Here is a 57,671-nt window from a genome sequence, read left to right as displayed (position 1 = left end):
GCAAGAGTTGCAAGGCGGGAAGTTGGACGTTGGCATGATCTCGGGAGTTAACGCAGCCTTGCAGGTCCCCACCATGATCATTTTGGGAATACTGGCCAAAAGGTTTGGTAGTATCACAGTTATGAAATGCGCGGGATTGTTTGGAGTCGCCTATTTTTCACTATTTTGGTTTACCCAATCGGGATGGCAGATCATTGCTATCCAGATATTCAGTGCCATTTTTATCGCGATTGTACTTGGAGTTGGAATGACTTTTTTTCAGGATTTGGTTCCTAAAATGACAGGCACGGCCACAACGCTGTACAACAATGCAAACATCATTGGTTCCATGGGTGGTGGATTACTGGCCGGAGCAGTCGGAAATTATTTTGGTTTTAAAATAGTGATTGCCTGTTCGGCAGCACTTGCCTTCCTGGGATTTGTATTATTATTAGTGCCGAGCGCAAATAAAAAGGTAGTCCGGCATGTGGGAGGAGATACGTATGAAAGCTAGTGTAATTATTCTATCGCATAATCAGAAAGAAGTGATTCAGGCCTGTTTGTCTTCTTTATCTCGACAGCGTTTGTGTGAAGGCGATCAATACGAAGTTGTGGTTATCGATAACGGGTCTATAGACGGCACGGGAGAGATGATCGGCAGGCTTACGTATGATTTTCCTATACGATATAATTACATTCCTTCTACGGAGCAATCAAGTCGGGCAGCGGCACGAAACAAGGGGATTACTATCGCAAATGGAGATGTGATCGTGTTCCTTGACGGAGATCAACTCGCCGGACCGGACTTTATCTATGAGCATTTGAGAGTGCACAAGCTAGCCGAGGGGAAACTTGTCATAGGGTTTCGAAGATATTTGGGTGAAGAGAGCATCGATATAACGTCGTTAAATCCGGGATGGGTGCATGCTGCTATTTCATCATCAGAAGCAGATGAACGATTTCAGCTAATGGAACGTTTTTCGGAAAATGGAAGCGCATTCCGCACAGCGTGGCATCTGTCTTTCAGCTGCAATTTCTCGGTAAACAGAGAAGTACTGATCCGATCGGGTATGTTTGACGAAGGGTTCAAGGGATGGGGGTTGGAAGACAGTGAGCTTGGCTATCGTCTGCAACAGGCTGGAGGAACGTTCGTATTGAACAAAAAAGCGTTAACCTTCCATATCTTTCACCCTTCCGAGTTTGATGAGAATCGTTATGATGGTTGGAAAACGAATCTGGATTATTTCCTCGAATGTCATCCGATGTTTGAAGTACAGGCGCAAAACATCTTAAAGGAATTTTTTGATCCAGAGATTAGAAAATCATGGTGGGATTGTTATATTCGCTTTGAGAAGGTTGTAAGAGCACATCAGGGTTACGAGGGGGATCGATTACCTGTCAGCATCATTGTTGTCTATGCCGAGGGCCCGGAACTGATCCAGACCATTTCGGCAGAAGCTGTCCATAGAGAAGTGTTGGTTATAGATAAGACACCATCATCGGACCTGGATATCTTGTGCCAATGTATTAACGAAAAATTTGATGTTTTGTATTACAAGCATCCTTCGGAAGATCAGTTAATCAACTTGTATCATCAGTATGCAGTCAGGGGAATTGTGAAACATGAAATTTTCAAGTGATCATGGATCAGCTGTTGTGGCCGCAAATGATGACATTTTATACGGGAGGTTGACATGAATTTTGAATTGACAGAGCAACAGAAGCAGATTCAATCCGCCGCACGCCATTTTGTGGACGAGCTACTGATTCCGTTGGAACCTGAATTATTACGTAACGAGCGTGAGGGAAGACCCGGGATCGAACTTAGACAGATTAGAGAGCTTCAACAAAAGGCGAAAACACAGGGCCTATGGGGTATTGAGACACCAGAAGAGTATGGGGGAGCAAATCTTGGAACGGTCACTAGTGCACTCCTGAAAATGGAGCTAGGACGCACGTGTATTCCGTTTGTCTTCGGGGGGGAAGCGGACAATATCCTGTACCTTGGCAACAAGGCACAGCAAAGCAAGTATTTGCTTCCCGTTATTGCGGGCGAGAGGCAGTCCTGTTTTGCGATAACGGAGCGTTCGGCAGGTTCCGATGCAAGTCGAATTCAGATGAGGGCTGAGCGTGTGGCGGATGGTTGGGTACTCAATGGAGAGAAAGTATTTATCACAAACGGGAACGAGGCGGATTTTGCGATTGTTTTTGCAGTGACTGATGTCCAGGCAGAGCCGGGTAAAGGGATCACTTGCTTTCTGGTGGACCGGGACATGGGATGGACGTCAGACCCGATTCCTACGATGGGTGGGGATAAAAGTCCGTCTGTACTTACGTTTAACCAAGTGTTCGTGCCAAACGGAAATGTGCTCGGTGAAGAGGGGCAGGGATTAACGACAGCAATGCAGTGGATCAGTCGAGGGCGTTGGGTGATTCCGGCTATTGCTGTGGGTGCGTCTGGCAGGCTGATCCAAATGGCCATTGACTATGTTAAAGAACGGTCGACATTTGGAGAGCAATTGGCAAGTAGGCAGAGCATCCAATGGATGATTGCCGACTCTGCGGTTGAGCTGGAGGCTCTGAAATGGCTGGTATTATATACCGCTTGGAGGGTGGAGCAGGGGCTGGAAGCAAGACATCATGCGACGATGTCCAAGTTGTACGGTGCGGGTATAGCAAACGATATTGTGGATCGGGTCCTTCAGATTTTTGGCGGAATCGGATATTCGAAGGACTTGCCGATTGAGCGTTGGTATCGTGAAATGCGAGTATGGAGAATCTTCGAGGGTACAGACGAGATTCAACGCATGATTATTTCCCGCAATCTGCTCAAGGGTCATGTCCGAATTGGAGAGTGGGATTAACGGGGCATGTAACGAACGGATCCTTCATAGGCTAGCAAGTTAGACGGAACACCCGCTCGATGTTCAACATAGACTGTGATACTGCATTCCAGATGGGGGAGGTTATCCGTGTTGATGACACACACGAGGACACGGACGACGTCCCCTTCCATCACGGGTGAGCGAAATCGGTATTTTATATCGCATAGAATCCAGTTATCCAACTCCAGCATTTGTAGTCGGTTTCCAATCATGCCACCGATAAGCATACCTTGTGCAATTCGGCGAGGTGCACCTGCTTCATGTGCTTTGAGAACGTCCAGATGAATTGCGTTATTATCGCTCGATGCGGCTGCATAGGCCATAAGCATAGGGCTGGTTATGGTTCCAAGACAAGCGTCGAACAGGAGTTCACCAGATGAGGGATGGTGTTTCCCATCCCATTGATAATAAATCTCCGAGGGATATTGCGGATACACAGGCTCGAGTTCGGAGTACGAAGGCTGCAACGCTGGAGAGTCTAGAAGTATTAATGTGGTTTTAGCAACGAGTACGGGTTGTTTCATGACGTCCGTAACCTTCATTGTACAATCAAGGAGATGGATGTTCCCCAGAGATCCAGTTGTTTCGCGTACGTTGGCAAGTTCAATTCGGTAAAATAAAGTTGCATCATACTTCAATTTACGTTCATATGTAAAAGATTGTTGGCCATGGATCATAATTTTTCCAGGCAGGTCCATCCAGGGTAAATGTGTCTGTTGCCACCATATCATCGGAAAGGTGAGAGGAATGGATCTTGCGTCGGGACGAAATTCTTCTGGAAAGCCTTGCGTGAACTGGACAATCTGATCTGTGGTAATAACCATTTTCTTGGGAGGAGTAGATACTCCGATCCACGATTGGTAATCCATAGCTTGCATCTCTCCTTCGACTGACCATGTCTTGTATTATATCGAAGACAGTTAGAATCATAAATGTTTTATCGCAGAAAATTCTTTTTTTTAAATAAAGGTACACAAAAGATACATAATGAACTAAAATGAACTTATATGAACATTAATAATATCAATCTCAACTAATTTAAATGACGAAGGGAATGGATGAATAATGGAAAATCGCTATGCTGCACACCCCAATGAAGTGAAAACGTATGATACATCTCGCCTGCGTGAGGAATTTCTGATGGAGCAACTATTCGCAACGGATGAACTGGTAACAGTATATTCTCATGTGGATCGTTATATTGTGGGAACGGCTGTACCTCAGAGCAAGGATATTGCGCTTGAAGTAAACCTGAAGGATATCGGAACGAACTTTTTCCTGGAGCGTCGTGAAATCGGTATCATTAATGTAGGCGGTCACGGAACAGTGACAGCGGATGGACAAGGCTATGAGATTGGAGCAAAGGAATGTCTCTACATCGGTAGAGGTGTGAAGGAAGTCGTGTTCACGAGCAGTGACAAGGCTCAACCTGCCCAATTCTATTTTGTATCCACACCGGCACATCACACCTATCCAACGGTAAAAGCAACGCAAGAACAAGCTCAGCCGAATCATCTGGGCAGCATCGAAACTTCCAATGAGCGTACGATCTATCGTTACATTCATCAAGGAGAAGGTGGAATTCAGAGTTGTCAGTTGGTGATGGGCATTACCGAACTCGACAAGGGCAACATGTGGAATACCATGCCTGCTCATACCCATAATCGCCGTTCCGAAGTATACTTATACTGGAATCTGCCTGAAGACGGCGTTGTATTCCACATGATGGGTGAGCCGAACGAAACGCGTCATCTGGTTGTACGTGATCGTCAGGCGATCATCTCCCCAAGCTGGTCCATTCACAGTGGTGTGGGCACAAGCAACTACACGTTCTGTTGGGCAATGGCTGGTGAGAATCAGACGTTCGAAGATATGGACGGCGTAGCCATGAAAGACCTGAAATAATAAATTACAGATGTCTGAGTTGAATTGACAGGGTAGCACTAGAACTTATTCTTATTCATTTAACTCAGGTAGTATAGGAAGTTGATTATGATGAATCCATTGAAAAGACATGAAAAAATTATGGAGGCTCTGTTGGAGCGTCAGGAAGTAACCGTCAGTGATCTGAGTGATCTGTTGCAGGTGACTGGGAAGACTGTGCGAGAGGATCTCGACAAGTTGGAGAGCATGGGACTGCTCGTACGTGTCCATGGCGGTGCTATGCTGGCTCAGAATGACCAGTACGGCATCCTCAACAGCCGTGGAGTCACAGAGAAGCATCATCCGGAGAAGACGGAAATTGCTGAACGTGCCCTTGCTTACATTCGACCTGGAGATATTGTTGCTCTCGATGGTGGCAGCACCACGCTGGAGATGGCCAAACGTCTCGACAATCAGCCACTGACGGTAGTGACTAATGATCTGTTCATTATTGCGGAGCTAACCAAAAAGGAGCAGGTGCGACTGGTTGTGCCTGGCGGGGCTCGTGTACGGAATATGCTGGTGGGGGATGATACGGCTGCGTTTATATCCGGTCTTAACATTCACAAAGCCTTTATATCGACGACGGCTCTTCATCCGGAATTTGGGTTATCGATCTACACAGGAGATCTGGTTCCTTTGAAAAAAGCAATGATATCTGCCTCGCAGCAGGTATACGGCGTTGTGGATCATTATAAATTCGGACAATTTGCACTTCGGACTTTCGCTCAGTGTTCGGAACTGGACTACATTATTAGTGACGGTCGTCTGGATGAAGAGACGGCTGCCTTGTACGAGCAGAGCGGTGTCACAGTGGATTATCAAAGTTAACCTCATATATCATTCACGGGATTAAAGAAACGTTTGGAGCTATTGTTTGCACATCAAACCATGCGGAGGAATCATTCATGAACCCATTTGATTTAAGCGGACAAGTTGCACTGGTGACAGGTACCTCGGGAGGACTAGGACAAGGGATGGCCATTGGCTTGGCAGAAGCGGGCGCTGATGTGGTATTGGTCTCTTACTCCAAGCCTGCGGAAACGGCAAGTGCGATCGAAGCACTTGGGCGCAAAGCTTATGTGATTGAAGCGGATTTAAGTCGTGAAGATGAGTTGTCGGCTGTGTTCGAACAGGCGCTTGCGTTCCAGGGTCGGATTGATATTCTGGTCAACAATGCCGGGATCATTCGCCGCACACCTGCGGTTGATCATGCAGGGCAGGACTGGCATGATGTGATCGGCCTGAACCTGAACACGGTATTTTTCCTGAGCCAATTGGCCGGCAGACATATGATTGAACGCGGAAGCGGCAAAATTATTAATATTGCATCCATGTTGTCCTATCAAGGCGGGATTAATGTACCGGGTTATACGGCCAGTAAACATGGTGTTGCCGGTTTAACCAAAGCACTCGCCAATGAATGGGCAGGTAAGGGTATTCAGATTAACGGGATCGCACCGGGCTACATGGAAACGGATAATACCACCCAAATCCGTGCGGACGAGAATCGGTACCGTGATATTACAGCCCGTATTCCTGCTGGGCGTTGGGGTACACCGGAAGATCTGAAAGGGCCGGTTGTTTTTCTCGCTTCCGCAGCTTCAGACTATTTGAATGGTCATGTACTGAATGTCGATGGCGGCTGGATGGCTCGTTAATCGCTTAATGATCGGACTTGCATAAGGAGGCAGTGAGATGAAACTTGGTATTCTGGCGCATACATTTGGCAAACAGCCTACAGCACAGCTTGCGCAGAAGATTGCGGATAACGGATTCAATTCCGTGCAGCTGGCGCTTGCCAAAGCATTATCCGATGTGGACTCGTCCAATGGCAAATTAAGTCCAGGACTTGCGAATGAGATTGGAGATCAATTTGCACAGCGCGGGGTGAAGATTGCGGTACTGGGCTGTTATATTAATCCGATTGACCCTGATCCGGTAACAAGGCGTGCGGACATTGATCGTTTCAAGGAGCATCTACGTTATGCCCGGGATTTTGGTTGCAGCATGGTGGCAACGGAGACCGGGGGCTTGGACACCTATCAGGATACACATCCGGATGGATATGAAGAGAAGGCGTGGAGCGTGCTAAAGGAAACGGTTGAGGAGTTGGCTGAGGAAGCGGAGAAGTGGGGCGTACATGCGGCGATTGAGCCTGTGTCCACCCACACCCTTCATACCCATGAGCATATGACACGGTTGTTTGAAGAGATTCCTTCTTCCAATCTGGGGATGCTGTTCGACCCGTGTAATCTGATCAAACAGCCGCATGCAGCAGATCAAGGGGCTTTCTTGCGCGAGGTGATGGAGTCACTGTATCAGCGCATGATCGTGATTCATGCCAAGGATGTAGCCTTCGACGCACAGGGAGAGAAGTTCAATCCTGTACCTGGGGCGGGCATACTGGATTATCCGTTATTTTTTGAATTGTTAAAAACATATAAGCCACATATCGATATTTCACTTGAAGGCGTAACTGCGGAAGAAGCTGTGCCTGCGGCCAAACATTTGCGTGAAGTATGGAGTACAATTCGAGTTTAAGCAAAAGCTTAGATTTGGTATTGCATACCGAAGCCAAAATTGCCGAAAAACCTTTGCGAGGGCAAAGGTTTTTTTGGTACAGTAATCGATTAAATACATATTAATTATTTCTTATCGGAAAAATCGGAAATAATTCTTTTCAAATGCAACATCTTGTGAGAGAATATGGAAAACATACGCCGCCATGTCAAGACATCAGGGACTCAGAGAACGTATATACCAAGGGAGGATTCAGATTTATGTCAAACGAACGTGAGCTTTCATTTGAAACATTGGCAATTCATGCAGGCCAGGAGATTGATCCAACCACCAACGCACGGGCAGTGCCCTTGTACCAGACGACATCCTATGGATTCAAGGACACCGAGCATGCAGCTAATCTGTTTGGTTTGAAAGAGTTTGGCAACATCTATACCCGCCTGATGAATCCGACAACCGACGTGTTTGAGCAACGGATTGCGGCGTTGGAAGGCGGAGCTGGGGCGCTCGCTACAGCTTCCGGTCAGGCAGCTATTACGTTTTCACTTCTGAATATTGCCGGTGCAGGGGATGAGATCGTGTCTTCGGCGAGTTTGTATGGAGGTACGTACAATCTATTCTCGACTACTTTGCCGAAACTGGGCCTGGACGTGAAATTTGTGGATTCCAGTGATCCAGAGAATTTCCGGGCAGCCATTACGGAGAAAACGAAAGCATTGTATGCCGAAACGATCGGTAATCCGAAGGGAAATGTACTGGATATCGAAGCGGTGGCAGCCATCGCTCATGAACATGGCATTCCTTTGATCGTGGATAATACGTTCCCGAGTCCGTACTTGCTTCGTCCCATCGAACATGGAGCTGATATCGTTGTTCACTCTGCGACGAAATTTATTGGAGGTCATGGTACATCCATTGGTGGCGTGATCGTGGATAGTGGAAAATTTGACTGGAAAGCAAGTGGCAAGTTCCCTGGATTGACGGAGCCGGATTCCAGTTATAACGGTGTTGTATATACGGAAGCGGTTGGACCAATCGCTTATATTATCAAAGCACGAGTACAACTGCTACGCGATCTGGGTGCAACGATCTCTCCATTCAACTCATGGTTGTTGCTGCAAGGACTGGAGACATTGCACCTGCGTGTGGAACGTCATAGTAGCAACGCTCTGGCTGTTGCGGAATTTCTTGAGAAACATGAGGATGTGTCTTGGGTAAGTTATGCAGGTCTGCCGAGCCACGGCTCTTACGAGCTTGCACAGAAGTATCTGCCAAGAGGGCAGGGTGCCATTCTGACTTTTGGAATCAAAGGTGGTGCGGATGCGGGTCGCAAATTGATTGAAAGTGTTAAACTGTTCTCTCACCTTGCAAACGTGGGCGACTCCAAATCACTGATCATTCACCCGGCGAGTACAACTCACGCACAGTTGACCGAAGATGAACAGACTGCCGCAGGGGTTAACCCGGAGCTCATTCGCCTCTCTGTGGGTACAGAGAACATTCAAGATATTATCTATGATCTGGAGCAAGCGATCAAAGCAAGTCAGGGAGCAAGTGTAGGCGCGTAAATAAACAGGTCAAACGAATATTAAATGATGGTTAAAGCCGTTGTCCTTCGGGACAGCGGCTTTTTGTTTTTTTGAACACGCATTTATGAGTTGCCGTTGAAAAATGCCCATTTACAAATGAGGATCACAGGCATATACTGATTAAAAGTTGTATTGAGTAAAAACAATTGCATAGGTGCAAAAATGATTATCATTCTCATTCGAGATCATTTCAAAATCATTCACAAAACCATGCTGCTGCGGGATTCCCGCAGCAGCATGTGTCATTTTTAGGGCATTAACAATGGCTCTCATTCTCAATACAACTTCATTTTAGGGAGCAGGATTGAGCAGATGCATCCTCCCCAAACCTACCATTCGAAAGGAACGTGATTCATATGCAAGCAATACATCAACCTGTACACAGACAAAAGCAAGCAGAGCAGTTCTCGTCCCAAACACCAGGTCCAAACCGGGGACGTAAGCCTGATTTTCGAGCCATGTTACAGAATAAAGAGATGCAATCTGCATTGGGCAGTGGGCTGTTGATGCTGATTGCCTGGGGAACTGCGCCGTATTTTGGTACATTGTCCATCATGCTCTACATTGTGGCATACGCCGTTGGTGGTTGGACCAAAGCGAAGGAGGGCATTGAGACACTGGTCAAGGACCGTGATCTGGATGTAAATCTACTGATGATTGCCGCTTCACTTGGGGCAGCAGCCATTGGCTACTGGAATGAAGGCGCAATGCTAATCTTTATTTTTGCACTCAGTGGTGCATTGGAAAGTTATGCGACAGAACGAAGTCATAAGGATATCTCATCGTTGCTGGCGCTCAAGCCAGAGACTGCAATGCGTATTGAGGACGGACAGATGAACATCGTGGCTATTGATGATCTGCAGCCGGGCGATCTGCTGTTGGTCAAACCGGGAGAATTAATCCCAGCAGATGGCCTTGTGTACCGGGGGAGTTCTTTTATCAATCAGTCGTCAATCACCGGAGAATCCCTGCCTGTGGACAAAGTTGCTGGAGATGAGGTCTATGCAGGTACGGTAAACGGGGAGGGTGCATTGTACGTAGAGGTCACAAAATCGGCTGAAGGGTCGCTGTTCGGCAAAATCATTAAAATGGTGAAAGAAGCCCAGGCGGAAGTGCCGGATTCCCAGCGTTTCATGGAGCGATTTGAAGGGATTTACGCACGTATTGTTGTAGGAGTAACCTTACTTGTGATTGCAGGAACTCCGCTGTTGCTCGACTGGACATGGGATGAGGCATTTTACAAAGCAATGGTATTTCTGGTTGTCGCTTCGCCCTGTGCGTTGGTGTCTTCCATTATGCCTGTCATGTTGTCTGCGATGTCCAGCAGTGCTCGCCGTGGAATTCTCTTCAAGGGAGGTGCACACATGGAGAATATGGCTCGGACACGGGTCGTGGCTTTTGACAAGACAGGTACATTGACCATGGGCACCCCGCAAGTCACCGATATTCTAACGGTTAAGAGCGTAGATCGCATGCAACTTTTATCTGCGGTAGCGGCAATTGAAAGTCTCTCCATGCATCCCTTGGCTCGTGCCATTGTAGATCAGGCAAACAAGGAGAACATTACTCTTCAGGAAGCGGAGCACGTACAGGCTATGACAGGTTGGGGCATCGAAGGAACTGTAAACGGTGTGGTCTGGAGAGTCGGTAAAACAAATGGAATGAAATCAATGCCGTCAGAGGAGATGAAAGACAGCAACATTGATCTAGGTAAACATGATGTTAACCAATTGAACGTATCTTCAGAATGGGGGGATATATGCTCCCGTCTTGAGGGAGAAGGGAAAACCGTATCTGTTGTTATGGCAGATGGTGAAATAGTCGGATTGATCGCTATGCGAGACACGGTTCGTCCTCAGGCAGCAGCAGCAGTGAATAGGCTCAAATCGATGGGTGTACAGGTTGCGATGTTAACAGGTGATCGGGCCAGATCCGCTTCTGTGATTGCGCGTGAAACAGGAGTAAGCATGGTCTATGCAGACTTGTTGCCTGAAGATAAAGTGAAGCAGGTACAGGTACTGCGTAAACAGTATGGTCCTGTGCTGATGGTAGGGGATGGTGTTAATGATGCGCCGGCACTTGCGGCGGCAACAGTTGGTATGGGGATGGGGTTGTCGGGGAGCGGCACTGCACTGGAGGTTGCCGATGCGGTGCTGATGAATGACAACATTGAAGAGATCGCGTGGGTGATTGGGCAGGCTCGGCGAGCGCAGCGTACAGTAAAGCAAAATATGTGTTTTGCCATCACGGTTATTCTGGCCTTAATTGCGGGTAATTTTTTTCAAGATGTCGCATTGCCTCTGGGTGTTGTAGGACATGAGGGCAGTACAATTCTGGTTATTCTGAATGGGCTTAGACTGTTGAGGTAATCAGTATTGAAGAGATGGGGGAAGAGGGCGTAATGCCTCTGACAGGCAATCCCACTAATTTCATGGAATCTTCATTTATGGCTAAACAAAGAACCCGGTCGACAGTCTTGGACTGTTCGCTCGGGTTCTTTATGTTGTGCTTATAAGGGTGCTTTATTGGTTGTAATGTAAGTATTCGTTCTGCAATTAGAACAGTTCGGTCAGACCGATCATCGTGATGAGCCCGAGCAAAAAGGACATCGTCGCTACACGTGCATTGCCGTCACCGTGACTCTCAGGAATGAGTTCCTTATAGACGATGAACATCATCGCACCGGCTGCAAAAGCCAAACCATAAGGGACAAGACCAGCTACGAGACTACTTAATGTATACCCGATCATAGCTGTAATAATCTCTACGGCTCCGGTCAGGGTGGCAATACCTAGTGCTTTGAAGCGGCCAATGTTCTGATTTACTAAGAAAAGAGCCACCAGGAATCCTTCCGGCGCATTCTGCAATCCGATGGAGAAGGCAATGAGATTGCCAAGGTTCTCATCCGAGCTTGCATAGCTGACTCCAACTGATAATCCTTCCGGCAGGTTATGCATGGTGATGGCTGCAATAATCATGAAAGCTTTGGCTTCGATTTTGAAAGGCATCTTCTCGGGATTCTCCAGATCGACGTGTGGAATCTTCATCTCCAGCACCAGTAGAACCAGGCTACCAAGCAAAATACCAAATGCGAGTACAAAAAGGTTTGATTGGCCAAGCGCTTCCGGAATGAGATTATACACTGAAGCCGAGGTCATAATACCTGCGGCGTAGGCCAGCAAAATATCACGCAGACGGTGTGATATTTTGCGCATAAATAGAATCGGTACGGCCCCTAGGCCGGTAGACATGGCTGATATAAAACTGCCAATGAGTGCATCGTTCATGCTTCCATTTTCCCTCCTGATGAAGACTTCTTCATAATCGCTGCCGAGCATTGACACCGTACATAAAAGAGATCATAATGAACAACAGATTAGAATGATTATAAATTAGAATTCCGTTTCTGCATAGGGCAATTGTCATTTCGCAGGCAGGACTTGTGGACATGATGTAGGCTTTTCGTTCTAGTGTATGCAAAAGCATAAGCTTTTGATGCCGGAGGGCCCAACCTTTTTGTAGAACCCGGGGGAGGAACTATACATGTATAAATCAATTATTATTGGAACAGGCCCTGCAGGGCTGACAGCAGCAATCTATCTGGCACGTGCCAACTTGAACCCACTCGTTATTGAAGGACCACAACCTGGTGGTCAATTGACAACAACGACTGAAGTAGAGAACTTCCCAGGTTTCCCTGATGGGATTATGGGTCCTGAACTGATGGACAACATGCGCAAACAAGCAGAACGCTTCGGTGCTGAGTTCCGCACAGGTTGGGTGAACAACATTGACATGAGCGAGCGTCCGTTCAAGATTCAAGTTGAAGGTATGGGTGAGCTCGTATCGGAAACGTTGATCCTGTCTACAGGTGCATCTGCTAAATACCTAGGTATCCCTGGCGAAGAAACGAATGTAGGCCGCGGTGTCAGCACATGTGCAACATGTGATGGATTCTTCTTCCGTAACAAAGAGATCATCGTCATTGGCGGTGGAGACTCTGCTCTTGAGGAAGCAAGCTTCCTGTCCCGTTTCGGTTCGAAAGTGACGCTGGTACACCGTCGTGAAGAACTGCGTGGCTCCAAAATCATGCAGGATCGTGCACGCAGCAACGAAAAAGTAGAAATGGCTCTTAATCGTACGCCACTCGAAGTACTTGCTGGCGACAACGGCGTGACAGGACTCAAAGTGTTGAACAACGAAACAGGTGAAGAAGAAGTGATCCCGGCAAGCGGCGTATTCGTAGCCATTGGTCACACACCGAACACTGGATTCCTTGGTGGACAAATCACTACGGACGAACACGGTTATATCTTGACTACACCGGGTACATCCGAGACGAATATCCCAGGCGTATTCGCATGTGGTGACGTTCAGGATACACGTTACAAACAAGCAATTACAGCTGCAGGTAGCGGATGTATGGCTGCCATGGACACAGAGAAATACATTGAAAGCTTGGAGCACAGCGCAGTTGTTTTGTAATAAAATGAGCCGATCCTAAACAAACTATAGATTAATATAAAACCATATGAGGTGAATTAAACATGGAAAACGTAATTGTATATACATCAACGAACTGCCCGAACTGCAAATCCGTAAAAACATTCCTGGCTGAAAAAGGTATCTCTTACGAAGAGCGCAACATTGAGACTAACGATGAGTTTGCACAACAAGTATGGGACATGGGCGTACGTGCCGTGCCTTTGACTGTAATCGGTGAACACCGCATTCTGGGTATGAACAAAACCCAATTTGCCAAAGCATTGGACGCTTAAATTACGCTGATCATCTGGAACATGATGTATTGGATGTATTGAATGAAAGTTTCGATGCAATTCCGGTTTTCGCGAGCCGTTAGGATATAGAAAGAACCGTACCCGATTGGGTACGGTTTTTTGTGCGTTTTCTTTCCCCTGAGGTGAAAGCACTTTTGAAACATTTGTAATAAGTATTTCCCTATAGGGATTGCAAGATACGGACTTCGACAATCATCATCCTGTATGTAAGTGCGGATAACCAAAAAAAGGAGGCGCCAGTGGCACCTCCTTTCTCATTTGTACATCCAAGATTGTCAGAACATAAGATTCAACATACGTCTTCCATCTAGAAAAAAATACTCATAAAAGTCTGAAATACAACATACACCAGCAATCCTGACAGCATGTACATGAAACCAGCCTTCTTTTTGCTCTGGAACAATCGGAGTATGCCAAGGCTGAACAGGGGCGCAAGCACAATCAGGAACAGGAGTACGGTGACAAACATTTGCGCCGAGATATCTGAAGTATCCACGTAGGTCACGCTTTTTTCACTCCGTTTCGTTATCTGAATTAACACAGCTATATTCACACAGCCATGACAAAAATCACATAACCCCATTATACATCTGGATTTCTTTAACAAAAAGGGAGGAAATGGGGCAAAATGATGTCAATTTTCATCTGTTATTAGACGGACACCCTGATTTTACCTAAAAACTGGGATATCGCAGAGTATGCGGCACCAACACGTGTAGAACGGCTGCCCAGAGCTGCCCATTCAATCTGCAGACTACGACGGTGATAAGGTAATGTTCGCTCCTCAACCACTTGTTTTAAGGCTGTCTCAATCCAGGGACCAGCTTCGGAGAGGGGACCACCAATGATAATGCGTTCCGGATTGAAACTGTTCACGATATTGGTAATGCCGATCCCCAGCTTACGTCCGATCGTGTCGTATAATTCCTGAACATCCTCGTGGCCCTGCTCCGCATAATGAATCAGATCTCGGGTGGTATGAGCAGGTAATTTCACTTGATGATCTGGATGCTCATAGGCTTTTTCCGAAGCATATAACTCCCAGCAGCCACGATTACCGCAGGAACAGGGCAGACCTTCCGCTTCAATGGACATGTGACCTGTTTCCCCAGCGTAGCCCCACGCTCCTTTGTATAATTCACCATCCACCATGATGCCTGAACCAATACCCATGCCTGCACTGATGTAGATCATGTGACGGACACCGATGCCTGCCCCAAAATTCAACTCTCCATGGGCACCCGCATTGGCTTCATTATCGATGGTTACAGGTACTTCGAATTCTTCTTCAAGCATGGAGCGAAGAGCTACCTTCTCCCACCCCAGGTTGGGTGCAAACAGGACGGTCCCTGCCTCATCAACCATGCCGGGTACTCCGATGCCAATGCCAATGACACCGTGAGGGGAAGGAGGAGCCGCTTCAATGAGTTGTTGCGCCGATAATTTCAATTGCTCCAGTACAGAGGACACGTCATGGTGTTCCAAGGTCACTGCGTACTCAGTAATGATGTGACCTTCCAGATCTGTAAGTACGCCTTTCAAGTGGGTCACGCTGAGTTCAAGACCGACAGCATATCCCGATGTACCTCGAAACAGCAGCATAAGAGGTTTGCGTCCGCCGCTGGATTCCCCAGGGCCAATCTCCTGCACCAGGTCATCACTGATCAGATCAGCAACCAGGTTGGATACCGTGGCCTTGTTCAGCCCCGTAACCTCGGACACCCGTGCGCGAGAGAGAGGGGCATGCCGCCGGATCGTATCGAGAACGATCGACTTGTTTATTTTTTTGACCAGCATCTGGTCTCCGGTAATTTTCATATCGTTAAGGCACTCCTATTCTTCTGATAAAAGGGTTCTGACCCACATCCGTACAAGTTATTCGACTATTATAGCGTAAACAAACCTGTAAAAAACATTTTTATTTTACTTTGTTTAACCAATAGACAAAGTATAATCGATGTGATAGGATAACGGTGTAAACGATTTCTTTAAAACTATTGAGGAGGCATTTTACACATGGCCTATTTTGAATCCGTTAATAAAATTGCATTCGAAGGTAAAGATTCCAAGAATCCATTTGCTTTTAAACATTATAATCCGGAAGAAGTGGTAGCCGGCAAATCGATGGAAGAACATTTCCGTTTCGGTATGGCTTACTGGCATACATTAACTGCAGGCGGCAGTGACCCGTTCGGTGCGGAGACAGCTGTTCGTTCTTGGGATAAATACTCCGGTCTGGATCTCGCGAAAGTACGTGTAGAAGCGGCATTTGAATTTTTGGAAAAAATGAATCTCCCGTTCTTCTGCTTCCACGATGTGGACATCGCACCAGAAGGCAACAACCTGCGTGAGTTCTACAGCAACATCGACACCATTGTTGATTTGATTGAAGATCATATGAAATCCAGCGGTAAAAAATTGCTCTGGAATACAGCGAACATGTTCTCCAACCCACGCTTCATGTTTGGTGCAGCTTCCACTTGTAACGCAGACGTGTATGCTCACGCTGCAGCACAAATCAAGAAAGGTCTGGAAGTGGGTAAACGTCTGGGCGCTGAAAACTACGTGTTCTGGGGCGGTCGTGAAGGTTACGACACATTGCTGAACACAGACATGCAACTGGAGCAAGACAACATTGCTCGCATGTTCCACATGGCTGTAGACTACGCGAAGGAAATTGGCTTTGACGCACAATTCCTGATCGAGCCTAAACCAAAAGAGCCAACGAAACACCAATATGATTATGATGCAGCTACTTCCATTGCATTCTTGCAAAAATACGGTTTGGACAAACACTTCAAACTCAACCTGGAAGCGAACCATGCTACACTGGCTGGTCACACATTCGATCACGAAATCCGCGTAGCTCGTACGAACGGCATGCTCGGTTCCCTTGATGCGAACCAAGGCGATATGCTGATCGGTTGGGATACGGATGAATTCCCGGTTGATATGTACGATGCTACATTGACAATGTATGAAGTATTGAAAAATGGCGGTATCGGCCGTGGTGGTGTGAACTTTGACGCGAAAGTACGTCGTGGTTCCTTCGAAGCAGACGATCTGTTCCTGGCACACATCGCAGGTATGGACACGTATGCAAAAGGTCTGAAAGTAGCAGCAAAACTGATCGAAGATCGCGTATTCGATGACTTCATCGAAAAACGTTACAGCAGCTTCAGCGAAGGTATTGGCGCAGATGTGGTTGCAGGTAAAGCAACACTGGCTTCCCTTGCTGAGTATGCACTGAACAACGAAAGCCCGCGTAAAAACCAATCCGGACGTCAGGAATTGCTGAGAGCACAACTCAACCAGTACATCCTGGCTGACTAATAGCGAATTTCATCTGTGTAAGGTATGCATGTAACCATGCCTGCCCTGTACAAGCTTGTACCACGGAACGCCTGAACAAGCATGACATTCGGACCGTCCCCGACTTTCCCTTGGGAAGACGGAGACGGTTTTTTGCTTAAACAAAAAAAGCGGTTATTAAATTTTTGATTTAAATGTTTGTCTATGATGGTGCATGCAGAACGAAGTGACCTCATGCTAAACAAGCTTCTTTTATATAACCATGCTAAGAAACGAGGGATATATATGAGTTACGTCATTGGTGTCGATCTAGGGACGAGCGCGGTCAAAACTGTGTTGGTCAATCGTGAAGGAAAAGTGGCATTTGAAGCATCCGAGGCATACCCGTTGTACCAGCCCAAGGCTGGATACAGTGAACAAAATCCAGAGGATTGGGTAGAGCAGACGATTGTTTCCCTGCGTAAATTGCTGGAAGTATCTGGCGTGCATCCTTCCGAAATCGAGGGTTTGAGTTTCTCCGGACAGATGCACGGATTGGTATTGGTGGATGCTGAAGGCAAACCGCTGCGTAACGCAATCCTGTGGAACGATACACGCACAACGGCCCAGTGCCGTCGCATTGAAAAAGTGCTGGACGCCAAGCTGTTAAGCATTGCCCGGAACCGTGCACTTGAAGGCTTTACATTGCCGAAAATTCTGTGGGTTCAGGAGAACGAGCCTGAATTGCTGCAACAAGCATCCTTGTTCCTGTTGCCGAAAGACTATGTTCGTTATCGCCTGACTGGGGATTACGCCATGGATTATTCGGATGCAGCGGGTACCTTACTTCTGGACGTTGCAGGCAAGCAGTGGAGCAACGAGATTGCAGAAGCATTGGATCTGCCGATTTCCCTTTGCCCACGTCTTGTGGAATCGTTTGAGGAAGTGGGCACATTGTTGCCTGAGATTGCGGATCAAACGGGTCTGGCGGCTGCGACGAAAGTATATGCAGGTGGCGCGGATAATGCGTGCGGTGCCATTGGCGCAGGGATTCTGAGTGAAGGACAGACGATGTGCAGCATCGGGACGTCCGGGGTTGTGCTTTCTTACGAAGAGCGCAAAGATCTCGATTTCGAAGGCAAAGTACACTTTTTTAACCACGGCGAGAAGGATGCCTTCTATATTATGGGGGTAACGCTTGCCGCAGGATACAGCCTGTCCTGGTTCAAGGATACATTTGCAACGGACAAATCATTTGATGTGCTCTTGCAGGGTATTGATCAGGTTCCGGCGGGTAGCAACGGATTGTTGTTCACACCATACATCGTTGGGGAGCGTACGCCTCATCCGGATGCGAATATCCGCGGCAGCTTCATCGGTATGGATGCGGGGCACAAGCTGGAGCACTTTGGACGCGCGGTAATGGAGGGCATTACATTCTCACTGCGTGAGTCGATTGATATTCTGCGTGGTGCAGGCAAAACCGTCAATGAAGTCATCTCCATTGGTGGCGGTGCCAAGAATGAAGCCTGGTTGCAAATGCAGGCGGATGTTTTCAATGCCACGATTGTGAAGTTGGAGAGCGAACAGGGTCCTGCGATGGGTGCAGCGATGCTGGCCGCTTATGGCTGTGGCTGGTTCCCGTCCTTACAGGAATGTGCGACGGCATTCATTCGCCCGGCGAAATCCTATGTGCCTAACCCGGATACGGTTGCGGTCTATGATGGACTGTTCGCACTCTACCAGGAAGTCTATGGACAGACACGTAGTCTGAATGATCGTCTGGCAGCGTACCGTTAATTCATTTCATTAAACTATATAGCACATATATAAGCATTCGCTCAGGCGGGTGCTTTTTTGTCGTTCATCAGAATTAATCTCATAAAGGTTTTCTTGGCCTGTATGTTCGGTAATCCTCTCTGCCATAGAGAGGTTTTTGGTGTTGACATGGAAATGCGTCATACCTTTGAAGCAACCTATGCACTTGGAACTGGATTAATGTATTCCATCCAGGAGAGGATATGCTTTACAATAATAGTAACGGAAAAGCGGTGAACATGATTGCCTGTCTTCGGCTGCCGAATCTAAGAAGCAAGGGGAACTGGATATGAATCTGACGGAAGTACTATTGGAGTCGAGACTGGTCGCGATTGTGCGTGGCATTAGCCGTGAAGCCGCGGTAACAGCTGGACAAGGCATGGCGAGTGGTGGCATCCGACTGATGGAAGTTACACTGAACACGCCTGGAGCACATGATATTATCGCAGACTGGCGTGAGCGACATGAGGGTAAAGCTTATGTTGGAGCAGGTACCGTATTGAATGTGCAGATGGCTAAGGAAGCGGTCGCTGCAGGCGCACAATTTCTGGTGTCCCCCAATGTCGATCTGTCTGTAATTGAATATGCTGTAGAACGTGGTGTTGAGATCTGGCCTGGAGCCATGACACCCACGGAGATTGTCGCTGCTTATGAAGCGGGAGCAGGTGTTGTGAAGCTGTTTCCAATGGCGAGTCTGGGCATTCCATATCTGCGGGAGATCAAAGCCCCACTGAATCACATTCCGCTGCTGGCAACAGGTGGCGCAACTCTGGAGAACATTTCTGAATATTACGCAGCAGGCGCTGCTGCAGTGGGTCTGGGAAGTGCACTTTTGCCACGAGAAGCCCTTGCCTCAGGAGATCATGAGCAGATTGCAGCTTGCACACAGAGATTTGTGGAAGCAGCGAAGGTGTAGACACAGGTAACGGAAGAGAAGTATTTAGATTTGGTTGTATATATGAAAGTGTCTTTTAGAATAATTTTAGATCAATCGTTATCATAAAAACCGATGTCATTTAACGTGCCGTTCATTCTATTGTCTTATGATGGATGTATGCCAGAAGCCGGAGAGAAGAGATGCCCTGTGAAAGCTAAAACAATGATAGGCGGCATGCTCGCCGTGGCCGCAGTAACGGCAGGTGGATTATGGAAGGCGGCGGTGAAGAGCCAGACACCCAAGAAGATTCCAATCACCCTGACACCTCCAATGCCATTTGAAGATGTGACCTTCGACAGTGGTGGAGGTCGGGTGCATGGCTGGTTCATCCCGGCAAGAGCGGACATTCCGAAGCCATGGCCGCTCGTTATTATTGCACATGGCTGGGGCTCCAATCGCTCCCGTGTTCTTCGTTATGCACGTCCGATCTGGGAAGCAGGATATGCCCTGTTTATGTATGATGTTCGCAGTCACGGGGCAAGTGATCCGGTTCGTGCTGCATCTGCCTATTTATTCCGGGATGATCTCCTGGCGGCATTGCAGTATACGACCGCACGACCGGAGATCGATCCGGATGCCATCGGTGTGCTTGGACATTCTTTGGGTGGACTGGGCACGATTCTTGCGGTGACGGAAGGCATTCCTGTATCAGCGGTGATTACCGACTCCATGCCGTCGCAATTCGAGGTTATTGTCAGCTCGGAGCTGAGACGTCGGCGTCTGCCCCTGTTTCCACTGGCCCAGTTAATTCCGAGAATCTGGTTCTGGCGGCTGGGTGAATCTCTGAGTTCCTATCGTCAGCGTGATCCGGTGATGATGCTGAATGAACGGCGCCGGGGAATGCAACTGCCGATGCTTATGGTACACTCCAAGGGCGACAACTTCATTCCCCCGAGTGAGCTTGAATATTTTATGTCCAAAGCCGATCCGCCTGTGGAACATCTATGGGTCAACAGCGGAGGACACAGTTGTTCCGAGGAAGACCCTGCCTTCTGGGATACCGTTATTCCATTCTTGCAAACCCATGTCCAAGGTCGGTCGAAGTCGAACGATTCCACTATTGCGAGCAGTTGAACCAGGTAGAATCAGGCCTACATAAGAGTGCAGGCTAACAGGGAAAACGCCAACGTCGTTGGCGTTTTTTTTGCTGTTATGAACAATATGCAGAAATTCACATTTGTAAAATTGCCCCGAAAACGACCATTAAAAAGGAAGCTTATGGTATCATAGAATAGACTGGCAATATTCATGCGAGGTTATTTGTTATGCATCTTTGTATGAAATTGAAGGGAGAGGTCCAGATTTGAGTTTGAATTGGAAGTTTAATGTACGTTTCAAAATGTTCACAGCCAAAGCTGCAACCGCAGCGATGGCAACACTGTTACTTGCTTCGCAAACACCAGGTTTTGCAGGCAGCGCATCAGCGGCGCAAGCAGAACAGTTGACCGAAGCGACAACGGGGGAAAATGAACAACTAGACGCAACGAGCAATGACGTGCCCGAGGGAGCGAAAATCTCATCCAGGCAAGCCAGTGAAAATATACTGAAGCTATTTCCTTTGTTAAAGAAAGCAACGATCTCATCTGCACGATTCGATTCACCTAATTCCTATCCACCGCCGGACTACAAGGCATGGGAGATCGGGTTCCAGATCACGCAAGGCAATCATACGTCGGGATTCAGTGCAACCGTACATGCAGGCACAGGGGAAGTGTTAAGTGTACATTTGCCGTCGGATGTCATGGATAAGCATGTCTCGGCATCGGATGTTAAGCTAACCAAAGCTGAAGCCGAAGAAAAGGCCGTGGCCCTGTTGAATCAAGCGATTCCAGGTCTGAAAGATACAGAGTATGCTCCGCTTGGAGACCTGTATTCTTCCATTGAGCAACAGTCATTGTTCGGCAGAACAGAGTATCGATACGCTTACCAGTTGAAGCATGACGGGTTATTATCTGACGCAGAGACAGTCTACATAAATGTGGATGAAAGTGGTTTGGTGACAGGTTATTCACGAGGTACTACCTCAGCTAAGTATCCTTCATCGAAACCGGCAGCTTCAGAAGAGAAGGCGAGACAGCAGTTTGAAGAACAGTTCGATGTGGAGCTGGCGTATATCTCCAAAGATCGTCTGTCTTCCAAACAAGGCCAGCAGTATTATCTTGGCTACACACCAAAGACTACCAGTATCGTTCCGATTGAAGCCAATACGTTGGAACGGATTAACACATTAACTGGTAAAGCTGTAGATGAAGATTCTTTACAGCAGGATACGAAGCTGAAAGGTGATGTAACTCCTTTTGTCCCGGCCAATGGTAAGAGGTTAAATGTACAGCAGGCCGCCAATCGGGTGGCAACGCACTTTGATATTCCCAAGGGTTACAAGCTGGAGCACAGCCAATTAAGCAAGGGATTATATGCAAGTCCGAACAATCAGGTATGGAGTCTGAGCTGGAGCGATCGAAGTGCCAATATGTCCTATATGTTCATGCGGGATATCTCAGCACAGGTAGATGCAGTTACTGGACAGATCTACAGCTATACGATGATGCAACGAATGGGACCAGAGATGGGGCAGGAGAAGCCGACTGAAGAGAAGGAGGGCAAATGGGTAACCCGAAAGCAGGCTGAGAAACTGGCGATGAACACGGTCATTGCGCTAGTTCCAGATGCAACGGAGCAGTTCCGCCTATCTAACGTTATTGAGGTAGATGATGCGCGTACTTTTATGTTCCAGCGTTATCTGAACGGAATTCCGGTTAAGGATGACACGGCACAAGTACAGGTGCTGAACAACGGAACGGTTGACGAATTCTATACGCGTATTGCCGCAACGCCCGAACAATTACCATCAGAGAAAGAGCCAGCCGTAAGTTACGAAGAGGCAAAGGCAATCTATCTGAAAGAGTTCAAGCTGGTTTTGGCGTATTCTCGTTACGGTGGATGGGGTACGAATAGCGGTGAAGTCATCCCGGTGGGAGTTAACCTAGCTTATATGCCTACACGAGATGAGAATTTGATCTACGGCAACTATGAAGTGCTGGATGCGAACACAGGAGAATGGACGTTGTTATACGGGGATACAAGCTCTGCAACCAAAGCTGAGCCCACGGATATTTCCGGTCATGTGGCCGAAGCAGCTCTTCGTAATATGACACAGCATGGCGTATTGCTTACGGATGAGCAAGGACGTGTTTTCCCGGATCGTGTAATCACCCGAGGTGACTGGTTTAACTATTTGGCAAGAGCAATTAATCCAAATATGGATCTGTACTATAGTGGGGACGGAGATGACAAGCTTTATGCCGACGTTACACCTGACAGCCCGTATTATAAGGCAATCAAGGTTCTAATCGATCAGCGCTGGCTTGCCGGAGCGGACCCTGAACAGAATCTGAATCCGCAAGAAGAGATGACCCGTGAAGAATTGGCTGTGCTGCTCGTACGTATATTACGCTATGAGAAGCTGGCTGGATTCTACACGTTGCCATCGGATCTTCCCAACATCGCGGATGCCAGTGCCATTACGAGTAAGGGTGCTGTTTCCCTGAGTCTGAAGCTGGGATTGCTTCCTTCGATTGAAGGAAGATTCATGCCTGCACGCAAAGTGACGGTAGCTGAAGCGTCACAGGTATTGGAACGGCTAGCGAAGCTTCAAGGTAAGACAGATACGTTTATGAGTGGTAATCGTCTGTATTAACGAGGAATCGCGCATATCGTGCCCGTGTGAATCATAGGATGAAGATAACGGGTAATCGTGATTCATTGAACTGAAGATCAAAGAGACCTTCCATAGAAGGTCTCTTTTGATATGCTTTGACAAAACTAGAAGAATGACGACAGAGCCTTTTGTGATACAATAGGGCGTGAGACTTTGCAAAGAGGGGTGGGTTCCTTTCATGGGCAAGAACGGGAAACGTATTATCACCATATTGCTGGCGGGCTGTCTGATTGCTGTAGCGTTGCCACGCACAGTTGATCTGGATCAGCTGTATGCCGCATCGGGAACATCAGATATCTCCACGACTACGGATCTGCGCCAGACCTTGCTTACGGCAATGTCACAGCGAACGGAGGAACTTGTTTTTACATACAAAGGCGATGTGAAAGGCCTCAAAAAACAATTGCAAACCTCCATCGATGAGGCAATGAAGAGTGACCCCTATATTCAATATACCGTTAAAAGCTATGCATTTAATTATAAAGGTTCCAATGTATCGGCCGAAGTGCATGTGACTCTCTCCTACCGGGAGACCAAGGAACAGACCGATTATGTGAATCTTAAAGTCACGAACGTGTTGAAAGAAATCATTAAACCCGGCATGACGGATCATGAGAAGGTCAAGGTCATCCATGACTGGATTGTGCTTAACCTTTCCTACGATACCTCTCTGAAGAAATATACGGCCTACGACGGGCTTGTTACAGGCAGTACCGTCTGTCAGGGATATTCACTGTTGGCATATCGGATGCTGGAGCGAGTAGGTATCAATAACCGGATTGTGGAAGGTACAGCGGGTGGGCAGCTTCATGCCTGGAATATTGTGAACCTGGACGGTAAGTGGTACCACATGGACACCACCTGGGATGATCCTACCCCTGACCGCAAAGGTAAGGTGAGCCACAGCTATTATTTGCTGAGTGATGATGAGATGGCACGTGACCATATCTGGACAGGGAAAAGCAAGTACCCTGCTGCGCCTGCTCCGTATCGGGAAGCTTTACTGAAGCTGGTGAAGGCCGGAGATAGCCAAAAGGCAGCCTATCAGAAGCTGTACCACGCTCTCGACTATTCCCTGTATGATGAACAGGATGCCGTTAAAGGCCATGCTGCGCTGAAGACCAAAGTTCAGAGTAAGCTGAAGGAAGGCGGAACCTCACTGACATTCAGGTACAAGGGTACTGAGGCTGGGCTGATAGAAGATTTGCAGGATTTGTACCAGCTTGGCATGAAATCGATATCCTACTATGTGTCCAAAATGGAAGGGACCACGGATCTGCGTGTCAAAATTAACTGGACGTTATAATCATTGTGTTGAACAGGATGCTCCACTTGAGGAGTGTCCTTTTTTTGCGTCCAATGTTGTCTTCAACAACGAGGGTTTGAGCATTGTCTATTTTTTGTATATGTCGCTTTGCTATTCTATTCTTCGGCGTATGCCAACACTACGTACGAGGAGGATATGCAAAAAATGAGGAAAAAAGTGAGCATAGTGATCATTGCTCTGTTGCTGGTCACGCAAATGATGCAGGGTTGGTTAGTTACACCCATAATGCATGCTCAGGATGAAATGAGTAATTTGCCAGCAAGTGCAATGAGTGATACAGCGTCAGAAGAAGGTTCCGCAGATTCGGGAGATATGGATAACGTTGACGTTGCTGCCACTTCGGAAGAAGAGGAGGAGGGTAACCTCAACCAGAGTAGTTTAGCCATAACAGCTGCAGGCCCAGTGATCACAGATCAATTGATTACTAGTGTGCAGATGTACAATCAAGTACCGGAAGACAATGGAAACGGCACAATTGAAATAAAAGGCGATAAGATCGAGGATATTCGTCCACGTATTCAGGATGAAGTGGCTGTAGTTTTTACATGGGGACTTGCAGATGACACTCATAACTATAGCGATGGCTCCACGTTCACCTTTAACATGCCGAATAAATTCATCATTGGATCACAGCTTAAGGGCAATCTGGATGGCGGTGTTGGGGAGTATGTGGTGAATACAGATGGCACAATCATCTTTACTTTTAATGAACTTATCGAGCAAGCGAAGCTGGAAGGCAACTTCTACGTGTGGCTCAAATTCGATGAGAGCAAGATGGATGATGGTTTGAAACAAAAAATTGACTTTGGCTCTGTAGGGCAAGACGTCATTGATGTGCACTTTGCTAATACAGCCACAGATAAATTAAAGAAATCGGGAACCGCAAACAAAAATAATTTCAACTCCGATGAAATTAAATGGACAGTAGATTTTAACCAAGGCGAGAAGGCCATGAAAAATGCTGTTCTTATAGATACGTTGCCAGCAGATCTGGAACTCAAGGGCAATATTGAAATTCGGGAATTGGAAGTCCAACTGAATGGAACTGTAAAGGAAGGTCCAGGGGTTCGAACAGAATCGCAATTTCCAATTCAATTGGGAGACACGGATAAGGCCTATCGTGTAACCTATACGACGAGTGTTAAAGCGCCGACCACTGCTCCGTTCACCAACGTGGAGTATCAAAATCAGGTTGCGCTTACTACGGATCAGAGTGAACATAACGAAACGGATATTGGCCTAGTTCGTGTGAGTTTTAATGAGCCTTTGAACAAGTCAGGGCAAGATAGTGCGTATGATCCCGTGACACAGACGATCACATGGAAAGTACAATATAACTATAATCAGCAAGAAATCATGCAAACGAATGCATGGATTGAAGACCGCTTTGATACGGCGAAACAGAAACTGATCAACAATTCCGTCAAAGTGTACCAAGTGGATATTAATGCGAGCGGAGCTGCTTCGAACAGAACGCTGATCAATCCGAATGAATACACACTTGAAGCGATGAATACAGGGTTCGACGACGGCTTCAGATTACAATTCAAGAACGATATTACAAAGGCCTATGAGATCGAATATGACACACAATCCATCGCCCGCGTCTACACGAATGATACCATTACGAACACAGTGAACATGTATGATGGTACTTCAAAAACAGGCCGGAAAGATATTCAGGAAGTCATTTTTGCGAAGAGTGTAAAAAGTGAAAACTTTAACACAAAAGAAATTGAATGGCAGTTGGTGTTGAACCGTGATTTGCAGGACATGACGGATATCATCATCACCGATCATTACGAAGGCAGACATATGAAACTCATTCCGGGCAGTCTTCAAGTGAGTGGTGTTAACCAAGACGACTTCGAACTGATTCCAGACCCGGCTGACCTAACGTATGAAAAAGGATTCTCACTTCGCTTGAAGGACGGCGTAACGCTCAGTACGGAGCATGTTATTACTTATAAGACAAGCTTCGATCCGACAGCAGGCATGCCAACGGATGATGAATATCGGAACTCAGCCAAGATCGATTGGGAAGAGTCTGATGTAAAACAGACTGCGATTACAAAATCTGCTGTGGTCAAACCGCAGGACTACACGATTCAAAATGGTAACAAGAAGGGTGAGTACAGCGCCAAAGATAAAACGATCACCTGGACAATTGATGTAAATTACAACTTGTTTGATATTCAGGATGCAATCCTCAAGGATGCTTACACTGGAGATCAATCTTTCGTAGAGGGCTCATTGAAGGTTCATGAGTTAGAATTACAGGGAGCCAATAATGTTACTGCTGTAGGTAGCGAGGTACCACTCACACCAGGTCAATTCCAGCTGAACCCGGACGGTAAAGGTTTTACGTTGGATCTGGGTAACATGGGCAAAATGGCTTATCGCATTCAGTACCAAACAAGTCTGGATGGACCATATTCTGTCGTAGGCGATTATGCCAACCAGGCTGTTCTGACGGACGGTGAGGGCGGTGCAATACGATTTAATAGATCAGCCAGTGTTACACCTGCCCACGGTGGTGTATACGTGCGCAAAACAGGGAAGCAAGAAGGTACAACGGATAAAGCATCATGGACGGTAAATATTAATCCAAGTCAATCTTATATTCCTGCGGGTACTCAATTAACAGATACCCTGTCGGAGAACCAAATTTTATTGGCTGATTCATTTAAATTATATGCAACCAATTTACCTGCCAACAATTCAGGCAATGTATCCACCAAAGCTGGACTTGTTGATCCGGCTGATTATGAATTGGATGTGGAGGGCAATACATTTACTTTCACCTTCAAGAAAGATATCCATACGGCATTCATTTTGGAATATCAGTCTTATATTAATGCCGATCATGGCGCCCGAATTGAGAATAAGGTTGAATTTGCAGGCCAATCTTCTTCGGTAATCGGGGAAGGTAATCAGTCGGGAATCAAAGTTTCCTTGGCTGAAGCTGGTGGAGGAGCCTCCACAGGTCTGGGCAAGATCAGAATTCACAAAGTCAGTGATACAGGAGTTCCGCTGGAGGGTGCAATTTTTGCAATCTATAATGCGTCTGGAACTACGCTTCTGGAAACATTGAAACCAACGGACGAGAATGGTGTGGTCGAAAGCTCCAGAAACTATCGATTAAACAATCTGACGAGCGGCTTGCCTTACAAATTGAAAGAATTATCTGCCCCGGCAGGATACTTAGTTGATCCGGAGTATGGCGCTGCTTCAGGCAAAACAATTGAATTCAAGGATGCGGATATCGCCTTTGAAATTGAAAATAAAAAGATTCGTCAAGGCTTTGAATTAACCAAGGTAGATGCGGTGGACTCCTCCAAGACACTTAAGGGTGCAACTTTTGAATTGTACTCCAAGGACGGCGCAGTGCGCGAGAAAATCGATGAGTTAACGACAGGAGAAGATGGGAAGATCGCCAAAGGAGGACTTTTGCCAGGGGATTATGAGTTGGTAGAAGTCGTGGCACCTGAGTTTTATCAATTGGATGCTACACCAATTCCGTTCACGATTGCAGAGAATCAGACGGAGATTATTACATTGACGAAGTCTAATGCAATGGGGACGGGTGGTAAACTTGTCGTTACCAAAGTAAATGCCAAGGATCAATCTGTATTAAGCGGAATTGAATTCGAACTGCGTGATCCTTCCAACATTGTCATCGATACGAAAGTAACCGATCTGAATGGGGTCATTGAATTCGACGGTTTGGACTATGCCACATATACATTGGTAGAGACGAAGGCAGAAGGTTTTGTTATTGAACAACCTGAGACGCTAGTATCCATTACCAAACCGGATACCCAACTAACCATTGAAAATAAAGAAAATGATCGTTCTGTAAAACTGATTAAGTTCAACGCAAGCAGAACCCAGTATCTGCAGGGAGCTGTATTTGAATTACGTGCTCAAACTGCATTGATGGACGCAAATGGGAATTGGGTGTTCCATAAGGTAACAGGTCTGGATGAAGCGACATTGACCACCAATCATCAAGGTGAAATTGTACTTGAAGACTTGGATATCAACAAATATCAGTTGGTTGAGATAAAAGCACCTAACGGATATATCTTGGACACAACACCAGTACCATTTGAAATTACGAATACACAAACCGAAGTTGTAATTGTGGAAAAAACAAATCAGGCTATGCCGATATCAGGTGGATCGAGTGGACCTTATAACCCGGGAACACCTAATACGGGTGTGACGCCGCCAGATCCGGATAAACCAACAAGACCGGAACCGGAAACACCAAGAACGTCTATCCCAGGCACTGTTGTTACTGAACCTACTGAACCTGAAGACGGAACCGAAATTCCAACAGATGAAGATAACGGTATAGCTCCTCCTCCACCTGGCGTTTCGAACGGTGATGACACTGCACCTCCAGCTGGGGATACAGAGACATCGGATGGGGATAGTGCACTAGCTCCTCCTGCTGGAACGGACACAGATGGTTCACAGGGCAATGAAAATTCGGCATCACAGCAAAACGGAAACTCTGGATCACAGGGAATGCTGCCACAAACAGGTGAAGAAAGCACACTGGCTTACACTATTGCGGGCATGATGCTGATGGCATTAGGTAGTGCAGGATACATGTACTTCCGCCGCAGACAACAGCTGCAACGCTAGATCGAAACACGCAGTATAGCAGGTTAATTGTGTTTAGATAAAAATACCCTCTAGCAATCACTACGAAGACTTAGAGTCAACGTGTGAATATGCCAGAGGGTATTTTTTTGGATGAACCTTAGAGAGGTTCAGGTCCGTTAACATTCGGATTCATTTCAATGGCTCTTACAATCAGTCGATGTGTGGGATTGATGAGTGGATCACAGGTAATCAAGGTGAGGACCTGTCCAAGTCCCGGGTCTTCCAGCACAGACAAGTCATTCGGCTCCACAACGGAGATCTGATCTACCCTGTATTGGATCATCGTTTGATCTGCCAGGGTGACTTTCATCGTATCCCCAATCTGGAGTTCTCCCAGACGATTGAACAGTCTTCCTTTTTTGTGGGCGCGATGAGCGGCTATGGCGGCATTACCTTTGTTCCCGATCCTAGTGGTTTCGACAAGATGGGTTGCGGCTACCTTCATGTTGTCTTCTGTTGCTCCCTCCAAAATGGGCAGGCGGACATCGATCTTGTCAATCGACAGAACTCCCAGAGTATCTGAATTGACTTCTTGCACTGCACTTGTACTATTCGTAGTCGGCTCGTTAGAAGCTACATCCTGTATACCTTGTTCAAAGGAGTGATTAAGCTTGGACAAGCCATTTTGCAACTGCTCCAGCTCGTTCATCACACGGGTTTGCTGCCAGTCATAATACGTTTCCCGCAGAAAAGGAAAACCGACGACCAGGATTCCCAGTAGAATGAGTAGGATAGAGATTTTTTTCAATATGCCTCAACTCCCGTTGTCCAAGAAAAATAATGTACCTTTCTATTTTACGTATGAATCTATACAAAATATGGACAGGAACGTAAGGACATACAGGAATGTTCAGATTGATAGCCGATTCCAAACAAAACATCCCCGTATGGCTACAGTAGGAAGACTGCAGCGCCACGGGGATGTTTTATTATATGGAGTAAGTTCGTAGGAACTGTATAAGTTGAACTAACCATTTACATGAGAATGTAGAGGACTAGTTCTGTCATCGAAATGGTAATTAAATTATTACCTCTTTAGTGCTTATCCGCTGGTGAATCCGTAGGTGTAAAATCACATTCCTGCAGCGGCACCACTTTGGTCTTCTTGATCCATTTGTAACCCAGCCATAACACCAGGAACAGCGGTACGCTCAGGTAAGCGACGATTGCTCCGCTCCAGTCGATCTGGTCACCCGTGAATGCCTGATAGTTCTGTCCAATAATCACGATAATACACAGAACAAAGGCAAAAATTGGCCCAAACGGGAACCAACGTGCACGATAAGGCAGATCGCTCAGAATCTCTGCCTTGTGCAACATATGCACGACGGAAGCGATAATGACTTATGGCAATCCCAAGCCAAGTGATAAATCCGCACATACCGGATGCATTCAGCAACCAGGTATACACAATACCATCGCCAAACAGGGAGGCAAGGAATGCTAACATACCAACAGCTGTCGTGAGCAAAAGTGCATTCATTGGAATGCCTTTTTTATTCAGCTTGCCCAGAAAACGAGGGGCTTTACCATCTCGGGCAAGGGCATAGAGAACCCGGCTTGAAGCATACATGCCTGAGTTACCGGCAGAGAGTACCGAGGTTAGAATAACAGCATTCATCACGGAAGCCGCAATGGCGAGTCCAGCTTTCTCAAAGACCAGCGTAAACGGGCTGACACCGATATTGTTCAAGTCACCCTTGAGCAGATTCGGATGAGTATAAGGGATGATCAGACTGATCACGGTAATCGCCAAAATGTAAAAGATCAGAATGCGCCAGAATACCTGACGAATTGCACGAGGTACATTTTCCCGTGGATTTTCGCTCTCACCAGCGGCTACACCGATAAGCTCTGTACCTTGGAATGAGAACCCCGCAGCCATGAACACACCAAGTACAGCGAAGAATCCGCCATGGATGGGTGCATCACCTATGGTGAAGTTACTGAAGCCCACTGCTTCTCCGCCCATAATACCGAAGATCATGAGCACACCAACGGCCAGGAAAATAATAACGGTAGCTACTTTGATAATGGCGAACCAGTATTCGGACTCTCCGTAGCCTTTGACGGACAGTATGTTCAAGGAAAAGATCAGCACGAGGAATAACAAGCTCCATAACATGGATGAACTGTCGGGGAACCAGTATTTAATGAGTACAGTAGCGGCAGCAAGCTCTGCTGCAATGGTCACAGCCCAGTTGTACCAGAAGTTCCAGCCCATGGCGAACCCAAGGGCTGGATCGACAAAACGTGCGGCATACGTATTAAATGAACCGGAATCCGGCATAAAGGTCGCAAGCTCACCAAGGCTGGTCATCAGGAAATAGACCATGATGCCAACGGCCGCATAGGCAATTAATGCTCCGCCGGGGCCAGCGGTTGAGATGGCGGTACCACTTGCGAGGAACAGCCCGGTACCAATGGAGCCACCGAGGGCGATCATCGTCATATGGCGTGCGCGCAATCCTTTTTTCAGGGAAGGTCCAGTTGTTGTTGGGTTACTGCGGTCTTGCATGGAAACACTCCTTCATTCGATTTACTGATGTTTGCGATACTTGACTTCATAAACAAAAAAGACCACAGGCATCAGCCTGCGGTCTCTATATCAATGTCCGCACCATGTCCCAGATGATTAAGATAGCTCAACACAGAAGAATTCATACCTTTATATAAAGGAAATGTACTTCCGTGACAGTTCTGCGCCTTTCGACAGCAGCCCCAGCCCACCAGACCGTATAAGGAACGTCCAGTGAGCTTCGGCGGGTGCACCTTTCGGCTGATATCATAAGCGGCTCCTTAGCGCCTCCATCAGCGTACTGATCGCACCCGCGACCTCTACCTCACCATCAATGGATGAGGTGTATCTATAGTTTATGAAATTATGATCAACACAACTTAACACGATGTGTCCTGTTTAGTAAACAGACAATCAGTATAACGCGCATGGTTTCCCAGTGCAATAACAATTGTTGGATGTGAGGTCTGAGGGACCACTATTCCTCTTTCTTGTTACGGCCAGCCATCTGCTGCCATACCGTTCCAGCAGCCTGTTCGCCCGATTCGATTCGTTCCAGAGCCATCTTGGCCTGTAGGCTGACTTCAAATTCAGGATCATCGGCTGCAACACGCAAGGCTTGCTCTGCTTCTTCTGTTCCGACCTCATATAGAAAACGTGCAGCACGCCAGCGTACAAGTTTACTTTTATCGGATAACGCTGCTGTCATGGCTGGAGTGGCGGCAGGATCACCAATATCCGACAACGTATCGCCGGCCGTACGGCGTACCGCAGGAGAACTGTCCTTGAGCGCTTCATACAGCAGTTCCATCGCTTCCGGTGTACGAATGTCACCCAGGTATACCACGGCCAAGCGGCGAATCTGCATTTTGTTGTCATGCAGGGCATGGGCTACGAGGGGCAGTCTTTCTGCCGTAGGTTCCATGCCGTCAAACGCCGCATACCGAACATTCCAGTCATCACTCCGCAGAGCCTCTTCAAGTTCGGCTCCATCCAATTCGCGACGGCGCTCAACGAACTCTTCTGATTTGGTGCCATGTTCAATGGCCTGTTGGATGACCTGCTCCAGTCGTTCCGGTGGGTAAGCGGCTTCGAGTTCCTGTTCGACTTCCCGTGCGATGTCCGGTAATTCGCCATATCGAACGCCATAATCACTCAGTTTGCGTTCTTTGATCATCGTCGCACTGGCGACTTCTGTCACGGCTTTGACAAAACGGTCCGACAACGAGATTCGTTCTTCCTTGACCCCGGCTTTGACCCTGATTTGCATGGGTACGCCTCGGAAGAACTGAACGAATACCTGTGCTTCTCCGAAGTGTTCGCCTGAGCTGTCTTCGGACTCGATCCAGTCCAGATCGATGCCTTGCTGTCCAAGGCGATTTTGAACTTCGCCTAGAATGACGGACCAGTCTGCATTTCCTTTACGATCAAGCGCCACAAAGTCTGTTGTGTGGAATACACTCTTTACGCCAGGAATATGAAGCATCTGGCGAATGAACGCCGGAGCGGATCGTTCGTTGTCCAGTGTATATGTTCTGCGAATTCCGTCCTCCAGACGTTCATCAAGATGCAACATCATCGTATTTGGACTTGGTGTGGGTTCAATGGAAATAATATTCATCGGTGTAACCTCCTAAGATACCAGATTCATCCTTAACTTCCCGTAAATTAAATCACACGGGTATTTCTCTATTTTACATCAATGTGTGGAATCTGCGAAATCCTCCGGAAGAGACCCAGTCGTGACTGACACAGGATGTGAAGAATTGCGAAAATTGTTAACACTTCTTTCATGTTCACGCACAAACATTTTTAAACGAAAATTGACACAATAAGAGGAAGAATCAACTGGAGGTCATACCTATGGAACCTATTACCGTGCTCTCGGATGGAAAACGTCGTATTGCATATGAGAATATTATTCAATTGTTCAGGAATTGGATTGCCGATGCACCATCCGGTTCTGTGATGGAAACGCACCGGGGAAGTTGGGAAAACTCCCGTTATTGTATTGTTGATTATCAGATTGCCGAAGAAGCGGTGTCAGCAGCCAATGCCATTCGGGCTTTTATGCCGCAGATTCCGTTACTGATCATTACGGATTTCAAATCGCTGATTCGGAAGCGACACCTGCAACTGATTACAGGTACAGGTGAGATAAAGATGATCCTCTGGAACGAGCAAGAACCGGATCAGCTCATCAAAGACATGGAGAAGTGGTGGCATTCCTCTGTATATCAATCACAAATAGCCATACATCCCATCTTATCCATGAGATAAGAGAGGGATATGGCCAAAGGTTTTTAACTTTAATGATTATGATCGAATTAGATCACATATTTATAGCCTGTTCCCCACACCGTTTTGATATAACGGGGGTTCTTGGGGTCAGGCTCAATTTTTTTACGCAGGCTTGAGATATGAACATCAATCGTTCGATCCAGGTAGGCGCGCTCTGAGCCTTTGATCCGATCCATCAGCTCATTGCGGGTGAACACTTTGCCCGGATTCCGGTACAATTCCTTCATAATTTCAAACTCAATATGAGTGACCTCGATTTCAACGCCGTCCACAAACAGGGTTCTTCTGTACTCATTTACATTCACATGTCCAGTAACCTCTGCCTGTTTGTCTTCTTTAGCCGGCTTATCCTGATAGGAAATGATAGATCTGCGCAGCAGGGCTTTAATTCTGGCGTCCAGCTCTTTAAGGCTGAATGGCTTGCACAGAAAGTCATCCGCACCATTATGTAAAGCGCGAAGTCGATCATTCAGCATCGTGCTTGCTGAGATCATTAGAATCGGCACAGTGGAGTGCTGGCGAAAGGCTTCTACAAGAGCATTCCCATCCGTTTCAGGAAGCATGAGGTCCGTTACAACAATGTCTGGCTCGAATTGTGGGAACAGTTGAAGTGCCTCGCGGGCATGATGAACCCGTTCCGTGATGTATCCTTCCTCCTCAAGAAAGAAAGCAATCATGTCAGCCAGATTTTTCTCATCTTCTATAAGAAGTACTTTGATCGTCATAGGGTCACACTCCTGGTGAAAATAATGTGTTAAGAAAATACTAAAAAAAAGCTGTGATTTGCTAAAAAATACTGCAAAATTTTTAATGTTTCTATCCCAGAATATAGGATGTATATGTAGATAGGGCGCAGTCTTTTTAGATGAACTTCAATATTTTAGCATGAATGCAGGTTGATTGCCGAGCGATCAGAATTTCCCAAAGCTACATCAAGTGTTAATTACAGTATAATGGATCAGAACGATGTTTTGGGGAAAAAAAGTAGATTGTATCCGCGCAAGTGTTTAGGAGGAACCAACGTTGTTGTTAAATACAGAACAAAAAATCAGCCGCGAGGGCAGTTACTTATGGATCGTATAAAGGCGATTCAACTGCTGGAGTGGACCGTGCTGAAGCTGAGGATACCCTGGTTTGGAACCAGCATTCTGATCATTCTTGGCTCACTAAGCACTATATTTCCACTTACTTTATTCTATGGTGTGCAGTTTATGGTTGGCAGTGCAGCGGCACTCATTGCTCTTCGTTTGCATGGGGCTATCTATGGATTGGTCACCCTTACAGTCATTCATCTGCTGAATACCATCGTTGTCGGCTTCGAGCCGCGTAATTTAACTGTCATGATTGCGCATCTCATTGAACTGATCTGGATGCTCGGTTGGCAGATCCGTTGGAAGAACGGCAGTCTAATCAAGGCTAATGCTGTCTTCTGGGTAGTGATGCTACTTCCCGTCATCTATTGCGGACATTATATATTGGGCCTGAATATAGAAGATTTGAAGTATGAGTATATGTATATTGCCGTGATTGGCATGGTGAATGCGCTAATCGCGGGAATTGTGGTGGATTTCTGGATTACAACGGGTGAACACAAATCAAAGCGCACAGGAACCATTCCACTCACAAGAATTGCATTTAAATACGTAGTTGCCTTCGTGGTATTTGTTTCTCTCCTATTGTTATCCGCAGATAGCCGCAGACAATTGAGTCATATGAATGATGCCATTATACGTGATATGAAACATGCGGCGAGTGCCGTTGTCCAGGATCTGGACGAACAGTATGTTACCTCGGAGAATATGGATCAGAATATGGCGCGGTATCATCATCTATTGGGTGTGAATGTGATTCTGCTGGATCGGAATGATACAGTCGTTGCTTCTGGTTTGAATACATTGCAGGCTGGCGAGTATCTGGACATGGATAGATACAGTCTCCTTAAGTCGAAAGATAACCTTATTCTGTTAAGCTCCGAGAATATTCATTACAGCGATGTATTGAATCACTGGAAACAGGTATCTTTCATCTATGAAGCGGAGATGACAGCTGTAACACCTTATCGGGTATTCATTGAGACCAGCTCGACCAAGTATTATCCCCGAATAGAATCGATCTACCTGTCCACGCTGCAATCCCTGTTCATTATCATCGTTGCTTCCATGATTGTGGCGGCTCCTCTCAGTAATAAGGTTGTTAGACCAATGTTAAGACTTACCAGAATGACAGGTTCTCTACCGAGACTGCTGTTTCGGAACGGGAAGATGATGGAGTGGCCAACGAGCCATGTAACCGAAGTGCAGATTCTTATTGGTAATTTGCGCAAAATGGCTGATGTGCTGCTGGAACAATTCGAACAGATTCGTCACGATAAGTTAACGCTGGAGGATCGGGTCATAGAACGGACCAAGGAACTCAAGAATAGTGAAGAAGTCAAACGTGCAATTATTGAATCGTCGATTGATGCGATTATCGCTGTGGACTCCAACGGAATCATCGTTGAGTTTAATCCGGAGGCCGAAAGAATGTTTGGTTTGCTCCGGGAAGAAGTGATCCTGCTGAAGGAAGCACCGTCTCTTTTTCAAGGGGCAAGCTGTAGGGAGATTAAGACATTGCTGGAGCGATTCGAATATGTTGAAGGTAAGAGGTACACGATCGTAGATGAAATTTCAGGTATTCGCCGGGATGGGACCGTCTTTCCGATAGAGTACAAAATTGTTGAAATTCAGCTCGGCAAGAATGAGACGTTATATAACCTGTTTATTAAGGATATTACGGAGCGAACAAGAGCAGAAGAAGATCGTGTACGTCATGCCCTTGCGCTGGAGAAGCTGAATTCGGAGTTGTTACATGAAAAGCTTGCCATCCAGGAACAGCGGGATATCAGTGAGCAATTTATAGAATCTGTTCGGGAAGGACTCGTCATGTCAGATCGTTCAGGCACGATAACCATCGTCAACCGAAGGATAGAAGAGATGTTTGGTCTGGGTAATTTCCTGGGTAGATCCATTGAAGATCTGGCACAGGCGATTGATACGATGGTATTGACGGATAACTTCAATCTGTTGGAACAGACGAAAGCGTTCCTGGATGGAGAAACGGCATTTATCGAGACTGAATTTATATTTAACAATGTGGAGAAAAGTTTATTTTCCTTGTATATGAAACAGATGGATGTCCCGGGTAAAAATCATGGCTTCCTGCTGGTCTTCCGTGACCGGACAGGAGAAGAGCGGCTGGATCGGATGAAGAATGAACTGATCAGCGTGGTGTCCCATGAGCTTCGAACACCTGTAGCCACTATTATGGGGTATCTGGAATTGATGATGATGTATGATCTTCCCGCATCACAACTGCAGGAGTTCATGCAGACCATCTCCTCAGAAGGCATGAGGCTGAGCAGTTTGCTGGATGATGTACTGGATATTCAGCGACTCGACAACGAAGGCATGACCTACCACATGACCTATGTACCGCTGATTGAATTGGTCGAAGGGGTTGCTGAGCAATGGAATATGAAGTCCGTTCAGCGTATCCATGTTCATACGTTTAATGGCGACTTCTTTGCTTACGCCGACCAGAACAGGATGGTTCAGGTTCTCCATAATCTGGTGGGCAATGCGGTCAAATACTCACCGGGTTCCGACCGAATTGATGTTACGTTATGGGAAGAAGGGCAATGGTTATGTATTGATGTACGAGACTACGGAATAGGCATTGCAGAGAAGGAGAAGGACTTGCTGTTCAACAAATTCTATCGTGTGGATAATTCGGATCATCGTCAGATCGGTGGAACAGGAATCGGATTGTACATTTCCCGCAAAATTATAGAGGATCATAACGGTACGCTAACCTTCATATCTGCACCGGACAAAGGAAGCACATTCAAGGTTCGACTGCCGAAACAGGACGTGCTGCTCTAAAACATACTGATTAGGTATGAAGAAAATGTATACACTTTGTTAAGAACGATGGATATGAGATCTATTCAATAGAGCCTTTACCTTTCGGCGCGAAAGCGTCATGAGAGGTAAAGGCTTTTTTTTGATTTTAATGTCCCGGATAAAAAAACCTATTTTTTTGCACACTGTATATAGAGCCATAATTTGCATCCCATGCAAAAGGAGGACGGCAGGTACTATGTTTCGTAAACAAGAGAAAACGCTCATTATCGTCTGTCTGGTCGTAGCTGTGGTTGTGTTGTATGCCGTTGTGAAAAGCATCATTCGGATCATGAGTTATTGAGCCAAACGTTCAAATAAGCTCGATCTGAGGTTGTACATAATGATTATGTGAAAGAGGAGTGTAACCATGTCATCTCTGGACCCTGTTCTGCTCAGCCGGATTTTGACCGGTATTACCCTGTTTGTGCACATTATTTTTGCCTCCATTGGTGTAGGTGTTCCGTTAATGATTGCCTTGGCTGAGTGGCGAGGGCTACGAACCAATGATATTCATTACACCTTGCTGGCACGCCGTTGGGCACGAGGTTTTGTCATCACGGTTGCCGTTGGCGTTGTTACAGGCACGTCGATCGGATTACAGCTTAGTTTGCTGTGGCCGATGTTTATGCGAGTCGCGGGTCAAGCGATAGCCTTGCCGCTGTTTATGGAGACGTTCGCTTTTTTTATCGAGGCGATCTTTCTTGGGATTTACCTCTACACGTGGGACCGTTTCAAAAAGAAATATACGCATATGCTGCTGTTGATTCCGGTAGCGATCGGCTCATCCGCCTCTGCGATTTTCATTACGACAGTCAATTCCTTTATGAACCAGCCGCAGGGATTCACTCTGATTAATGGCATCATGAAGGACATTCATCCGATTGCTGCGATGCTGAATCCGGCGACACCTACCAAGGTGTCACATGTACTCGCCTCATCGTACACCTTGAGTGCGGGTGTCCTGGCGGGCATAGCCGCCTTCAGTCTGCTTCGGGGGCGAGACCACGTTTATTACAAAAAAGCACTTAAACTCACGACGGTGTCTGCGCTCGTCTTTGCGATCAGTACCGTCATGATCGGAGACTCCTCCGGTAAATTTCTCGCGAAATATCAGCCGGAGAAGCTGGCTGCCGCAGAATGGCATTTCAAGACGATGAAGAAGGCACCGCTCATCTATGGCGGCATTTTGGATGAGAACAATGAAGTGAAATACGCCATTGAGATTCCTTATGCTCTTAGCATTTTGGCAGGTAATCGTCCAGATACGGAAGTGAAAGGTCTTGAAGAATATCCTGTGGATCTAAGGCCACCACTGTCTATTCACTATATGTTCGACCTGAAAGTCACAACCGGAGTGATCATTCTGATGATTCCTGTGTTATATGTGCTGCGTCGATGGTTGCCAGGGCGTAAGCCATATCCCAAATGGTTGCTGCTCGGTATTGTTTTCCTGGGGCCTCTCGCCATGATTGCAATCGAGCTGGGATGGATATTCGCAGAAGTCGGCAGGCAGCCTTGGATCTTACGTGGGTATATGAAGGTGTCGGAAGCGGCCACGACGTCTACATCGGTAGGTTGGATGCTAGTGTTGTTCATCTTGCTGTATCTAATCCTATGTTTCTCTTGCATTCGGGTACTCAGTAAGCTGTTCCGTAACAAGGAAGCAGAGAAGGAACTTGAGACGCTCGGACTTGAAGGAGGGATCGTGCATTGAGTTTCGAAATTGCAGGCATCGCGATATTGTGGACGTTCTTGTTCGGTTACCTGATCGTTGCTTCGATTGATTTCGGCGCTGGATTTTTCAGCTTTTACAGCATCTTGACCGGGCACGAGAACAAAATTCATAACATCATTCAGCGCTACCTGTCTCCTGTGTGGGAAGTGACGAATGTGTTCCTGATCTTTTTTGTGGTCGGACTGGTCGGATTTTATCCGGACAGCGCCTTTTACTACGGGACAGCCTTACTGGTTCCGGGTTCCTTGGCCATTGTACTGCTTGCGATCCGGGGCGTATATTACGCCTACAATACCTATGGCAATCATGGGAAGAACAGCCGAATCTACATGGCACTGTACGGAGCAACAGGATTGCTCATTCCGGCGGTGTTTTCCACCATTTTGGCCATATCCGAAGGTGGGATTATTGAGCAGGTGGGCGATCAGGTGTTCTTTCGCTGGCGTGAATTTTTGACGAATCCCTATACATGGTCGGTTGTATTGCTTGCACTGGTCAGTGTGCTCTATATCTCGGCGATGTTTCTGTCTTATTACGCCAAGCGGGCGGGGGACGAGCCCGCATTTGAGGTACTTCGAGAGTATGCGTTACTCTGGAGTTTGCCCACCATCTTTGCGAGTTTTCTGGCTTTTCTGCAGATTAACAAACAGAATCCCGCACACTTTGAGCAGATGTTGAATATCTCTTGGATGTTCATTGCTTCATTTATTTGTTTTGTCATTGCGGTGTCGCTGGTGTGGAAAAGCAAATATCTGGGGTGGTGCTTCATCGCTGTCATGCTTCAGTTTGCTTTTGCCTGGTATGGTTATGGGCGATCCCACCTTCCGTATATTCTGTATCCTTACATTAATATTTACGACAGCTTTACGAATCGTACGATGGGGATTGCATTGATTACAGCGTTTAGCCTGGGGCTGCTCGTGCTGATTCCTTCCCTTGTACTGATTATGAAGTTGTTCTTGTTTAATGCAAATTATGTGCGCGGTAATTCTGGTAAAAAGAAAGGATGAGTCCGTTCATGGTCATTACTGAGGGAGTCACGGGAATACCGGGTGTCACCGGATTGAGTTTTTTTGAGACATTCACCATCATGTACGCCCCACCCCTGATTATAGCGGCTGCAATTGTTTTCTTGTTTGTATATATGGCGGTATTTAAAAACCCGAAGGATTGATTGATGGTACGTCCATTCCCATTTGGGGTAATCTGTTGTTAAGAAATAAGGAAGGGAGGATGGCCCTTTCATGCCGAAAATCCGTTATAACAATATTGATAATGTAAGTACGGACAAAACGCTAAAGGAATTCAAGCAATGGAGGGAGCAGCGGCGCAGCAAAGTGAAGGACTATTCCTACACCGTGCCCAAACACCCGCCTGAACTGGATTATCTGCATGCCAACCGGGATGAAACAAGTATTACCTGGATTGGTCACTCCACGTTTTTTATTCAATATTATGGATTGAACATCGTGACTGACCCGGTGTGGGCCGAGAAAATGGGATTTCAACGAAGGCTCGGCGCCCCCGGCATTCCGATTCAGGATATTCCGCCTTTGGATGTCATTCTGATATCCCATTCCCACTATGATCATCTGCACCTGGCTTCCTTGCGCAAGCTGATTTCAGCCAAGACGTTGCTCATCGTACCCGATGGTCTGAAGCGCAAGATGATCCGCAAAGGGTTCCATCGATGCCAAGAGATGAAGTGGTGGGATCATATTACACTTGGCGGAGTCAAAATAACCTTTGTCCCTGCACAGCACTGGACGCGCCGGACGCTGTTCGATACCAATACGTCCCATTGGGGCGGGTATGTGTTGGAACCGAATCATCCGGTAACGACATCAGCAGTGGAAAGTGCTGCAACAACGAGCGATCGGGATGAATCATCCACGGAATTCGGAAAGAACGACACATCCAAATCATCAGGCGGTCCGCCTGTGTTGTATTTTGTGGGTGATACAGGTTACTTCCAGGGTTTCAAAACGATTGGAGAGCGCTTTGACATTGGTGTTACCCTGATGCCCATCGGTGCCTACGATCCAGAATGGTTCATGACTTCTCAGCATGTGACACCCGAAGAAGCGCTGCAGGGGTTCGTTGAATCCGGTTCACAGCTCATGGTGCCGATGCATTACGGCACATTCAAGCTGGCGGATGATACGCCCAAGGAAGCACTGGATCGGCTCGAAGTCGAACGTGAGCGGCTCGGCATTGGTCCAGAGCGGATTCGGGTGCTTGGTCATGGCGAAACACTTCGGATTAAGCACGAGGAAGGTAAACAGGACTAGGACGTATCTCAAAACTCGCTGAAATGCATCTTTTACCGCCTTTTCGCCCCATACTGCGTCACTTTCCCTTGACGTGCCCCGGCACGCCTGCGGTAAATTTCCTTGCTTGGAACGAAAATTCGGCAAAATCTGCTTCTTCGGAGTTTTCAGACAAGCCCTAACAAAAGTGAGCCAAATATGTTAATGTAGGGTTATACCCGCATGAACAGTACATTTACCAAATCTTTAATCAGTAAAAAGCGGCCAATTTTCGAATTTGCCGCTTTTTTGTGTTATAATATGGTGCCAGAATAGGCATCGGGATATTGAATCCATGATTTACGCAACTTGCTATTCATGCAGTATGCAGATTAACCAATAAAGGATGGTATGCTTAATGATCAGTACAAGCGGCATCACGCTCCGCTACGGAAAACGTGCACTTTTTGAAGATGTAAATATCAAATTCACACCAGGAAACTGTTATGGCCTGATCGGCGCCAACGGAGCCGGCAAATCCACGTTCTTGAAAATTTTGTCCGGTGAAATTGAATCAAACTCGGGAGAGGTGCACATCACCCCGGGCGAACGTATGGCCGTTTTGAAGCAAAACCACTTTGAATATGATGAGTATCCGGTTCTCGAAACGGTAATTATGGGCCATAGTCGTCTCTATGCCATTATGAAAGAAAAAGATACGCTGTATGCCAAAGCGGACTTCACTGAAGAAGACGGCCTGCGTGCAGGTGAGCTTGAAGGTGAATTTGCCGAGTTGAATGGCTGGGATGCTGAGCCGGATGCAGCGGCACTCCTGATCGGTCTGGGTATCGACCGTGACATGCACGAGAAGAAAATGATTGAACTGAGTGGTAACGAAAAAGTTCGTGTTCTGCTTGCACAAGCATTGTTTGGTCGACCAAACAACCTGCTGCTCGATGAGCCTACCAACCACTTGGATCTCGAATCCATTCAATGGCTTGAGAACTTCTTGATGGACTATGAAGGTACTGTTATTGTGGTATCCCATGACCGTCACTTCCTGAACAAAGTATGTACGCACATTGCAGATATCGACTTTGGTAAAATCCAGCTGTATGTAGGTAACTATGACTTCTGGTACGAGTCCAGCCAATTGGCACTTGCATTGCAGCGCGATGCCAACAAGAAAAAAGAAGAGAAGATTAAAGAGCTTCAAGCCTTTATTCAACGTTTCTCTGCGAATGCCTCGAAATCGAAGCAAGCAACTTCCCGGAAGAAACAGCTCGACAAAATCACGCTGGATGACCTTCGTCCATCGAACCGTAAATACCCGTTTATCAACTTCAAGCCTGAGCGTGAAGCAGGCAAACAATTGTTGACTGTAGATCGCATCAGCAAATCGATTGATGGCGTGAACATGCTGAATGATATCAGCTTTGTCGTGAACAAAGGGGATAAAATCGCATTTGTTGGCCCGAATGGTAATGCGAAGTCACTATTGTTTGATATTCTTATGGGTGAAACGGAATTGGATAGCGGCGAATACACTTGGGGCGTAACAACAACTCAAGCTTATTTCCCAAAAGACAACTCCAAATATTTTGACGGTGTAGACATGACTCTCGTGGATTGGCTTCGTCAATATTCCAAAGATCAGGACGAAACGTACCTGCGTGGATTCTTGGGACGTATGCTGTTCTCAGGTGAGGAATCCTTGAAAAAGGCAAGTGTACTCTCCGGGGGCGAGAAAGTTCGCTGTATGCTGGCGAAAATGATGCAGACTGGTGCTAACGCATTGATTCTGGATGAGCCTACGAACCACTTGGATCTCGAATCCATCACAGCGCTGAACAATGGTATGATTGATTTTGACGGCACAATGCTGTTCACATCCCATGACCATCAGTTCATTCAAACGATTGCTAACCGGATTATCGAAATTACGCCGAATGGCATCATTGATCGCCAAATGAGCTATGACGAATATCTGGAAAGTGATGAAATTAAAGAACTGCGCAATAAAATGTATCCGGTAGAAGCTTAAAATAAGCATCCATCTACGGAACATTATGCATATAGACACAAAAGAACCGCAAGCCTCTGTAAGAGGGCTTGCGGTTCTTTTTGTTATACACTGGGTATCTTTGCGGCTCTAAACCCTAAGATCCACCAGTACGGCGACGTTGGTTGTTAGGCTTCTTGTTGTTCTGACTCTTCATCGCTTTCGGTCCGCCTTCAAAGTAGGCGCTGGATTGGTTGCCGGAATTTGCTTGTTCTTTCTTTTGTGCAAGCTTCTGGCGTATAGCATCCTGCAAACTGACCTTTTTCGGTTCGGTATTTTCGCTCATCGTTATTTCCCTCCCGGTCTTACAGTAAGCCGTCCAGATTGGACGGGATGTACCTATTTTATACGTTTTACAAAAGCCCCACAAGGGCAACCTGATAAAATGCTCAAATCCTTTGGTTTTACCCAGGCCAACATTCTTTCTCAGTACCTACAGCCCTGCCGTCTGGCAACTTTGTTTCGGCTTGCCTACAGCAATGCAGCTTGGCAACACTGTTTCTGTAGACCCACACGCTCCGCATTTGGTAACATGGAAAAACCGTAATAGGAAACGTTAAAGGAGTGTCGCCCGGTTTGAACGCTTATGAAGAAATACGAAAAGGGGAGCGAGGCGCTTGGGTTAGTATCGTAGCCTATCTCGTCTTGTCCGCCTTTAAGCTGATCTGTGGATATTTATTTGCTTCCAGCGCTTTGTTGGCGGATGGTTTTAATAACCTTACGGATATTGTGGCGTCCGTTGCTGTATTGATCGGGCTTCGGATCTCCCAGAAACCCCCTGATTCGGATCATGCCTATGGTCATTTTAGAGCGGAGACTGTTGCTGCCTTGGTGGCTTCATTTATTATGGCTATGGTTGGGCTGCAAGTGTTGGTTGAAGCCGTTCGTTCCTGGTATGAAGGAGCCTTTGTTGCTCCTAATCTGTGGGCGGCAGCGGTGGCTGTAGTCTGTGCGGTGGTGATGCTAGGGGTGTATCGTTACAATCACCGTCTCGCCAAACAAATTAATAGCCAGGCATTGATGGCTGCGGCCAAAGATAATCGTTCGGATGCCTGGGTCAGCATAGGCGCTGCAGTTGGTATTATCGGTGCGCAGTTCGGACTTCCTTGGCTGGATAAAGTAGCTGCGATTGCTGTAGGCCTGTTAATCTGCAAGACCGCTTGGGAGATTTTCCGGGATTCTACGCATCGCCTTACCGATGGGTTTGATCAGAAAGAACTGACGGATCTCAGATCCTCCGTGGCTCGAGTTCCCGGTGTTGAAATGATCAAGGATGTAAAAGCACGTGTGCACGGCAGTCATGTACTTGTAGATGTGGTGATTGAAGTGGACGGAGGCCTAAGCCTGATAGAAGGCCATCAGATCTGTGACAGAGTGGAAGAGCGGTTGAAGCGATCACATAACATCATGCATGTGCACGTACATGTGGAACCGAAGATGGATGAGGTTACTGGGAACCCTTGAACAGAGAGTGAACATATTGAATATCAAAAGAGGACAGCTGCGATTAAGCGCGCTGTCCTCTTTACTTATCGTTAGAACGATTATACGATATTATTGAATGGCAACGTGGATCCACGCTTTGCCTTTCCAAGTGTATACTTGCACCCACTCGCCGCCATCGAATCCATCAACAACTTCACCTGTTGTATCGATGACTTGGGAGCTTAATGCACCGATTGGTTTTCCGTTAGGTGCATCATAGAACCAAGTGCGCTCCAGAAGGTTCAGCAACATCGTTGGTACCAGTACTTCATCGCCTGGTTTTACGAGTGGCTCTTCAAACATTTTGTCATCTGTAGTCGTAGCTGGCGTTTCAGTTGTAGTTGAAGTGCCTTCTGTACCTGTAGTGTCTGTTGTTGTACCTGTTACTGTCTCAGCAGTACCTTCTACTGTTTCTACAGCAGGTTTGTTCACTTCAACAGCCGGAGTTGTTGTGGTCGTTGGCGTTGTTGTAGTCTCAGTTCCTGTTTCCGGAGTTACCGTTCCAGTAACCGCTTCCTCAGCACCTGCAGCGGCAGCCATCGAACCCATCAACGTTAAAGCAGCTGCAAAACTTACAATTTTTTTCATTTTGTTTTTCCTCCTCGGGTTAGGTATGTAATTTGTTGTCCTGTGTTTAAAGTAACCAAGCAAGCTCCCCTATGAATCACAAATTATAACAATATTTTCTTGGATCCTCCAGTGTCATGTGACGCATATTTGGGTATATAGCGAGCCTGTAAAAATCATACTTCAGTGGGATAAAACCGGGTTGGCTATCTCAAAAAGGTTCTGTTTTTTTGAAATTCATACGAGAGTAGATTGGAATAAAGCAGAAAGGAGTGCAATACATAATATAGAAAAGTCGACCTGTGCCTGAACGCACAAAAGCCAATCGGCTTGGTAGCACGATCGGCTTTTGTATGTATTCGTCGATGAATATTGACTCATTCGGAACATCAGGTTATCGCATTCGGCTGCGTCCCGTAATAAGGGAGATCACGAACAGTACTACAAAGATGAAGAACAGTACCTTGGCAATTGAAGCAGCTGCTTCAACAATACCGAAGAATCCGAAGATACCTGCAACCAGTGCAATAATTAGAAATAATACAGACCATTTCAACATGAGGTTTCATCCTTTCTTTTACTGATTTGGTGGTATGAGTTGTGTTCACCTCACCGCCTTGTGTAGTCTAACTTTAACCGAGTGTGATCTGGTTGAAACATTGGTTTTTTTTCCAACCGCAGGCATATATGAAGAGATATATAATATTGTTTCGTCAGGGAAATCACCGGGTAACTATAGCAATAACCAATTGATGCACATATGGAAAGAGAGGTTCTTCTATGATCTATCAAATTAGCGTGGCCCTGATTGCAGTGGCATTTGCAGTACTTGTTTTCTTCTTAATTCGTACCTTGAAATCCGCCCAGGGTTCTCTGGACAATGTCTCTCAGACATTACAGGAGGTACACAAGACCATTGACGAGCTTAGTTATGAAGTGAAACAGACGGTAAGACATGCCAATGACATTACAGTGGATGTGCAGAACAAAATGAAAAAAATTGATCCTGTGATGGAATCTGTTGAAAATCTCGGAGAAGTGTTGAACGAGGTGACGGCAGCAGCCAAACAAGTCTCCACGACGCTGATGGCCAGATTTCAGACCAAACGAAACCATGCTGAAGAGACGAAAAATGCTGAACCGTCTCATGTAACAGCACCGCCTGCCACCTCAACGGATCGTACCCTGCAGTCATATGAAGCGACATATAATGGAGAAGCTAAGGGCGGGAAGAACTGGATGAAGTATGTCGATGTTGCAGCAAATGTATGGCAACGCATGCGCAAATAACATGACCGCTTTGTATCCATAAGGAAGCCTTCAGAGCGGTGATGAACCTGATGAAAGGGTGAGATTCATGATGAAAATACTGCTTGTGATGTTTAGCGTAATTTCTCCCTTTTCCGTTCAACCGGCAGCGGTGCCCGCTGCTCACGATATGCAATGGACGGCAATGGAAGAGAAGGCGTCAGAGGTGACTCTGGCTGTTGATCGTTCCGAGACTTTCCAGCATTTTCGGACTCTGAATGGTATTTCTCTGGATGACACCATGAACGACTTGTTGGCCAAGAAGGGCCAGCCCGGGCATAAGCAGGAAGATCCTTATCTGGGTTGTCCTGAATATCACTTTCATGATGTGAAGGTTGGCATGTGTGAAGATACGGAGATGATTCAATATGTGCATATCGATGCATCTGAGAATCACATCATGTTAAACGGTGAGAAAATTGAGATGAATATTGAAGCGATTCATCAAGCTCTTGGTAAACCGTATTATGTGGCTGAGGACGGAGAAGTGTTTCTCCGTGGAGATCAGGCTTTAAAGGTATATATGAAGTCAGGCTCCAGCCAGATCAATGGCATTGATCTTTTTGATGATACGGTTTCCTAGAATTGGTTATTACACAATCGTTTCAACCCCGTATAGTAAGGTTATATACTAAGTAGCTCGTTATAGAAGATTAAATCAGAGGAGAGTGGAAACGATGAATTCAACCAATGCGCAAGCTTATGCAAAAGTGGTAGAAAACGGAGTCCAGGCGGTAGAAGCGGTGAAAGAATTGCAGATTACCGGATATCTTGCTGATCATATCTTCGTTCTCGCCCATGAGAAGGATCGTACAGATCGAATTGCCGATACGGCAGATGCCAAAGAAATTGGCATGAAGGAAGAAGGCGTATTTGATTCCTTGGCGAATCTGTTCCGCTCACGTGGTGACGAACTCCGGGCCAAAATTGTTTCGATGGGCTTTACCGAAGCCGAAGCCGACTTCTACGAGAGTGAACTCGATAAAGGTAAAGTACTCGTTATTGCTAAAAAGAAAGATTAACGAGATATATGCTACAAGCTGAAATCTGCTGGACGTGGACAAGCTTCTGAATCACCTATGTAAAACACTTAATCAAAAACATAGATAAGGAATGGGGCTTTCCCCATTCCTTATCTATGTTTTTGCAAGTTTGGAAGCGGGATCAGGACGCTGCAAAAACAGGTGAAAAGCGGGGGATTCTCCCGTACTGATAAAGGTTGTTCAAAAAGTCCACTTTTGAACACGTGTTAATAGTAGTTTTTTGTTTTTAAGATTATAGTTATACTAGGAATTATTATGTCTACTGCCGTTTTGTATGCAAAATTTGTAAAATTAAGGTTGGTTTTAACCTAATAAGAATCGACAAACCCGGACGCCACAGATAAGGAGATATCAATGAGAATACTTATTGTTGACGACAATCCGACGAATGTCATTATCATTCGAGAAATTCTGAAAAAAGAAAATTATCGTGACATTGTAACGGCGAGTTCCGCCATGGAAATGTTTGAAGTTTTGGGAATTGGAGAGGAAAGCAATGAACTTCGTCCAAGACCGTCGGATATTGACCTGATTTTGCTAGATATGATGATGCCTGAGATGGACGGAATCGAAGCTTGCGGTATTGTACAGAAATTTGAAAACCTAAAGGATATTCCGATTATTATGGTGACTGCCATCGGTGACTCCAAGAAACTTGCCGAAGCATTGGATGCTGGCGCATCCGACTATGTAACCAAACCGATTAACAAAGTCGAATTGATGGCCAGAATTCGACTCGCACTTCGTTTGAAACAAGAGAAGGATTGGCACAAAGAGCGTGATCAGCGTATCCAGGATGAGCTGAAGCTGGCAGCAATGGTTCAGAATGCCGTATTAAGTCCGGCACTCCGGGACCCTTTGTTTCAAGTGCATGCCATCTATAAACCTTCCTTCGAACTGGCGGGTGATCTGTATTCGTGGTATCCGCTCGGGGAAGGCCGTTATGGGGTACTGCTGCTCGACATGATGGGACATGGGATATCTTCATCTCTGTTTACTATGTTTATCGCTTCTGTCTTGAAAGATACAGTTACCACTTACGTTGATCCGGAGAAGGTTATTCAGGAGTTGAACCGGCGCTTCAATCAGCTCCATCTGGGGAAACAATTGGTACAGTATTATTTCACGGCAATCTATCTGGTAGTGGATACACGGATGAAGCGTATTGATTATGTCAATGCAGGGCATCCGCCTGCATTATTCTTCCGAGATGACGGCAGTGTCACTACTTTTGACAGCGTCTGCTGCCCTGTTGGTTTGTTTGATAAAATGGACATTGAGCCACAAACGATCCATTACGAGGGTGACGGGCATATTGCGCTTTATACAGATGGTTTATTGGAAGCTGTTCAGGGTGGTCAGGAGGAGCAACATGAATTCCTGATCGAAAAACTGAGCGGTTCACATCAGTGGAATGAAGCTGCCATGCAGACGCTGTTTTTCGACGACGAGATTGCACAGGAACGTGATGATGATAAGTGTCTGGTCTGGATAACACTGGAAAAGGGGGCGGATGCTGAATGAAGATCAGGAATAAACTGCTGATTGGCTTTACCTCTCTGATGGCCATTTTGATTGTGCTCACGTTTGTGAGTTATGAGCGGCTGAACAGCAGCAATCAACAGATAGATCAGATGTATCAGGAACGTTATCTCAAAGTAAGATTCACTTCTGCGGCACGCGGAGAGGTTAATGATATAGCTAAAGTGCTGGCTAACTTGTTATTAAATCCAAACAACTCGACTGCAGCAGCAGACGCTGACCTGAAGGAGATGAAGGATCGAGGCGATCGCAACCTCGTAGAAGTGAGAAACCGTGCAGACCGTGCGCCTGAACATCAACTGGTGGATCGTGTAAATACTGCATGGAATGCTTATACAGCCTATGCTACGAGACAGATTAGCATGATGTCCCAGAACCGGATAGAAGATGCGAATAACTACCGCAATTCAACAGGACTCGCGGTGCAAAAAGAAGCCGTAGATAGTTTGAATGCTCTTTCCCGTTACCAGGACCAAGAGATTGATACGGAGATTAAGGACGCTAACGCAGCGTATACGAGAGCAGTGCAGATTACGGTAAGTATCATGATTGCCGGATTGTTGCTGGCACTGGGTATCATTATGTGGGTGCTGCCAAGCATTACACGGGGGCTGAATACCGTATCCATGATGATCACCAGTTTCGGCAAAGGTCGCTATCGGACTATCCGCCGCATTCAGGTCAAGTCGACGGACGAGATTGGTCAGATTGCCAGTGTATTCAAAGATGTGTCCAGCGATCTGGAAGAAAAACTGGAAGTCGAGAAGGCTTATGTGCAGGCCCAACAGGATCAGAACTGGATGAGTTCGAATATTGCAAGAGTCCCGGAGCTGCTTCGGGGGATTGGATCCATCCGGCAAATTTCACAGATGTTTATCAGTGAGTTCACACCTGTGCTTGGTGCTCAGTTGGGTGTCGTGTATCTGATTGATGAAGAGAAACATCCCGACGAACTGAGACGTTACGGTGCATATGCATTTGAGGAGAACGAAGACGTTGGTAAAGAAATGTACCGGATCGGTGAAGGCCTGATTGGTCAGGCTGCCCTCGATATGACACCGATTATTCTGGATAATACGCCTGGAGATTACGTGCATATTGGTTCAGCTTCAGGTTCAACACGTGCTGCGGGCATCATGATCTATCCTGTCGTGTTCGAAGATGAATTGATTGGTGTTGTTGAACTGGCTTCCTTCGAAGGGTTCAGTGAACTGCACAAGCAATTGTTCTCTCAATTGATTATGAATCTGGGCGTTATACTGAACAACGTTCGACGTCGTTTGCGTGTGGAGGAGCTGCTTCGTGAATCCCAGGCACTGACAGAAGAACTGCAGGTTCAATCGGAAGAATTGCAGACACAGCAAGAAGAGCTGCGCCGTTCCAATGAGAATCTGGAGGAGCAGACAGAGGCGCTTAAACGTTCCGAAGAATTGCTGCAGCGTCAGCAGGAAGAACTGGAGCATTTTAATACAGAGCTCATTGCGAAGACGAGAGCGCTTGAAGAGCAGGTACGTGAAGTCGAAGAGAAAAATGACGAAATTGAGAAAACGAAGACACAGTTGGAACAACAAGCTACGCAACTGTCGATGACAAGCAAGTACAAGTCCGAATTTTTGGCGAATATGTCGCATGAACTCCGTACACCATTGAATAGTCTGCTGATTCTCTCCCAGTTATTGTCGGAGAACAAGGCTGGGAATCTGACTGACAAGCAGCAGGAATATGCTCAAACCATCTACATGTCGGGCGCCGATCTGCTGAAGATGATTGATGAGATTCTGGATCTGTCCAAGGTGGACGCAGGTAAGATGGATATCAACTATGAGGCCGTTCGAATGGAAGAGCTGACCAGCTTTGTTCAGCAGAACTTTGGACCGATGGCGAATAAAAAAGAGCTGAACTTGAATATCGAGTTCGACAGTGATTTACCGGAATGGGTATACACCGACAGTCATCGCGTCAAACAGATTTTGCGGAACTTGTTGTCGAACGCGTTTAAGTTTACCAACCGTGGTTCGGTCAGTCTGATTGGACGGCGGATGAAAGCCGAAGAACTGCCGGGATATATGAATACCAATCAGGAATATATCGGCTTTAGTGTGAAAGATACCGGCATTGGAATTCCATCCGACAAGACAGATCTGATCTTTGAAGCGTTCCAGCAAGTGGACGGGACAACAAGTCGGAAATATGGTGGAACTGGCCTGGGATTGTCCATTAGCAGGGAACTGGCACGCTTGCTTGGTGGCGCTATACAGGTGGAATCATCCGAAGGTGAAGGTAGTTGCTTTACCTTGTATCTGCCGGATAATCATGAAGAGGAAGCTCTGGCGAAGAAAGGTGCCTCAAGAGAAGCAGCTGTATCCTCTGAGGAGTTTTATGAACAGTCCATCGGAACACGGACCATGCTATCAAGTCATCAGTCCATCCTCTCTCCTGAACCGGAGCGGAGCGTGAATACGGATCTGTCTCCTACCCATACGCCAGATGTCATGCAGTTCGAAGATGATCGGGAGAATCTCATGGAAGGTGACAAGATCCTTCTCATCATTGAAGATGATGTGAACTTTGCACATATATTGATGGATATGGCTAGAGGTAGAGGTTTCAAGGCACTTGTTGCCCTTCAAGGTGATAAAGGGCTTGAAATGGCACGTCAATATCTGCCGGATGCCATTATCCTGGATATTCAATTGCCAGTTATGGACGGTTGGACCATTCTGGGTGAGCTGAAGAGCAGTTCGGCAACACGCCATATTCCGGTACATGTGATTTCGGTCATTGATGATATGAAGCAAGGATTGATGATGGGCGCCATTGCGTATCTGAAAAAGCCGTCTAGCAAGGATTCACTGGATAAAGCTTTCTCGCATATCAAATCCTATACCGAGAATCAGCTGAAACGACTCTTGATAGTGGAAGATGATGAGATTCAGCGTAAAGCCATTATTGAATTGATAGGTCATGATGACGTTGCAATTACAGCAGTATCAACAGGTAGCGAGGCTTTGAATGAATTACACAGTCAGCGTTATGACTGTATGGTACTGGATCTGATGTTAACGGATATGACCGGGTTCGAATTGCTCGACCAGATCCGGGATGATGAATATCTGAACGATCTGCCGATTATAATTTATACAGGCAAAGAACTGGATTCCAAGGAAGAAATGAAGCTGCGCAAATATGCGGAATCTATCATTATCAAGGATGTGAAGTCACCGGAACGTCTGCTGGATGAAACCACATTGTTCCTGCATCGGGTGGAAGCCAATTTGCCGGAAGACAAGCGTCGAATCTTGCAGAAGCTGCATAATAAGGAAACGTTGTTTGAAGGCAAGAAAATATTGCTTGTAGATGACGATATTCGTAATGTATTTGCCCTTTCAAGTGTCCTTGAAGGTTATCGTATGGATGTAACGTTTGCAGAGAATGGTCGTGAGGCTCTGGAAATTCTGGAGAAGAATCCGGAAATTGATCTGGTGCTGATGGATATGATGATGCCAGAAATGGATGGTTACGAAGCCATGACACGAATTAGACAGATACCGCAGTTTGAAAAGTTACCGATTATTGCGCTTACGGCCAAAGCCATGAAAGAGGATCGAGGCAAATGTATTGAAGCTGGAGCATCTGATTACGTGAAAAAACCAATTCAGACAGATCAATTGTTATCCTTAATGCGCGTATGGCTGTATTCGTAAGTTCATTATTCGTATGTTCATTGTTTGGGTAATGAAAGACAATACGACCAATACGCAAGTAACAAATGAAGAAGTGGAGAGAAGTTATGACACCGTGGGAACCTACCGAGACAGGGACAGATTTGGTCCGCATGCCGCAAGATGAAGAGCGCGAGCTGATCGAGATTGAGTTGCTGTTGGAAGGCATGCACCGTTTATATGGTTATGATTTTAGAAACTATGCACTGCCATCCCTGAAGCGAAGAATCTGGCATCATGCACATGCCGAAGGTGTTAAGAGCATATCCGGCTTGCAGGAGCGTGTCCTTCATGACCGTTCCGCGTTTGAACGTTTTGTACAGAACTTGTCCATCCCTGTAACGGAAATGTTTCGAGATCCCTCGCTTTTCCGAATGTTTCGGGAACAGATTATTCCTATTCTGAGAACCTATCCGTACATCCGAATCTGGCATGCGGGTTGTTCTACAGGAGAGGAAGTCTATTCCATGGCCATCATGTTGCATGAGGAAGGACTGTATGACAAGGCAAGAATCTACGCAACCGATATGAATGATCGGTCATTGCAACAGGCTAAAGAGGGCGTCTACGGTATTGAGAAAATGAAATTATTTACTACAAATTATTTGGAGGCAGGGGGTACCAGAGCCTTCTCCGAGTACTATACAGCGAAATACAATTCGGTGATGTTTCACCCTTTTCTAAGGAAGAACATTATATTCGCCGAGCACAATCTGGCAACAGATCGGTCATTTAACGAGTTTAATGTTATCTTTTGCCGCAATGTCATGATTTATTTCAATGATGAACTACGGAACCATGTGCATGGGCTGTTTCACGAGAGCTTGAGCCACTTTGGTATTCTGGTTCTGGGGTCAAAAGAATCGATACATTTTACAGAGTTCAGTGATACCTATGAGCCGTTAGACCGGACCGAAAAAATATACCGGAAGATCAAATAGGGGGTTAGGTTAGCCATGGGGCTCAATGAACCAATCCACATATTATTGGTAGATGACCGCCCTGAGAACTTGCTTGCGCTTGAAGCGGTTCTGGAATCGGAACAATACAAACTCGTTAAGGCAACTTCCGGAGAAGAGGCACTCCGCTGTTTGCTGAAAGACGAATTTGCGGTTATCGTACTTGATGTGCAGATGCCTGGAATGGACGGAATTGAGACAGCAAAGTTAATTAAGGCACGGGATAAGTCCAAGGATGTGCCGATCATCTTCATCTCTGCGAATAGCAGAGAGGCGGAGCACTTGTTTGCCGGATATTCAGCCGGGGCCATTGATTACATGGTTAAGCCGTTTATTCCTCAGATTTTGAAATCCAAGATCGAGGGCTTTGTGGAGATGTTTATTACAAATAAACGATTGAAGACACAAACGATGCTGCTTCACCAGAAGACACAGGAACTGGAGAAGATGAACCAACAACTCATTCAGGCCAAGGAAGAAGCGGAAATCGCAGCCAATGCGAAGACCGAGTTCCTGGCGATGATGAGCCATGAGATTCGTACGCCGATGAATGGAGTCATCGGCATGGTGGATCTGCTAATGGAGACGGAACTGAAGGAAGATCAGAAGGAATATGCAGACATCGTTCGTCGCAGTGCGGATGCACTCGTGACGGTAATTAATGACATTCTTGATTTTACCAAGATGGAATCCGGCAAAATGGAATTGGAAGAGCATCCTTTCGAACTAGCTTCCTGTATTCGGGAAGTACTGGGATTGTTTGCTGCGGAAGCAGGTAAAAAAAATCTGGAACTGGATTATTTCCTCGAAGATTCTGTCCCTCAATTAATCTATGGAGATATGGCGAGGCTACGTCAGGTTCTTTTGAACCTGACTGCTAATGCGATCAAATTCACCGACCATGGCGGGGTATATCTGATCGTGTCCGTTAAGGAGGAGAATGGCGGACGAATGGCATTAGAGTTTGCCGTGAAGGACACAGGAATAGGCATTGCATCAGACAAGGTTGATCGCCTGTTTCAGCCATTTTCCCAGCTGGATACATCCATGACACGCAAGTATGGTGGAACGGGCTTAGGGCTGGCCATATGCAAGACTCTGGTCGAAATGATGGGTGGACAGATCTATCTGGACACTACGGAGCAGCGGGGGGCAACGTTTGTATTTACGATTCAGGCGAAACGCTATGTAGAAACCGAACTGGTACAGATGAACGGAGAAGAGAAGCTGAGTGATGTGAAGAATGAGAATAAATATCCTACGGTATTGATTGTGGATGATCATCCCATTAACCAGAAGTTGATGGCGATCATGCTCAGTAAGCTTGGGTTGTTATCGGACATAGCTGAAGATGGGCAGAGCGCACTAGACATGGTGCTCGGCAGCCGTCATCCCTATGACTATGTATTCATGGATCTGCAGATGCCTGTGATGGACGGTCTGGAATGTACACGGCGGATTAGAGAGAGCTTGCCCCAGTCCAACCAGCCCATCATTATAGCAATGACTGCTAACGTTATGGAAGGGATTCAGCAACGCTGTACTGCCGCAGGTATGGATGATTATATTAGTAAACCGGTGAAAATGGGTAATGTAAAACAGAAAATAACCCAGTTTCAGAAACCACGACAAATGTTAAACTCAGGTCCATCTGCCATGAATCATGCCAATTGAAACATTTGCCAAACTTCTTTTTGTTTCACTCGTGCTGAAGTTGGGTTATTAGGTAAGGAAACCATTGATCAGGAGAGAGATGTCTAATGAATACAAATAAGAATGAAAAATTCAATGCAAGAACTGAAACACAAGACGGTGTGTGCACAGTGTATCTGACTGGCGAACTGGATTTGTCTGTCGCTCCTGACTTCCGTTTGGTAATGGAGCCGCTCGTGGACAACAAGGAACAGGATCTTATGATCAACATGAAAGATTTGAAGTATATCGATAGTACAGGGATAGGCATCCTGCTATCTGTTCTGAAGGCTAGACATGGAATGGAAGCTCGCTTTGAAGTACAGGAAGTTCCTGCGCAAATCCAGAAACTTTTTGACATGACGGGCATCGCCAAATTCTTTGTCACACAGAAGAATTCCCAATAGGAAAGGATCGAAAAAGGAATGAATGCAGAAGTTCAAAGAGTCACCCTTAATTTACCGGCGACAGCTGATTACGTTGATATTGTAAGACTCAATCTTTATGGAGTAGCATCCAAAATGGGATTCTCTTATGAAGACATTGAGGATATGAAAGTTGCTGTATCCGAGGCCTGTAACAACTCTGTACTGTATGCCTACTCACACGAAGGCGGTATGGTTGAAGTCGTATTTGAAGTGGATGGCGAAACATTGTCCATTACTGTTAAAGACGAAGGTGCCAGCTTCGAGAACATGAATCCTGCTGTGTCACGTGCCGGTCTTCACGACAAAGAATTGACAGAAGCTCAGATTGGCGGACTCGGGTTTTACCTGATGCAAGCCTTGATGGACGATGTCAGTGTGGAAAGTGAGACGGGCAAAGGTACGAAAGTAGTACTCGTAAAACGTCTTGCAAGAAGTGAGGAGAAAGTATGAGTGAAAAAGTGACTCCCCCAGAGTCCATGTCTGAAGCAATAGGTTTGATCTGGGAATACCAACAGACCCAAGATAACGAAATTGCAACAGTTCTAATCCGTAAATATGAACCGATGGTAAAAATGGCAGCAGGTAAAATTGCTCGGAATCGCCCCGATCTGTACGAGGACTTGTATCAGACCGGGCAGATGGCATTGATTCGT

The 57,671-nt window shown here is 46.4% G+C and carries 46 protein-coding genes, 1 pseudogene and 1 riboswitch (2 of these 48 running past the window's edge); of the genes and pseudogenes, 36 read left to right on the top strand and 11 right to left on the bottom strand.

Features of this window, described 5'->3' with window-relative positions:
* The 3 genes in view from M1D71_RS25125 to M1D71_RS25115 are tightly spaced (at most 54 nt apart) and all read left to right on the top strand, a layout consistent with a single transcriptional unit that may run on beyond the window.
* On the top strand, positions 1-493 hold the 3' portion of the coding sequence (locus M1D71_RS25125; protein ID WP_458124129.1) for a sugar efflux transporter. It extends 740 nt beyond the left edge of the window; only the last 493 of its 1,233 coding nucleotides appear in the window; its start codon lies beyond the left edge, outside the window; its stop codon occupies positions 491-493.
* Complete coding sequence (locus M1D71_RS25120) at positions 483-1,619, top strand: glycosyltransferase family 2 protein (RefSeq protein ID WP_458124128.1); 1,137 nt, start codon at positions 483-485, stop codon at positions 1,617-1,619. Before M1D71_RS25125 ends, M1D71_RS25120 begins: the two co-directional genes overlap by 11 nt.
* Before the next feature lie 54 nt (positions 1,620-1,673).
* Positions 1,674-2,843, top strand: a complete 1,170-nt coding sequence (locus M1D71_RS25115; RefSeq protein ID WP_458124127.1) for an acyl-CoA dehydrogenase family protein — start codon at positions 1,674-1,676, stop codon at positions 2,841-2,843.
* On the opposite strand, the gene M1D71_RS25110 is transcribed toward M1D71_RS25115, so the two are convergent.
* A complete protein-coding gene (locus tag M1D71_RS25110; protein WP_458124126.1) occupies positions 2,840-3,733 on the bottom strand; it encodes a MaoC family dehydratase in 894 nt (297 codons plus the stop codon). The genes M1D71_RS25115 and M1D71_RS25110 overlap by 4 nt on opposite strands.
* A 196-nt stretch (positions 3,734-3,929) precedes the next feature.
* Here M1D71_RS25110 and kduI point away from each other — a divergent pair, with 196 nt between their 5' ends.
* From kduI to M1D71_RS25080, 6 genes are all read left to right on the top strand, one after another.
* Complete coding sequence (kduI, locus tag M1D71_RS25105) at positions 3,930-4,769, top strand: 5-dehydro-4-deoxy-D-glucuronate isomerase (RefSeq protein WP_145325832.1); 840 nt, start codon at positions 3,930-3,932, stop codon at positions 4,767-4,769.
* A 90-nt stretch (positions 4,770-4,859) separates the two neighbouring features.
* On the top strand, positions 4,860-5,618 hold the full coding sequence (locus tag M1D71_RS25100; protein ID WP_458127351.1) for a DeoR/GlpR family DNA-binding transcription regulator: 759 nt from the start codon (positions 4,860-4,862) through the stop codon (positions 5,616-5,618).
* Positions 5,619-5,695: 77 nt separating this feature from the next.
* Positions 5,696-6,448 (top strand): 2-dehydro-3-deoxy-D-gluconate 5-dehydrogenase KduD, encoded by a 753-nt coding sequence (gene kduD / locus M1D71_RS25095; protein WP_458124125.1) that lies wholly within the window; start codon positions 5,696-5,698, stop codon positions 6,446-6,448.
* 37 nt (positions 6,449-6,485) lie between these two features.
* On the top strand, positions 6,486-7,331 hold the full coding sequence (locus M1D71_RS25090) for a sugar phosphate isomerase/epimerase family protein (protein ID WP_458124124.1): 846 nt from the start codon (positions 6,486-6,488) through the stop codon (positions 7,329-7,331).
* Between the two features lie 239 nt (positions 7,332-7,570).
* Positions 7,571-8,878: a homocysteine synthase gene (locus M1D71_RS25085; RefSeq protein ID WP_036606925.1), complete on the top strand. Its 1,308-nt coding sequence runs from the start codon at positions 7,571-7,573 to the stop codon at positions 8,876-8,878.
* Between the two features lie 377 nt (positions 8,879-9,255).
* A complete protein-coding gene (locus M1D71_RS25080) occupies positions 9,256-11,268 on the top strand; it encodes a heavy metal translocating P-type ATPase (protein WP_458124123.1) in 2,013 nt (670 codons plus the stop codon).
* Between the two features lie 186 nt (positions 11,269-11,454).
* Here the strand turns inward: M1D71_RS25080 and M1D71_RS25075 are convergent, their stop codons facing one another.
* A complete protein-coding gene (locus M1D71_RS25075; RefSeq protein ID WP_336764765.1) occupies positions 11,455-12,186 on the bottom strand; it encodes a ZIP family metal transporter in 732 nt (243 codons plus the stop codon).
* Between the two features lie 256 nt (positions 12,187-12,442).
* Between M1D71_RS25075 and trxB the strand changes: the two genes are divergently transcribed.
* Together trxB and M1D71_RS25065 are read left to right on the top strand one after the other, a co-directional pair.
* Positions 12,443-13,384, top strand: a complete 942-nt coding sequence (gene trxB / locus M1D71_RS25070) for a thioredoxin-disulfide reductase (protein ID WP_036668032.1) — start codon at positions 12,443-12,445, stop codon at positions 13,382-13,384.
* A gap of 62 nt (positions 13,385-13,446) precedes the next feature.
* The gene (locus M1D71_RS25065; protein ID WP_458124122.1) at positions 13,447-13,677 is read left to right on the top strand and encodes a glutaredoxin family protein; all 231 of its coding nucleotides are present in this window, start codon (positions 13,447-13,449) and stop codon (positions 13,675-13,677) included.
* Positions 13,678-14,005: 328 nt separating this feature from the next.
* Here M1D71_RS25065 and M1D71_RS25060 read toward each other — a convergent pair whose 3' ends face one another.
* Together M1D71_RS25060 and M1D71_RS25055 are read right to left on the bottom strand one after the other, a co-directional pair.
* The gene (locus tag M1D71_RS25060) at positions 14,006-14,203 is read right to left on the bottom strand and encodes a hypothetical protein (protein WP_017692236.1); all 198 of its coding nucleotides are present in this window, start codon (positions 14,201-14,203) and stop codon (positions 14,006-14,008) included.
* 146 nt (positions 14,204-14,349) lie between these two features.
* Entirely contained in the window at positions 14,350-15,516 is a 1,167-nt protein-coding gene (locus M1D71_RS25055; protein WP_458124121.1) for an ROK family protein, read from the bottom strand.
* A 198-nt stretch (positions 15,517-15,714) separates the two neighbouring features.
* Here M1D71_RS25055 and xylA point away from each other — a divergent pair, with 198 nt between their 5' ends.
* The 7 genes from xylA (at position 15,715) to M1D71_RS25020 (ending at position 29,445) form a co-directional block, all read left to right on the top strand.
* Positions 15,715-17,031: a xylose isomerase gene (xylA, locus tag M1D71_RS25050; RefSeq protein WP_036606941.1), complete on the top strand. Its 1,317-nt coding sequence runs from the start codon at positions 15,715-15,717 to the stop codon at positions 17,029-17,031.
* A gap of 264 nt (positions 17,032-17,295) precedes the next feature.
* The gene (gene xylB, locus M1D71_RS25045) at positions 17,296-18,789 is read left to right on the top strand and encodes a xylulokinase (RefSeq protein ID WP_458124120.1); all 1,494 of its coding nucleotides are present in this window, start codon (positions 17,296-17,298) and stop codon (positions 18,787-18,789) included.
* A 307-nt stretch (positions 18,790-19,096) separates the two neighbouring features.
* Entirely contained in the window at positions 19,097-19,723 is a 627-nt protein-coding gene (locus M1D71_RS25040; RefSeq protein WP_458124119.1) for a bifunctional 4-hydroxy-2-oxoglutarate aldolase/2-dehydro-3-deoxy-phosphogluconate aldolase, read from the top strand.
* Between the two features lie 168 nt (positions 19,724-19,891).
* A complete protein-coding gene (locus tag M1D71_RS25035; protein ID WP_458124118.1) occupies positions 19,892-20,818 on the top strand; it encodes an alpha/beta hydrolase in 927 nt (308 codons plus the stop codon).
* Between the two features lie 229 nt (positions 20,819-21,047).
* Positions 21,048-23,441 carry an S-layer homology domain-containing protein gene (locus tag M1D71_RS25030; protein WP_458124117.1) on the top strand — a complete coding sequence of 798 codons (2,394 nt, stop codon included), beginning with the start codon at positions 21,048-21,050 and terminating at the stop codon, positions 23,439-23,441.
* Between the two features lie 199 nt (positions 23,442-23,640).
* Entirely contained in the window at positions 23,641-24,768 is a 1,128-nt protein-coding gene (locus M1D71_RS25025) for a transglutaminase domain-containing protein (RefSeq protein ID WP_458124116.1), read from the top strand.
* A 165-nt stretch (positions 24,769-24,933) separates the two neighbouring features.
* A complete protein-coding gene (locus tag M1D71_RS25020) occupies positions 24,934-29,445 on the top strand; it encodes a collagen binding domain-containing protein (protein WP_458124115.1) in 4,512 nt (1,503 codons plus the stop codon).
* Positions 29,446-29,563: 118 nt separating this feature from the next.
* Here the strand turns inward: M1D71_RS25020 and M1D71_RS25015 are convergent, their stop codons facing one another.
* From M1D71_RS25015 to M1D71_RS25005, 3 genes and pseudogenes are all read right to left on the bottom strand, one after another.
* Positions 29,564-30,214 carry a class D sortase gene (locus tag M1D71_RS25015; protein WP_458124114.1) on the bottom strand — a complete coding sequence of 217 codons (651 nt, stop codon included), beginning with the start codon at positions 30,212-30,214 and terminating at the stop codon, positions 29,564-29,566.
* A gap of 287 nt (positions 30,215-30,501) precedes the next feature.
* A pseudogene (locus M1D71_RS25010) lies at positions 30,502-31,984 on the bottom strand (amino acid permease).
* Between the two features lie 115 nt (positions 31,985-32,099).
* Positions 32,100-32,315: riboswitch (Lysine riboswitch) on the bottom strand.
* A gap of 147 nt (positions 32,316-32,462) precedes the next feature.
* Positions 32,463-33,605 (bottom strand): virulence factor, encoded by a 1,143-nt coding sequence (locus tag M1D71_RS25005; protein WP_458124113.1) that lies wholly within the window; start codon positions 33,603-33,605, stop codon positions 32,463-32,465.
* Between the two features lie 242 nt (positions 33,606-33,847).
* Here M1D71_RS25005 and M1D71_RS25000 point away from each other — a divergent pair, with 242 nt between their 5' ends.
* On the top strand, positions 33,848-34,264 hold the full coding sequence (locus M1D71_RS25000) for a hypothetical protein (protein ID WP_458124112.1): 417 nt from the start codon (positions 33,848-33,850) through the stop codon (positions 34,262-34,264).
* 47 nt (positions 34,265-34,311) lie between these two features.
* Here M1D71_RS25000 and M1D71_RS24995 read toward each other — a convergent pair whose 3' ends face one another.
* Positions 34,312-35,010, bottom strand: a complete 699-nt coding sequence (locus tag M1D71_RS24995) for a response regulator transcription factor (protein WP_458124111.1) — start codon at positions 35,008-35,010, stop codon at positions 34,312-34,314.
* Positions 35,011-35,355: 345 nt separating this feature from the next.
* On the opposite strand from M1D71_RS24995, the gene M1D71_RS24990 reads away from it, so the two are divergent.
* The 6 genes from M1D71_RS24990 (at position 35,356) to M1D71_RS24965 (ending at position 44,254) form a co-directional block, all read left to right on the top strand.
* Positions 35,356-38,205: an ATP-binding protein gene (locus tag M1D71_RS24990; RefSeq protein WP_458124110.1), complete on the top strand. Its 2,850-nt coding sequence runs from the start codon at positions 35,356-35,358 to the stop codon at positions 38,203-38,205.
* A gap of 388 nt (positions 38,206-38,593) precedes the next feature.
* Positions 38,594-39,940, top strand: coding sequence for a cytochrome ubiquinol oxidase subunit I (locus tag M1D71_RS24985; RefSeq protein WP_458124109.1), 1,347 nt, complete (start codon positions 38,594-38,596; stop codon positions 39,938-39,940).
* Positions 39,937-40,971, top strand: coding sequence for a cytochrome d ubiquinol oxidase subunit II (locus M1D71_RS24980; RefSeq protein ID WP_145325812.1), 1,035 nt, complete (start codon positions 39,937-39,939; stop codon positions 40,969-40,971). The genes M1D71_RS24985 and M1D71_RS24980 overlap by 4 nt, the downstream gene beginning before the upstream one ends.
* 8 nt (positions 40,972-40,979) lie before the next feature.
* On the top strand, positions 40,980-41,135 hold the full coding sequence (gene cydS / locus M1D71_RS24975) for a cytochrome bd oxidase small subunit CydS (RefSeq protein ID WP_458124108.1): 156 nt from the start codon (positions 40,980-40,982) through the stop codon (positions 41,133-41,135).
* Between the two features lie 70 nt (positions 41,136-41,205).
* Positions 41,206-42,252: an MBL fold metallo-hydrolase gene (locus M1D71_RS24970; RefSeq protein WP_458124107.1), complete on the top strand. Its 1,047-nt coding sequence runs from the start codon at positions 41,206-41,208 to the stop codon at positions 42,250-42,252.
* A 376-nt stretch (positions 42,253-42,628) separates the two neighbouring features.
* Positions 42,629-44,254, top strand: coding sequence for an ABC-F family ATP-binding cassette domain-containing protein (locus tag M1D71_RS24965; RefSeq protein WP_145325810.1), 1,626 nt, complete (start codon positions 42,629-42,631; stop codon positions 44,252-44,254).
* Positions 44,255-44,369: 115 nt separating this feature from the next.
* Here the strand turns inward: M1D71_RS24965 and M1D71_RS24960 are convergent, their stop codons facing one another.
* Positions 44,370-44,558 (bottom strand): hypothetical protein, encoded by a 189-nt coding sequence (locus tag M1D71_RS24960; RefSeq protein ID WP_458124106.1) that lies wholly within the window; start codon positions 44,556-44,558, stop codon positions 44,370-44,372.
* 290 nt (positions 44,559-44,848) lie between these two features.
* Between M1D71_RS24960 and M1D71_RS24955 the strand changes: the two genes are divergently transcribed.
* Positions 44,849-45,736: a cation diffusion facilitator family transporter gene (locus M1D71_RS24955; RefSeq protein ID WP_062836461.1), complete on the top strand. Its 888-nt coding sequence runs from the start codon at positions 44,849-44,851 to the stop codon at positions 45,734-45,736.
* Between the two features lie 90 nt (positions 45,737-45,826).
* Here the strand turns inward: M1D71_RS24955 and M1D71_RS24950 are convergent, their stop codons facing one another.
* The gene (locus tag M1D71_RS24950; protein WP_458124105.1) at positions 45,827-46,345 is read right to left on the bottom strand and encodes a hypothetical protein; all 519 of its coding nucleotides are present in this window, start codon (positions 46,343-46,345) and stop codon (positions 45,827-45,829) included.
* Between the two features lie 373 nt (positions 46,346-46,718).
* Positions 46,719-46,883, bottom strand: coding sequence for a DUF1328 domain-containing protein (locus M1D71_RS24945; protein ID WP_017692264.1), 165 nt, complete (start codon positions 46,881-46,883; stop codon positions 46,719-46,721).
* 221 nt (positions 46,884-47,104) lie between these two features.
* Here M1D71_RS24945 and M1D71_RS24940 point away from each other — a divergent pair, with 221 nt between their 5' ends.
* The 10 genes from M1D71_RS24940 to M1D71_RS24895 all read left to right on the top strand — a co-directional run.
* Positions 47,105-47,614, top strand: coding sequence for a DUF948 domain-containing protein (locus M1D71_RS24940; RefSeq protein WP_458124104.1), 510 nt, complete (start codon positions 47,105-47,107; stop codon positions 47,612-47,614).
* A gap of 67 nt (positions 47,615-47,681) precedes the next feature.
* Positions 47,682-48,215: a hypothetical protein gene (locus tag M1D71_RS24935; protein ID WP_458124103.1), complete on the top strand. Its 534-nt coding sequence runs from the start codon at positions 47,682-47,684 to the stop codon at positions 48,213-48,215.
* 94 nt (positions 48,216-48,309) lie between these two features.
* Complete coding sequence (locus tag M1D71_RS24930) at positions 48,310-48,654, top strand: general stress protein (protein WP_458124102.1); 345 nt, start codon at positions 48,310-48,312, stop codon at positions 48,652-48,654.
* 375 nt (positions 48,655-49,029) lie between these two features.
* On the top strand, positions 49,030-50,199 hold the full coding sequence (locus M1D71_RS24925) for a PP2C family protein-serine/threonine phosphatase (RefSeq protein WP_458124101.1): 1,170 nt from the start codon (positions 49,030-49,032) through the stop codon (positions 50,197-50,199).
* Positions 50,196-53,921, top strand: coding sequence for a response regulator (locus M1D71_RS24920; RefSeq protein WP_458124100.1), 3,726 nt, complete (start codon positions 50,196-50,198; stop codon positions 53,919-53,921). The genes M1D71_RS24925 and M1D71_RS24920 overlap by 4 nt, the downstream gene beginning before the upstream one ends.
* 86 nt (positions 53,922-54,007) lie before the next feature.
* Entirely contained in the window at positions 54,008-54,880 is an 873-nt protein-coding gene (locus M1D71_RS24915; protein WP_145325804.1) for a CheR family methyltransferase, read from the top strand.
* A 15-nt stretch (positions 54,881-54,895) separates the two neighbouring features.
* Positions 54,896-56,572 (top strand): response regulator, encoded by a 1,677-nt coding sequence (locus M1D71_RS24910; protein ID WP_458124099.1) that lies wholly within the window; start codon positions 54,896-54,898, stop codon positions 56,570-56,572.
* A gap of 86 nt (positions 56,573-56,658) precedes the next feature.
* Positions 56,659-56,997 (top strand): STAS domain-containing protein, encoded by a 339-nt coding sequence (locus tag M1D71_RS24905; RefSeq protein WP_458124098.1) that lies wholly within the window; start codon positions 56,659-56,661, stop codon positions 56,995-56,997.
* Between the two features lie 18 nt (positions 56,998-57,015).
* Entirely contained in the window at positions 57,016-57,468 is a 453-nt protein-coding gene (rsbW, locus tag M1D71_RS24900) for an anti-sigma B factor RsbW (RefSeq protein WP_062836469.1), read from the top strand.
* Positions 57,465-57,671, top strand: the start of a protein-coding gene (locus M1D71_RS24895; protein WP_145325800.1) for a sigma-70 family RNA polymerase sigma factor. 567 nt of this gene lie beyond the right edge of the window; the window shows 207 of its 774 coding nt (coding positions 1-207); the start codon lies at positions 57,465-57,467; its stop codon lies off the right edge, out of view. The genes rsbW and M1D71_RS24895 overlap by 4 nt, the downstream gene beginning before the upstream one ends.

Source organism: Paenibacillus sp. Z3-2, from assembly GCF_054161325.1.
The sequence above is the reverse complement of the archived record's forward strand: the minus strand, read 5'-3'. Positions and strand labels throughout refer to the sequence as shown.

Coding starts and splice junctions, on each gene's coding strand:
- M1D71_RS25120 (WP_458124128.1), top strand. CDS start 483: ATGAAAGCTAGTGTAATTATTCTATCGCATAATCAGAAAGAAGTGATT.
- M1D71_RS25115 (WP_458124127.1), top strand. CDS start 1,674: ATGAATTTTGAATTGACAGAGCAACAGAAGCAGATTCAATCCGCCGCA.
- M1D71_RS25110 (WP_458124126.1), bottom strand. CDS start 3,733: ATGGATTACCAATCGTGGATCGGAGTATCTACTCCTCCCAAGAAAATG.
- kduI (WP_145325832.1), top strand. CDS start 3,930: ATGGAAAATCGCTATGCTGCACACCCCAATGAAGTGAAAACGTATGAT.
- M1D71_RS25100 (WP_458127351.1), top strand. CDS start 4,860: ATGAATCCATTGAAAAGACATGAAAAAATTATGGAGGCTCTGTTGGAG.
- kduD (WP_458124125.1), top strand. CDS start 5,696: ATGAACCCATTTGATTTAAGCGGACAAGTTGCACTGGTGACAGGTACC.
- M1D71_RS25090 (WP_458124124.1), top strand. CDS start 6,486: ATGAAACTTGGTATTCTGGCGCATACATTTGGCAAACAGCCTACAGCA.
- M1D71_RS25085 (WP_036606925.1), top strand. CDS start 7,571: ATGTCAAACGAACGTGAGCTTTCATTTGAAACATTGGCAATTCATGCA.
- M1D71_RS25080 (WP_458124123.1), top strand. CDS start 9,256: ATGCAAGCAATACATCAACCTGTACACAGACAAAAGCAAGCAGAGCAG.
- M1D71_RS25075 (WP_336764765.1), bottom strand. CDS start 12,186: ATGAACGATGCACTCATTGGCAGTTTTATATCAGCCATGTCTACCGGC.
- trxB (WP_036668032.1), top strand. CDS start 12,443: ATGTATAAATCAATTATTATTGGAACAGGCCCTGCAGGGCTGACAGCA.
- M1D71_RS25065 (WP_458124122.1), top strand. CDS start 13,447: ATGGAAAACGTAATTGTATATACATCAACGAACTGCCCGAACTGCAAA.
- M1D71_RS25055 (WP_458124121.1), bottom strand. CDS start 15,516: ATGAAAATTACCGGAGACCAGATGCTGGTCAAAAAAATAAACAAGTCG.
- xylA (WP_036606941.1), top strand. CDS start 15,715: ATGGCCTATTTTGAATCCGTTAATAAAATTGCATTCGAAGGTAAAGAT.
- xylB (WP_458124120.1), top strand. CDS start 17,296: ATGAGTTACGTCATTGGTGTCGATCTAGGGACGAGCGCGGTCAAAACT.
- M1D71_RS25040 (WP_458124119.1), top strand. CDS start 19,097: ATGAATCTGACGGAAGTACTATTGGAGTCGAGACTGGTCGCGATTGTG.
- M1D71_RS25025 (WP_458124116.1), top strand. CDS start 23,641: ATGGGCAAGAACGGGAAACGTATTATCACCATATTGCTGGCGGGCTGT.
- M1D71_RS25020 (WP_458124115.1), top strand. CDS start 24,934: ATGAGGAAAAAAGTGAGCATAGTGATCATTGCTCTGTTGCTGGTCACG.
- M1D71_RS25005 (WP_458124113.1), bottom strand. CDS start 33,605: ATGAATATTATTTCCATTGAACCCACACCAAGTCCAAATACGATGATG.
- M1D71_RS25000 (WP_458124112.1), top strand. CDS start 33,848: ATGGAACCTATTACCGTGCTCTCGGATGGAAAACGTCGTATTGCATAT.
- M1D71_RS24995 (WP_458124111.1), bottom strand. CDS start 35,010: ATGACGATCAAAGTACTTCTTATAGAAGATGAGAAAAATCTGGCTGAC.
- M1D71_RS24990 (WP_458124110.1), top strand. CDS start 35,356: ATGGATCGTATAAAGGCGATTCAACTGCTGGAGTGGACCGTGCTGAAG.
- M1D71_RS24985 (WP_458124109.1), top strand. CDS start 38,594: ATGTCATCTCTGGACCCTGTTCTGCTCAGCCGGATTTTGACCGGTATT.
- cydS (WP_458124108.1), top strand. CDS start 40,980: ATGGTCATTACTGAGGGAGTCACGGGAATACCGGGTGTCACCGGATTG.
- M1D71_RS24970 (WP_458124107.1), top strand. CDS start 41,206: ATGCCGAAAATCCGTTATAACAATATTGATAATGTAAGTACGGACAAA.
- M1D71_RS24965 (WP_145325810.1), top strand. CDS start 42,629: ATGATCAGTACAAGCGGCATCACGCTCCGCTACGGAAAACGTGCACTT.
- M1D71_RS24960 (WP_458124106.1), bottom strand. CDS start 44,558: ATGAGCGAAAATACCGAACCGAAAAAGGTCAGTTTGCAGGATGCTATA.
- M1D71_RS24950 (WP_458124105.1), bottom strand. CDS start 46,345: ATGAAAAAAATTGTAAGTTTTGCAGCTGCTTTAACGTTGATGGGTTCG.
- M1D71_RS24945 (WP_017692264.1), bottom strand. CDS start 46,883: ATGTTGAAATGGTCTGTATTATTTCTAATTATTGCACTGGTTGCAGGT.
- M1D71_RS24940 (WP_458124104.1), top strand. CDS start 47,105: ATGATCTATCAAATTAGCGTGGCCCTGATTGCAGTGGCATTTGCAGTA.
- M1D71_RS24935 (WP_458124103.1), top strand. CDS start 47,682: ATGATGAAAATACTGCTTGTGATGTTTAGCGTAATTTCTCCCTTTTCC.
- M1D71_RS24930 (WP_458124102.1), top strand. CDS start 48,310: ATGAATTCAACCAATGCGCAAGCTTATGCAAAAGTGGTAGAAAACGGA.
- M1D71_RS24925 (WP_458124101.1), top strand. CDS start 49,030: ATGAGAATACTTATTGTTGACGACAATCCGACGAATGTCATTATCATT.
- M1D71_RS24920 (WP_458124100.1), top strand. CDS start 50,196: ATGAAGATCAGGAATAAACTGCTGATTGGCTTTACCTCTCTGATGGCC.
- M1D71_RS24915 (WP_145325804.1), top strand. CDS start 54,008: ATGACACCGTGGGAACCTACCGAGACAGGGACAGATTTGGTCCGCATG.
- M1D71_RS24910 (WP_458124099.1), top strand. CDS start 54,896: ATGGGGCTCAATGAACCAATCCACATATTATTGGTAGATGACCGCCCT.
- M1D71_RS24905 (WP_458124098.1), top strand. CDS start 56,659: ATGAATACAAATAAGAATGAAAAATTCAATGCAAGAACTGAAACACAA.
- rsbW (WP_062836469.1), top strand. CDS start 57,016: ATGAATGCAGAAGTTCAAAGAGTCACCCTTAATTTACCGGCGACAGCT.